Genomic DNA, 57,671 nt, shown 5'->3' on the forward strand with positions numbered 1-57,671 from the left:
AGATGATGCCGGGGAGTGTGGAGGCATGGGTCAAATCTCGATGAAAATTTCCGCCCTACCCGGGTCAGTTCTCAGTGAAAATCAACACGCTGGGTCACGATCCTGAACGACGGGCGCTCCTATATCATCACCATTACGGCCAGCACCAATGACGCACAGACCAGCGCGCGGGTGGCGAATGCGTATGCCGACGTGTATCTCGACTTCAAGCGCCACATGAAGATCTCGGCCACATGGCAGGCCAACGCCATGCTGGATGAACAGATCGTGCCGCTGCGTGAACGGCTGCGCAAGGCGGAACAGGCCGTGCAGGCATTCCGTGAAAAGAACGGCCTGATCGCCGCCGAACTGGAGCGCGCGCCGGGGGCCAACGCCAATAATAATGACAATGGCGGCACCACCGTCACCGACCAGCAACTGACCCAGATGAACCACCAGCTCATCACCGCCCGCGCCGAGCTTGAATCACGCCGCGCCCGCTATGCCGAGGTCCGCACGGCCATAAGCAACGGCAGCGTTGACAGTATTCCCGATGCCGTTTCATCGCCGCTGATCCAGCAGCTACAGGCGCAGGAAGCCCAGATCAGCAGCCGCGCGGCAAGCCTGAGCCAGACGGTGATGGACGGCAACCCCGACCTCCAGGCCGAACGCGCCGCCGCCGCCCAGGTGCGCCGCCGCATCGCGGCCGAGGTCCACCGCATCGCCAGCAGCGCGGCCAAGGAACTGTCCAGCTCCGAGGCACAGGTCGCGGCCCTGTCCGCCGCGGTCAACCGGCTGCAGGGGCAGGTCACGGCCGAGAACGAGGCCGACGTGACCCTGCGCCAGTTGCAGAGCGAGGCCACGGCGGCGCGCACGGTCTATCAGGATTATCTGGGCCGCTTTGCCCAGACCTCCACGCAGGCGGAACTGCAGGTGGCCGAAGCCGACCTGATCTCCCGCGCGGATACGCCGCTCAGCCCCTTTGGCCCGCCACGCAAGCAGTATATGGCCATCGCCCTCATTTTCGCGCTGCTGGTCGGCGCGGGCTCCGCACTTGTGATCGACCGCATGCACAAGGGGGTCAGGAGCACGGCGGAGCTGGATGCCATCCCGGGGCTTTTCGCGCTGGGGCTCGTGCCCGCCTTTGCCGGGCCGCTGCGCCGTCAGTACACCAGCCGGGAGCGGTCGGCCTATCTGGAAACGGTGGAATCCATCCGCAGTGTCCTGTCATTCGGCCACAGCCGCTTCCGCGCCAAGGTGGTGCTGGTCACATCGGCGGAGCAGGACGAGGGCAAGACCACCTTCGCCCTGTCACTGGCGGCCAATACCGCACGCTGCGGGCAACGTGCGCTGGTTATTGACTGTGACATGCGCAACCCCTCGGCCATGCGGGTGATCGGGGGTGTGAGCGTGCTGCACAACAGCCAGATGCCTGTCGATACCCTTCTGGCCGGGCTGGAACGCGACGTGCTGCCCGGCGTGGATATCCTTACCCCTGAGGGCATGCTGCACCGGGGCGGGGGCGCGATGCTCCTGCCCGAGGAACTGGGACAGATCCTGTCCCATGTCCGCTCACAGTATGACATGATCATCCTTGACACCCCCCCGGCCCTCGCCTTTCCCGATGCCGCCGTTCTGTCGCGGCAGACGGATGGCGTGGTCATGGTGGTCAAGTGGGGGCAGACATCCCCCTCCACACTGGTGCAGGCCATGCGCGCGCTACGTACCTACGATGCACGCACGCTGGGGGCGGTGCTGACACAGGCCCCGCCGAACAGCCTGGGCGAGGCGGAAAAGCATCCCTTCCGCATCTACAGCCATTACGGGCTGCTTCCCCCCGGCTGAAACGCAGTACAGCATGTGGAGTGCCCAGGTGAACGACCCGCGTATCTACGTAAACGGACGCTTCTTGACCCAGCCGCTGAGCGGGGTGCAGCGGTTCGCGCTTGAAATCAGCCACGCATTGGCCCGCGTGACCCGCGCGGGGTCGGAGCCGCTGCCTGTCATGCTCACCCCCGCCGCCGCCATGAGCGGCGATGACGCGCCGGACCTGCCCCGGCGCATGGTGGGCCGATGCCACGGGCAGGTGTGGGAGCAGCTTGAACTGCCATGGGCCGCGCGCGACGGCGTGCTGCTCAACCTGGGCAATACCGCCCCGCTATGGGGCGGACGGCGGATCGTGATCATTCATGACGCGGGGGTTTTCAGCCAGCCGGGTTCCTATTCATGGAAATTCCGGCTGTGGTACCGGCTGCTGCATACCCTGCTGCGCCACACCCGCGCACAACTGGTTACGGTGTCCGAATTCTCGCGCGGCGAACTGTCGCGCTACCTGCGTATTCCGCCAGAACGCATCGCGGTCATGAGCGAGGGCGCGGAACATATCACGCGCATTCCCCCTGATCCCACCATCCTGACCCGGCACGGGCTGGTGCCCCAGCGCTTCGTGCTGGCGGTGGGCAACCTTGCCCCGCACAAGAACCTGGCCCGGCTCGATGCACTGGCACGCGTGCTGGCGCTGCGCGGCATCCCGCTTGTGATTAGCGGCAGTGTGAACACGGCCGTATTCAACGCCAGCGGCATGCAGGCCCTGCCCCGGCCCGCCACCTATATCGGGCGGGTCAGCGATCAGGAACTGCGCGCGCTGTACGGGGCGGCGGCGTGTTTCGTGTTCCCGTCACTTTACGAAGGCTTCGGCCTGCCACCGGTCGAGGCCATGGCCTGTGGCTGCCCGGTGGTCGCGGCGGATATTCCCGTGCTGCACGAGATATGTGGCGCGGCTGCGCTCTACGCCAGCCCGCTGGAGCCGGAAGCCATTGCGCAGGCCGTGGCCTACCTGCTCGACACCCCGCAGAAGGCCGGAGAAATGCGCGCGGCCGGCCTGAAACGGGCCGCCACCCACACATGGGACCGCGCGGCGGAAACCCTGCTGCAGATCGCAAGGAGCATAACCCCATGACCCACCCCCGCCACGGCAGGTGGTCACGGCACATGGCGCGGGCCTGTATTGGCGGGGTCCTGCTTGTGGGGCCTGCCCTGCCCCGTGCCCATGCCGATCCGGCCATGCAGTCCGTATGGTGCAGCATTACCGAGGCCAACAGCCGCAGGCTGTTCATAAGCGATCCCGCCCACCTGCCCGCAACATCGCGCATGACGGTATTTGCCTATAGCGGCCGCTTCGCCCGTACCGTGAACATGCGCTACGGCCTGCATTACGTGGTGGTCGGGCATTACTGCCAGGCCTTTCCAACACCCCGCCGCGCCGCCATAGCGCATGCCGACATGATCGCCCACCTGGCGGACCAGAACTTCCAGATTGTCAGCGTCGGTATTTTCTGACCGCGTGAGGAGACATGTTCATGACCGTGCAGACCGCCGCCCTGCGCATTTCCGGACAGGCCGCGATACCCGGCATAACCAGATATTATACCGCAACGCCCGGCCACATGGCCGGGCAGGCAGGGCATGAGGAAGAAAGGTTTACGGGCCGGCTGTTAGGGCACGTATTTGGCCCTGATCTGATACATGCTTGGCAAAGGCGGGCGGATATCCTGTCCGCCGGGGTTGTCTGGACTCATACCGAAGCGCAGGCGCTGGCCGTCCTGCAGCTTTACCGCCTTACGCCGCGCACCCTTCACCCTCCCCTTATCATCCAGTGTGACTGGCTTGTGGGGCGCTGGGCCAGTGCGTCGCCATGGCGCAGGCTGGTCCTGCGCGCATTGCTGTCACGGGCGGATATGCTGACATTCGGGGCAGCTGAAGACATGAAATACGCCCGTGCCCTTTTTCCCGGCCAGCGCATGGAATGGGTTGGCCCTGCCCTGCCCCGCCCGGCAGCGCCACCGCCCGCCCCGCGCGGGCCGGACCATCCCCTGCATGTGCTGTCGCTGGGCCATGACCCGCAACGGGACTGGGCCACGGTGCTGGATGCCATGGAATTCCTGCCACGCGACAGGCCCTGCCATGTTCGCGCGGCGACCATCTGGCGCATGGCGGTTCCACCCCATGCCAGACCCGTTTCCCCCTTATCCGGCAATACTCCGCCCGGGCCATTTGATGGGGTGGATATTGTTGTCATATCCCTGACCAGAAAGCTGCATGCCACGGATATTGCGATGATCGAGGAAGCAAACCGGCATGGCCTACCCGTTATTGTGACCGATACCGGCGGGTTGCGGCATTATCTGGATGAGAACTGCGTGCTTTACGTGCCCGCGCGCGACCCACGCGCGCTGGCGCAGGCAATCACCACGCTGGCAAATGACGCGGGGCGCTGTGCCGCCATGGTCCGGCAGGCCCGCGCGCGCATCCGTTCCTTTCCGGCGGGCTTTACGCATACGTTGCGGCATGTCGCCCTCTCGCGCGAACTTCTGGGCAGGGAAAAGGCGGGACAGTCCACATGCGCCGCGCCAACCCCGTCCTGTGCAAACAAACTGAAAATAACGGTCGGGATCGCCACCAGCGGGCGCCCCGCCATACTGGCCGAGACCATTGCGGAACTGCGCCGCCAGAGCCTTGCGCCGCAGCAGATCATTGTCTGCGCACCCACGCCAGCCGATGTGGCGGGACTTGTTCCCGCGCCAGACCTGCGCATCATGCAGGGACCGCGCGGGCTGGCGCACCAGCGTAACGTCATTCTGGACCATGTTGGCGAGGCGGACATCATCATGTTCTTTGATGATGATTTCCTGCCTGACCGCGACTATCTGGCAACCTGCGCCGACACGTTCGCCTGTGCCCCCGATATTGTGGGCATGACCGGCTACGTGCTGGCGGATGGGGCGAAGGGGCCGGGCCTGACGGTTGCAGCAGCCCGGCGCATGCTGGCCGACCCGCGCATAAACAGCACCGCAACCCTGCCCGCCCTGCAGCCCGCATGGAACGGTTACGGATGCAACATGGCCTATCGCCTGGCCACCGTGCGTGAAACGGGGCTGCGCTTTGATGAACGCCTGCCGCTTTACGCATGGTACGAGGATATTGATTTTTCGCGCCAGATGGGCCGGTCGGGGCGCATCGTGCGCGCCAACGGAGCCAGGGGCATCCATCTGGGCAGCAAGCTCGGGCGCACGCCGGGGCGGCGGCTGGGTTATTCGCAGGTGGCCAACCCGTTATACCTGTCCCGAAAGGGCACGTTCCCGCTCGATCACGCGCTGCGCAGCATCGGGCGCAACATTGCCATGAACGCCCTGCGCAGCCTGTGGCCCGAACCCTATATCGACCGGCGCGGGCGCATCACTGGCAACTGGCTGGCGCTGCGCGATGCCCTGCGGGGCCACATCTCGCCTGAAAAGATACTGACACTGTAACTGATGGAGGCCGGTTCACATGTTTTTTTCACTGGTTGTGCCGACATTGGGGCGGGTTGATGAATTGCATGCCCTGCTTGTGTCCCTGACCCGTCAGTCACTGACAACATTCGAGGTCATTATTGTTGACCAGAATGGTGATGACCGGCTGGCACCCGTTCTGGCCCGGTTTAAGGACCGGCTGGACATCACGCACCTGCGCAGCTCCGTCCGCCAGTGCAACCATGCCCGTAACCTCGGGGCCAGCCGGGCAGTGGGGGATATCGTCACCTTCCCCGATGATGACTGCATCTATACGGACAACGTGCTGCAGCACGTCAATGACCTGTTCAGTTGCGCCCACAGCCCCGATTTCATTACCGGCTCCGTCCTCACGCCCGATGGCGCGCCCGCGAAATCCGGGCGCTGGCACCCGGTCGGGACCACCATAAACAGCCATAATGTGTGGACCTGCCTGATCGAGTTCAATTTCTTCATCCGCCGCACGGCGTTCGCCGCCGCTGGCGGGTTTGACGAAGGTGTGGGACCGGGCACGCCTTTCGGCTCGGCCGAAGGGCAGGATCTGGCGCTGCGCCTGCTCAAAAAGGGGTTCCTGGGGCTGTATGTTCCCGCGCTGCGCATCATGCACCCCGACAAGCCCGTTACCCTTACCATTGCACGCGCCTACAGCTACGGGGCCGGGATGGGGCGTGTCATGCGCCGCAACCATGTGGGCGTCATGACCGTGGGCACGTTCCTGCTGCGCTCCGTGGGCGGCGGGCTTGTCTATCTGCTCAGGGGGAACATGCCCCTCGCCCGTTATTATTTCCTGACCTTTCTTGGCCGGATCAGGGGCTATCTTTCATTACGCGCGGATGCGGCTACAGTGGCCCCCGCCATCGGGTAGGAGGCACGGCCCGTGGGAGTGGTCGCATCCGCGCCGCCACGCCTGCGTGAAAGGCGGGCGCGCACCGGCTCGTCAATTCCCTTGAGCACCGCGAGGGAGACCACCAGCACGACCATGCCGACCAGCGGCATCTCCACCATGGGGATGCGCTGGTGCGTCACTGCCTGAAACAGGCCGTTGACCCAGCAGAACACCGGGTAATGCAGCGCATACAGGGGGTAGGAAATCTCCCCACCCCACAGGGAAATCCGTGCAGAAACAGGTGACAGGCGCACCCGCGCCCCCGACATGACCAGCAGCGGGGACAGCACGGTTATCCATATCATGGCCACGCCGCGCGGAACATCGACAGGCCACATGAACAGTACCGCCATGATGCACATGCACGCGGCAAATACTGACGGACGCAGAAGAAATGCGGGCAGCACCGGCGCAAGACGGTATGACGCCACCCCGAGGAAAAACGATGCCCCCACCCGTGGCAGGCCACTCCAGAAAGTGGCCGGGACATCCCCCCCCAGCCCGGTAAAGTAAAGCAGCGGGACACATAGCACGACCATGGCGGCGGCAAGGTAACGCTGGTCCACCCGCCGCAGGAACCACCAGAACAGGTTGATGAACAGTTCCAGAAAAAGGGAGTACTGCGGCCCATTGAGCGGAAAGACCTGTGGCCCCCCAATGGCGTGTGGCGCCCAGGGGTAGGGAAGGTTCAGCAACGCCAGCACCACGGCGGTGAGTATGACCATGGGGGATATGTCAGCGCCATTCATCCGGCCACGGGAAATGACGTAAGCCCCGCCCAACAGTGTCGCCACGATAATGACCGGCATGAGCCGGACAAGCCGACGCCGGAAGAACTGCCCCATGGACAGTGATCCCGCCCCCGCCATCCGCCCGCCGTAGGACAGCGACAGCACATACCCGCTCAGGCAGAAGAACAGGTCCACCGCAAGGCCGCTATTGACCGCAAGGCCGGGCACATCCAGCCAGTGCCCGAGGTGATAGACCATGACCGACAGGGCCGCGAAACCACGCACCCCGTCCAGAGCCGCGTAATGGTGCCGTGGACCCGCCATATTCCGCTCCCGTTACGGATCATGTCGCCCATGATCCCCACTACGGAACAGGCTGGTCCGCATAAAGATTTTCCATGCAGGCAAAATATTTTCGTGACGGTGCCCGAATATCCCGGCCCGTTGGGGGAAATACTTCCCTTATGTCCGTTACGGCAAAATTGCCCGAAAACCCGTTACGGGTAATGCCAATGGGCCACATGCGCCCGTTACATTGCGCGCATGTAACAAGATGACGGAATTCGGTCCTGCCATGCAACTCCGGCACGCCCCGTATCGTTCGCGACTTGCAGCCCGATAAAACAGGGGTGCGCCAGTTCCGACCACACCCCAACAGACAGGAAGAATACGGTGCATTACCTGGTAACTGGGGGCGCCGGCTTTGTCGGCAGCCATGTAGTACTTGCCCTGCGCGATGGCGGTCATTCCGTTGTCGTGTTCGACAACCTCAGCACCGGGCACCGGGCCGCACTGCCCCCGGATGTGCCGCTGGTCGTGGGCGACCTGTCCGACCATGCGCTCCTGAACGCTGTTCTGGAAAGTGAACGCTTTGACGCGGTGCTGCATTTCGCAGCCCTCTCCCTTGTGGGTGACAGCATGCGGGTTCCGTTCAGGTACCTGCGGGACAATTACCTGAACAGCCTGCAACTGGTTGAGCTGTGTATCCAGCATTCGGTACGGCGGTTTGTATTTTCCTCCACCGCGGCACTGTTCGGCACCCCGGAACAGCAGCCGATCATGGAAAATGCCACGGTCAATCCGGGCTCCCCCTATGGGGAGAGCAAATTCATGATCGAGCGGGTCCTCCACTGGGCCGAGAAGATACACGGCATGCACAGCGCCTGCCTGCGCTATTTCAATGCAGCCGGGTCCGACCCCGCCGGCCGCGCGGGGGAAGATCACCGCCCGGAAACCCACCTGATCCCGCTGGCGATCGACACGGCACTAGGCCGCAGGCCGCGCCTGTCCATTTTCGGTTCCGACTATCCCACAACGGACGGGACATGCGTGCGCGACTACATTCATGTCACCGATCTTGCCAATGCCCATCTGGCGGCGCTGGAACAGATCGAAACACGCAGCGTGACCTATAACGTGGGCAACACAACCGGCTTTTCAAACCTTGATGTCATCCGCGCGGTGGAGCGGGTGACGGGCCAGCAGATAGACTGGCATCCTGCGGACCGTCGCGCGGGAGACCCGGCCATCCTCATTGCCGGATCGCAGCAACTGCGCGCGGAAACCGGGTGGACCCCGCGCATTGCCGCCCTGGATGATATTGTGGAGACCGCCTATCGCTGGCGCCTCGCCCATCCGCAGGGGTACGACAGCGCCCCATCCGCGCGGGATGGACACGAGGAAGCACTCTATCTCCCGCCCTTTCCCATTCCCGCCGCGACACAGGCGGCCTGCCGCCCTGCCCCGCCGTGAAGTTTCAGGGACCAGACATATTCATACCACGATAGCGGCATGTGCGCCTTCCATCCTGAAGGCCGTCCCCGAACGGGCAGGATCTCATTTTCATGACCATTACGGACCCGACACGCCTGACCCGCATGCAGACGGTACTGTTCAATGCGGGGTGGAACATGCTGGGCCGCATCGGGCCGGTTGCCGTCGCCCTGCTGGTAACACCGCCGCTGATTACCCAGCTCGGGCTTGCGCGCTGGGGGGTGCTGACCATAGCGCTCAGCCTGGTGGGCACGTTCGGGATATTTGATTTCGGGCTGGGCCGCGCCCTGACACGCGCCATTGCCGAACGCATTGGCCAGGGGCGCGATGCGGAATGCGCCACGCTGGTGATGACAGGTATCGTCGCACTCGGGCTGCTGGGGCTGGCGGGCGGTGGCATGGCGGCGGCAGGCGTGCAGATGTGGGTCTATCATGGCCTGAAAATTCCCGCAGCCCTGCAGCACCAGACCCTGGTGGCCATGTGGGTCCTGTGCGCGACCGCGCCGCTGGTCATGATCAATGCCGCCATGTGGGGCGTCATGTCGGCCTATCAGGCATTCCGCGCCGCCAACCTCATCAACATTCCCATTTCGGTCATGTACTATCTCGGGCCGCTGCTCATCCTCCAGCTATGGGACAGTCTGGTGGGGGTTATGCTGGTGCTGGCGCTGTGCCGCGTGGCGATGACGGTGGGGTATGGCTGGATATGCCTGCGTATCATGCCCACGCTCCTTGCAGCACGGCCCGCCTTCGGGCTGTTGCGCCCGCTGTTCAGGATTGGTGGCTGGATGACGCTGTCCAACCTCATGTTCCCCATCCTGTCCTACATGGACCGTTTCATGATTGCGACGGTGCTGTCGGCCGCCGTGACCAGCTATTATACCACAGCGTTTGATGTCGTGGCCCGGCTGTCCATGATTACCATGGCCGTGACCAGCACCGCCTATCCGGCGATGGCGGCCTCGTGGCGTATCGACACGGTGGCCACGACCGCGCTGTACCGCAACAGCATCCTGACCGTGCTGGGCCTGCTGTTCCCGTTCTGCCTGCTGGGCGCGCTGTTCAGCCACGATATACTGGCACTGTGGGTGGGGGCGGACTTTGCACGGCACAGCACCCTGATCATGAAGTGCCTGAGTATCGGCGTATTCTTCTTTGGCATGGATGCGGTTGCCGCCGGTTTTCTGGACGGGATCGGCCGGGCGGAAATGAACGCCATCCTGTCGGTGGTCGAGGTGGTGGTCTATATCCCCCTGCTGCTGGTGTTCCTGCACTGGTTCGGGGTCAATGGCGCGGCTTTTGCATGGGCCATACGCAGCCTGACGGACTGCGTGGTGCGTATCGGCCTTGGCATCCGCCTTTATCCCGCACTGGCACAGGTCGTGCGGCACCTTGTGCCCGTAGCCCTGATTGGCCTGACCGCCATGGCCATGTCCCTTCCCCCCGCCACCTATCTGGCCCGTGGGCTGATCGCCATGGGCGGGATGGCCATGTTTTACGGCGTGCTGTGGGCCCATGGCCTGGCGGGGGAAGAAAAAGCATCCCTGCGCAATACGGTCATGCGGGCCGGGGCGGCAGGGTGGCAGAACCTGCGGTGGTGGCGGTCAGCAGGATAAGGCCCCATCCGTCACGACTGTCATGAAGGTGAAGAACAGATGAAGTATTCCATTCCTCTTGCCATTCTGGGGGTTATCACCTCGGTCGCCACGGCGCGGGCGGATGACAGTGCGACGCTGCAGAACATGCTCGATGGCTGTTACGCAGGCACCAGAAGCTGCCTTATCGACCTGCAGGGCACCACGCGAAACCTGACAAGGACGTTGAAGATCAACCCGGAAATGGTGACGATCCGCAACGCGACATTTGAATGCCGCATGACATCGGGCACCTGCCTCTACATCTCACAGGACGGGTTCGCGCATCATGACTGGGTCAAAACCAACCGTCTGGAAGGCATTACATTACACGGCAACCGGTCCATTGATGGCATAACGATGAATTATACCGGAAACAGCAACTACAACGTCAATGCCGCCATGGCGCTGTTCAGTGTCTCGATCCAGGGGTTCAATCACGGCATCTCCTTTGGGAACAATGTCTGGGGGGTGGATATGTTCAATGTCATGATCGGCAATGGCAATATTGGCATCTATACCCAGCCCGGCACCCATAATGCGGGGGAACGGTCCACTTTTTCCGGTGGCACGATCTATAACAACGCCATTGCCGGCATTGATGAGGAATCATGCTGGGAATTTGATTTTGAGGGCACGAGCTTCGACTTCAACGGCCAGCAGATGATCCTGCGCGGGGGCACGTCCTTTACCGGCCATATTGAAAACGCCGATACCGGCAGGCCCGAAATCGTGCTCGGCGCGCTGGAGGGCGTACCAGCCGGATCGCTTTACATGAGTGCGGGATCAAGCATCACGGTTGATGGCTGGAACCCCAAACACCCTAAGCAGCCGTGTTTTGTGCAGACAAGCCTGCCGTATAACAACCTCAAGATTCCCGCCCTGCTCTACGGGTTTGGCGGCACGCAGGGAGCCGTGTGCGGGCCGGGAAAGGTCGTGACATGGGACGGACAGCCCTTTTCCAACAAATGATTGCGTCCGTGCCATCATCTCCCGCGCTTTGGTGGTCTGATATATACCGTTTTCCATAGTGATATATGCTACACCCGGATTTCACAGCACCAGAGCGGGAACGGAGCGTGCATATTCAACCATTAATATCATGTTATAATTTTATATAACATTTTTTGATGTGCATAACGCCGAGAATGTGTTTATATAACCACGAAACTTGAAGTGGTTTTGAGCGCATGAGCCTGTATCCTGAACTGACCACGCCCCGCCCTGCACACAAGCCGACGCAGGGCCTGCCTGCACCGCACGCGGCCCCATGTCCGGCCACGGCAGGATACGCACGGCTGCCCGGTGGCAGAAACCGTGCCCTGACCGGCAACACGCCCGGCACCCCCGTTGGTTTCTTGCGTAAGGAAAGCAGGTGATGGCTCTTTCACCCGGCTGGAAAGCCCCTGATTTTACCACCGACACAACAGCAGGCCCGATCCGTTTCCACAACTGGGGTTACGGATGCTGGCGCATTGTCCTGACGCATCCGGGCGATTACAGCATGCGCAGCCTGCGTGCAGGCATCCGGTGGGCGCGAACCGGTTCACCCCCCATCCATCTGCTGTGCCTTTCGCCCGTGCATGGCATCATGGCTGGCACGTCCGCCAATCCCTGTGGCTTTCCCCCGCCGGGCCTGCCCGTCATTCATGATGAAACAGGGCAGATTGGAGCGCTGTGGCGCGGGGTAACGGCGGATATCGGGCCAGTCGGCATCCCGCACAATGAACATGCGGTCTTTATCGTGGACCCCACGAACACGATACGCGGCACCCTGACCGGACCTGCCGCCGGGGGCCACGACTTTGCCGAGGTCATTGGCATGGCGCGCGGCCTTGGTGTGGAACAGCCACCCCTCAACCGTGCCCGCCGTGCGGCCTGACTGCCATACTCCCTGCCGTCATCCGGTCATGACGGCAGGGAAGCCAGCCTTCAAACCTGTTTTCTGCCCCCGCCCCGCTTCCTGTCAGTGACATTTGCCACGCCTGACCTTAAGATATGCCAACCAGGCGGCAGAATGACAGGACACTGTAATGATAGACCATATCCGGCGGTTTAATGATGGCCGGACACTTCCGATGAATGCCGGAGCCTGCTTCTGCATCATTGTCATGATGGGCATTGCCAACCTGATCTGCCGCTTCGTGCTCAAGGCCGATATTTCCTATCTGGTGCCGTGGCTTGTCAGTGGCACGGTGGTCTATTTCTTCGCCCCGGCGTTCATCCTGTGGTTCGCGACCGGCAGCCCGTCCGGTCAGCCCGGCGCGCAGAACACCAAACCACGCTGAACCAGCGGGCAACAGGCGCGCATCCGGTCTTACGCGCGGCCCACGCCAGTATTCCATAGCCAACCCACCCGCATTGGGCAGGGATTGTCAGTTACGCATGCAGGGGCGAAACTGACGATCCTGCCCGTGACGGAACATTGCATGACGACAATCAACCCCACGTCTCCACTGGCTACGTATCTCTCGCTTCAGGGGACCGGTGGCGCGCAGGAAATGCCCACCCCATCCGGGGCCACGGGCGCATCCCCTGCCAGCACCACCACGGATGATGTCGTCTCCCTCTCCGCCGAGGCCATATCCGAACTGGCGCAGGCAGCAGACAGTACCACGGACCCGCTGGCCGCCGATTTTGCCCGCTTCTTCCCTACCCTTGCGGGCATGGATGCGACGGCGCTGGGGCTGGGAGCACTTGATCCGGCGGCCATGTCCCTCTCGGCTGGGCTGTCACCACAGGAAATCGCCATGGCGGCACGGGCCAGCATGGATGAGGCCCATGCCAGCCTGACCGGGGGCAACAGGCCAGCCGCCCCCGATGACCTGTACGCCATCATCCGCAATACCCTCATGGCCAGACTGGACAGGACCGCGCTGGTTGCGGTCAGCACGAACGAACGCGGCCTGTTTACAAGAACCGAGCAGAATGACGCCCTGAACCTCCTGACCCGGCAGGAAGAACTGGCGACGGGCCTGCTCCCCGATGGGGCGGACACCCGGCCCGAACGTGCCGGGACACGAGACATCCCCGATACGCTGGAGCGGATAACCGCCAACATCCTCTTTCTGGACAAGGCTGGCAGTTACGAGGCTGGCACCGTGGCATGGGCCTTCAGCCGCGCCGCCGCCCAGGTCGTGTATGAAGGCGAGATGGCGGCCCGGGGCGAAATTCCCGATAACACGCTCATCAGCCAGTTCAGCGTTACCCTCATGCTGGCAAGTGCCATGACGATTGCCCAGAAATTCGTGCGCTACAACAGCCGGGCGAAAGGATCGGCGCTGGACGCCATGGATGAAGCATCTCTGCGCGACCAGCTTGATGACGTGCTGGCCAGAACCCGCAGGGAACTGGGCTTCCACGCCGACCGGGCACGGCATATCTGCACACAGGCGCGGCGCCTTGCCACGCGAAACACCCCACAGGGCGCGCCCGTGGCCGACCTGATCCGGGCGTTTCATGCCATAGCCCGGCAGCAGGCCCACAGGGCCGGGCTGTAGGGCTTCCCGCCACCCACGCGGGGTATGTGGGGGAATTCATTTGCCACCCATGCAAAAAAAAGCCATCCAGTGCGGGTTCGCATCCAACGGAACAGTGACGGGCGCCAACAGCCATTGCTGAACCGGCTTGATAAAAGAAGATCAGTATTCGGGGCAGCGCCGCATTGAACTACAGACACAGCTACCACGCCGGCAACTTTGCCGATGTCATGAAACACGTCCTGCTGACGGCCCTGATCGACACTTTTTACCGCAAACCGGCCCCTTTTTCGGTTCTGGACACGCATGCCGGGACGGGCCTGTACGACCTGTCTGGCCCGCAGGCGGAAGCCACGGGGGAATGGCGCGACGGTATCGGGCGGCTGCTTGATGCACCCACCAGCCCCGATGACAGCCCGGCGCTGGAACGCTGGCTCGAAATTGTCCGGGCCGTAATCCGGGAGCATGATGGACGCCTGTTCTATCCCGGCTCGCCCGATCTGGTCGCACGCCTGCTGCGCCCCGGTGATACCCTGACCTGCTGCGAACTCCACCCCGAGGACCAGCAGGAACTGAAACAACTGTTCCGCCGCAACCCGAATGTGTCCGTGCATGGGCGCGATGGGTACGAGGCCATGACCGCCCTGCTGCCGCCCAGAACGGCAAAGCGCGGGCTGGTGCTGATGGACCCGCCATTTGAGCGCAGGGATGAATTCCAGCGCGTGACCGAAGCCATCATGACCGCGCGGCACCGTTTTCCCACCGGTATCGTGGCGGTATGGTATCCGATCAAGCACCGCGCGCCCACGCGGGCCTTCTTCAACATGCTGAAGGATGCCGGGCAACGCAACCTGCTGGCGCTGGAACTGACGCTCCGCCCCCCGCTGGACCCCGCGCGACTGAACGGGAGCGGGCTACTCATCGCCAACCCGCCCTACCAGTTCGATGCGCAGGCCCGGAGCATACTCACATCGCTATGCCACCATCTGGGCGATGGCGAAGCACAGGCCACCGTGGAATGGGTCGTGCCGGAATAGGCGCTACCGCCCCCGGTTCATCCCGTAATCCCGCCGCCGCTGAAAGGATGAAGGGATGCCCAGCATGCGCCGGTACTTGACGATCGTGCGCCGGGAAACGGAAAAGCCGCACTGACCCAGTGCGGCGACAATACCGGCATCGGACAGAACACTCCCGGCTGTCTCGTTCTGCACCAGTCGGCTGACATGCGCCCGCGCGGCGGCGGCGGCCCGCGTCGTGCCATCTTCCGCACCGAGTGCGGCCGTAAAAAAGAACTTCAGCGGGTACAGACCGCACGGCGTTACGATATGCTTGTTCGCCACAAGGCGGCTGACGGTGCTTTCATGCAGGCGCACGTCCTGTGCGATGCGCTTCATGCTCAGCGGCCGCAGGCCCTGTGGCCCCTGCTCCAGAAACGCTTCCTGACGGAACATGATATGCTGGCCAACCAGCAGCAGGCTGCGCTTGCGCCGCTGCAATGTATGGGTCAGCCACCGGGCGTTACTGATCCATTCCGCCATCCGGGCCTGTGCATCCTCTCCCTCCCGCGCGGGCTGCACGCGGCACCGGTCCAGCAGGGTCGTGTTCAGGCTGGCGGCTGTCCGTCCCTCATCCCCCGCCATGACATGCCAGCCGCCCCCCGTCAGGCGCATGACCACCAGATCCGGCAGGCGGGCCGATAGCGGTGGCGCGCTGTCATCTTCCCCCGGGCGGGGGTTGAGCCGTCGCAGTTCATCAATCATGTCCGCCAGATCATCGGCGTCCACCCCGCATGCGGCGCGCAGGCGCGCCATGTCGCGTCTGGCCAGCAGCGGCAGGTTGGCCAGCAGGGCTTCCATGGCCGGATCATAACGCCCGCGTTCACGCAGTTGTACTTCCAGACACTCCGCCAGAGACCTTGCCCCCACCCCAACGGGGTCAAGCCGCATCATGCGCTGGCGCACGGCCTCGACCCGCGCGGGGGCAACCCCCGCCCGCCGGGCCAGAACCGATACATCCACGCCCAGCCGCCCGGAATCATCCAGCCCGTCCACCAGCATCGCCCCCACACGGCGGTCGGTCGCATCCTCCAGCGACAGGGCAAGGTCACGCAGCAGCCGCTCACGCACCGTGGGCGCATGGGCGGGGATACGCGCCATCCGGTCCGCATCCCCACTGGCCATGGCGCGCCATTCAGCCACATGCGGGGTATCGGGCCATTCCAGAAAGGGGTTGTCATCAACCTGCGCTGCAACAAACGCTTCAAGGTCGGTATGCGAAAGCCGCAGGATACGCAGGGTCTCGCGCATCCGGGCCGTAATGGCCAGCCGCTGCCGCTGGCCAACTTTCTGGACAAGTGCAACCGGCACGGCTGCCTCCGTTACAGGCGCGGCGTAAGGCGGGAGGCTGCCGGACGGGATGTGACCGGGCGCGCGGTCCGGTTGATGAAGGCCGCACCGGCCCACAGCAGCACGAACATCGACACGATCACCACGCCCAGTGCCGGAAAATGCGCGCCCAGCACCGCCAGCGCGCGTGAAACCGGGCCATCCCAGCCGCCCAGTTCACCCACCTTCTGCGCAAGCTCGATCCCGCCCACCGCGCCAGCGGTGACGATGGAGATAAGGGTAATGGCCAGATTATAGGCCAGGCGGCGACGCCCCGAGCCCGCACTCCAGCCATAGGCCCGGTACATCAGCACGGCATCAAGCGTATCCACCAGCGCCATACCGGCGGTGAAAAGCAGCGGGAAGCTCATCACACCCGGCAGGCCCAGCCCGTGCGCGGCCTGTGCCGCTGCCATGCCCAGCAGGCCGATCTCGGTTGCGGTATCAAACCCCAGACCGAACAGGAACCCCAGCGGATACATCTGCCAGCTCCGGCCAATCAGCCGGAAAACCGGGCGGAACAGCCATGCCAGCGGGCCCCCCGCCATTTCGGGCACGGGCGGCGCGGTTGCGGCATCACCCCTGCACAATGCACGCCACTGGCCCGTGGCCGTACCGATATTCGCTGCCACCATGGCGAACAGGAACATGGCGGAAACGACCGTACCCAGCGTCCCGCCAATCAGGTGCCAGCGTTCCAGCCACCCATGCATGGGCAGGAGCACCAGCATGGCGGTGGCAAGGATGACCACGCTGGAATGGCCAAGCGAGAAAAACACCCCCACCCACACCGGCGAACGCCCCGCCAGCATGAGCTTGCGCGTGACCGTATCAATGGCCGCGATATGATCGGCGTCCATGCCGTGGCGCAGGCCGAACGTCCACGCCAGACCCGCAGCCCCCAGCAGCACGGGGGAAGTGCCCAGCATCCACAGCGTCCATGCCCAGGCGGCCATGTTCACGGCCACCAGCGCCGCAAGCAGGCCGGCCACCGGCCTGCGGCCCGCGCCGCACACTGCATCCGCCACTGGCTGGACTACCGCCATGTCAGCAGATCCTCGGCAACTGTTCGCCCATGGGCATGGTCACGACCCGCTGGCCACCCAGGCGGTTGACCAGCCGGACATCACCCCTGCGCCCGCTGGCCGGTATTTCAGCCAGTGTGCCAATCACCGCCGCGTTCCGCCCCAGCGGGTGCGCGTGCATTGCCGCAAGGGCACGCTCCGCTGCCTCGGCAGGTACTACGGCCACCAGCTTGCCCTCATTGGCCAGATAGAGCGGGTCCAGCCCCAGCAGTTCGCAAAGCCCCGCCACGTCGGGGCGGATGGGCAGGCGGTCTTCCTCGATCCGCACGGTCACGCCGCTTGCTTCCGCCAGTTCCGTCAGCACGCCCGCCACGCCGCCGCGTGTCGCGTCACGCATGGCCCGCACATCGGGCACCGCGTCAAGAAGCGCCTGTGTCAGACCATTCAGCGCGGCACAGTCACTCTCGATTGCCGTATCGAGCGCCAGATCCCCACGCGCGCACAAAATGGCCGCGCCATGATCGCCCAGCGTGCCGTTTACAATCACGACATCGCCCACCCGACCGCCCGCGATGCTGATGTCACACCCTGCGGGCAGCGTGCCGATGCCGGTTGTGGTAATGAACAAGCCATCACACGCCCCACGGGGCACCACCTTGGTATCCCCCGTGACAATCCGCACCCCGGCGGCACGGGCGCAGGCCGCCATGGACGCAACGACCCGCCGCAGCGTGGCCAGTTCCAGCCCTTCCGCCAGGATAAAGGCGGCGGACAGGGCCACCGGCCGCGCGCCCCCTACGGCAAGGTCATTGACCGTGCCGCATACGGCCAGCGTGCCGATATCACCACCGGGAAACTCCAGCGGTTCCACAACAAAGGCATCGGTCGTGAACGCCAGCCGGTCCCCTTCCGCCGTGAACCGGGACAGGGGAAAGCGGGCCTGATCCTCCTGCGCCACGGCGGGGTCATTGCCAAAGGCCTGAAGGAACACATCATCAATCAGCGCGCGCATGGCGGTGCCGCCGCCGCCATGGGCCAGTGTGATATGGCCCCCCTGCCCGATGCCGGTAATCCTGCCTGCCGTGTTCATGCCGCCCTCCCCACGCCTTCATATTCATAACAGGCCGCGCATGCCCCTTCTGACGAGACCATGAGCGCGCCAAGCGGCTGGTCCGGTGTGCAGGTGGTGCCAAACGCGGCGCAGTCGCGCGGGCGGATGCGGCCGGTCAGCACATCGCCACAGCGGCTGGCGGCGGGGTCCGCCACATGCCGGGGCACAAGGCCAAAGCGGCGTTCGGCATCGAAATCCCGCCACTGCGCGCGCAGCTGCAGCCCGGACCCGGCTATGGCGCCCAGCCCCCGCCATTCACATTCGGGCCGGGTTTCGTACACCCTGTCCATGGCCGCCATGGCGGCGGCGTTGCCATCGGGCGGCACCACGCGGCCGTACTGGTTTTCAACCCGTGCTTCCCCCGCCTCGATCTGGCGCAGGACCATATGGAGCGACTGGAGGATGTCCAGCGGCTCAAACCCTGCGACCACCACGGGCCTATGGAAGGTTTCGGCAATAAAATCGTACGGGTGCGTGCCGATCACCATGGAGACATGGCCCGGCCCGATAAATCCGTCCACATTGAAACCGGGCTGTGACAGCAGGGCGCGCAGTGTCGGGACAATGGTAATGTGCTGGCATAGCATGGAGAAATTACTGATCCCTTCCGCCGCCGCACGCAGGACCGTCAGCGCGGTGGATGGCGCCGTGGTCTCGAACCCCAGCGCAAAGAACACCACCTGCCGCTGCGGGTTGGCGCGCGCAAGGGCCAGCGCATCAAGCGGGGAATAGACCATGCGCACATCCGCCCCGGCGGCACGGGCCTGGATTAGCGTGCCCTGTGCGCCGGGCACGCGCATGGCGTCACCAAACGTGGTGAAGATCACGCCGGGCTGGCGGGCGATGGAGATCGCATCATCAATCCGCCCCATGGGCAGAACGCATACGGGGCAGCCCGGGCCGTGCGCGAACTCGATATTGTCCGGCATGCGGGTTTCAAGCGCGTAGCGGAAGATCGTATGGGTATGCCCGCCGCATACCTCCATCACGGTTACGGGTGTGGCGCGCGTACGGGCAATGCGGGCGGCGGCGTGGTCAATGGCCTCGAACAGGCTGCGGGCCAGTTCGGGGTCACGGAATTCATCGACAAATCTCATGCCATGCGCCTCAGGCGGCCTCGATGCCGCGCATGGCGGCCAGTTCACCATCCAGTTCGCCAATCTGCCCCAGCAGGCGCAGCGTCTCATGGGCCTCGGCTTCGTCTATCCGGCTCATGGCGAAACCGACATGCACCAGCACCCACCGCCCGACCAGATCGGAAAGCGGTTCGTCCGCATGCGCCACGCAGACAACATCCACCACACGGCGCACACCGGAAATATCGACTTCCGCCGTCATGCCCGCCTCGTCGAGAATGGCCGTTATCCGGCCCGGAATTCCCAAGCACATATCCGGCTTGCTCCTACTGTATCGTCTGTTTTTCGGCATCCGGCACAATGCCGTACCGATCCAGCTTCGCGCGCAGCCCCACGCGCGACAACCCGAGTTCACGCGCCGTGCGGCTCTTGTTCCAGCCGCAGCGCACGATCGTTTCCATGAGTATCCTGGCCTCCAGCATGTCCATGCGCTGCTGGAGCGGGCCGCTGGCGGGGATGTCATCCGCATCATCCATGGCGGTGCGCGGGCAGGCCGTCCCCTCGCCCGCCGGGTTCCTGACGGCGGGGGACAGCAGTTCCGGCCCGAGGATTTCATGCTCCGCCAGCACGAGCATGCGCAGCACCTCGTTCTGCAGTTCACGCACGTTTCCCGGCCAGCCGTACTGCACCAGCGCCGCCGTCGTCTCGGCCGCGAAACCGCGCACATGCCGCCCATGGCGCAGGCAGGCGTCATCCAGCAGGTGGTTGGCCAGCACGCGCACATCACCGGGCCGTTCGCGCAGTGGCGGGATGGTCAGCACCATGGCGGCCAGCCGGAAATACAGGTCCTCGCGGAAGCGCCCGGCGCGGACCTCCGCCTTCAGGTCGCGATGGGTGGCCGCGAGCACGCGCACATCCGCCCGCCGGGTCTCGTTGGCACCCAGCGCGCGGAATTCCCCTTCCTGCAGGAAGCGCAGCAGCTTGACCTGAAAGGCGGGCGAAATATCACCGATTTCATCAAGCAGCAGGGTGCCGCCATCCGCTTCCTCAACCAGCCCGCGGCGGTTGGCGTAGGCCCCGGTAAACGCGCCCTTCTTGTGGCCGAACAGTTCGGATTCCAGCAGTTCATCGGGGATTGCGCCACAGTTCACCGCCACGAACGGGCCATCCGCCCGTGGCCCGGCGTAATGCATGGCACGCGCCATGAGTTCCTTGCCGGTGCCGGTCTCCCCCTGGATCAGGACGGGAATGTTAAAGACCGCAACCTTTGCGGCCTGTCGGCAGGTTTCGTTCAGGGCGCTTTCGGGCGTGCGGATGATCGAACTGAAGTGATAGCTGCCCTGCACCCGCTCACGCTGGCGCAGCAGCCTGCCCTCGGCCACCGGGGGGGCCAGCTTCAGTTCCAGCGAGAGGCGTTCATAATCCCGCTGCATGGCGAAAAGCTGCGTCGCGTTGCGCGCGGCCAGCAGCAACTGGTCGGGGTGCCATGGCTTGGTGATGTACTGGTAGATCCCGGCGGCGTTGATCGCCTCGATCATGTCCTCCGGGTCGGTATATCCGGTAACGATGATCCGCACGATATCGGGCCAGCGGTTACGTACTGCGGTCAGGAACTCCACCCCGGTCGTGCCCGGCATGCGCTGGTCACAGAAAACCGCCTGTATCCAGTGGTTCTCCAGCACCTCCGTCGCCTCCGCCGGGCTGGCCGCCACGTGCACGTCAAATTCCTCACGCAGCACGCGGGCCATGACCTCGACCGAGCGGGGTTCGTCATCAACAACAAGAACAGACGGCAGGGTCACGCTCACCGCCTACTCCGCCGCGCGCAGGGTGGCAGCATGCGCTTCCGCCTCAGCCGCAAGATCCGCCAGCAGGGCGCTGCGCTGACCGCGCAGCCAGTCGGTCCATTCATCCATCCCCGCGCCGGACCGGGTCGAGACATGCAGTATCCGCGCCTTGGGGGCGACACGCGCCACGTTGGCCTCCAGCATGGCGGTATCAACATCCAGATGGGGCAGCAGGTCGGTCTTGGTCAGGACGACCAGATCGGCATCCTGGAAGATATCAGGGTATTTGAGCGGTTTGTCTTCCCCTTCCGTCACGGACAGCAGGGTCACGCGCCGGTGTTCACCCAGATCGAAAGCGGCGGGACAGACCAGATTGCCCACATTTTCAATGAACAGAATCCCCCCTGCCACAAGCGGCAGGTGCGCCATGGCATGGCCGACCATGTGGGCGTCCAGATGGCAGCCCTTTCCGGTATTGACCTGTATGGCGGGCGCACCCGTGGCGCGGATACGCTCGGCATCATTGCTGGTCTGCTGGTCGCCCTCGATCACGGCGGCGGGAAACTTCTGGCCGAGACGGCGCAATGTTTCCACCAGCAGCGTGGTCTTGCCCGCGCCGGGACCGGCCAGCATGTTGAGCGCCAGCACGCCCGCCTGTTTCAGCCGCGCCCGGTTCGTGGCCGCGAACCCATCGTTTTTTGACAGGATGCCGCGTTCGATCTCGACCATGCGGGCCTGTGACAGGCCGGGCGCATGCGCGCGGGCGGGGCCGGTGCCATAATCCAGCACATCGCCGTCATGGGCGTGGCCTTCATGGGCATGGCCTTCACCCGGTGTGTGGTCATGGCCGTGCTCATGCGCATGGCCATGGGCGTGTCCGGCCTCGATCCGTGCTTCATCACCATTGCAGCCGCATACCGTGCACATCAGATTACCTCCAGATCCATGATCCTGATTTCCGTCCCACCTGTTGGCTGGAGCCGCGTGCCGCCACAATGCGGGCACGGGTCCAGCCGCTGCAACAGTTCCACATCCGTCCCGCAGTCGAAGCACCATGCGCGGCCCGGTGCCTCGTGCAGTTCCAGCGCCGCCCCTTCCACCACGGTGCCGCGCGCCACGACATCGAACCCGAAGCGCAGGGCCTCGACCTCGACCCCGGCGAAACGACCGATTTCAACACGGACACGCCGCACGCGGGAAAAATTTTCCCGCTGCCCGGACTCCTCGATCACGTCGATCAGGCTTTCACACAGCGACATCTCATGCATGGCCTAACCCTCCTCGACCGTGACGGGCACGCACGGATTGACGCAGCTTAGCATAAGGCGCGCAAGCCATGGGCGGCGAGGCCCGTCAACCGGCAGGCCCGCCGCAATGCGTGGCAGCAGCCCGCCCGGTGCGACATGCCAGAATGTGGGGGAAAGGATGGCGTATTGCGTCACCCGGCCCTGCCGCACCACCGCCCGGTGCGTCACGATGCCCCGTGCGGCGCGGGCCACCCCGATGCCGGGCAGGTGCGGAGACAGCGCGGCCGCACGTGAAAACAGGGCCTGCGACGTGGGATGAAGATACGCCAGCAGGTCCACAACCCGCGCCATGAGCCGCACAAAAAGCGAGCCCCCTTCCGCCCCGATCAGGGCGCGGATGACGGGGGTGTCCATATGGTCAGGCAGTATTCCCGCATCACGGGGTGTCGGGGGCGCGTCGTGCCCCGCGCCAAACGCGGCCTCGATATCCCCGGCCTGCAGCGGCGGGAGCGACACGCGCCCCCAGTCGGCGCATAGCCTTTCACGCAGCCATGCCAGAACCGTAACAAGAACCGGGGCATGTGGCTCCCGCGCGCTTTCCAGCCATTGCCCAAGGCCCGGCAGGTCGAAGCCCGCAATATCGGCAGATGTTCCGGTCAGTTCCCGCCGCAGCCCGGCACAGGCTGCGGGGTCGTGGGCTTTCAGGTGCATGAGCCGCGCCAGTAGGTCACGCGCAGGCGGCAGGCCCAGCCAGCGCGGCCATTCCAGCAGCAGGGCAAGGGCATGGTCACGCATGATTTCAAGCCGCACCCCATCATGGCATGCAGCATCCATTTCCGTCAGGCCCAGCGCACGGGTGGCCGCGATGGCATGCGCCGTGCCGCACAGGCTGAACAGGCTGGAGACGCGCGCCACGGCTTCGTGCGGGGTCAGCCCCACGCAAAGCTGGCCCGCATCCACCACCGCCCCGCAGGCAAGCCGCCACGGCCTGCCGTTTTCACCGCCGGAAAGGGTCAGGCTACCGATCATGCCCCGATACGGCTCCCGCTTCTTGCCGCCCCGAACAGAAGCCCCCGGCGGCTTGGCATGGTGGGCCTGGCCGCAACCGGCTCGGGTGCCGGGGGGGCGGCCTCGGGCTTATGGTCAGGGTTCACGCTCGGGTCGAGCAGGGCCTTCAGCGCTGCCTGCGCGGTCTCAATCGCCTGGAGCATGGTGGTGAATTCAAACACCGGGGAAAAGAGCGAGCAGGCCTTGTAAGGCGGCAATTCCGCCACCTCCGCCTTTGATGCACGGTTGACGAGCGTGAACTCGTAGCGGCCCGAAGGGAATTCGATCAGTTCCTTGCCGCCCGACACCAGATCCGACCAGTCCTCCGCCACACCGGGGGCAAGGATCAGGTTCATGAACCATGGCGTAATCAGGATTCCCAGAAAATGCCCCTCATACGGGCGGAAACCCACCGCACGTACCCCCAGCGCCTCGTTCAGCAGGGGGATGCCGCGCATCTGCCCACGATGGATTTCCCGAAATGCATCCTCCATTTGCCGGGCCAGCAGGGCCGCCTCATGGTTTTCGGGGAGAACCTCCACATCCTCCGCCGGGGAGACTGGCGGCGGGTCTGCGGGCAGCGTGGGCGCTTCGGCAGCCGTGGCACCGGGCACAACCATGAACTGTTCGCGCGCGCCGTCGCATGTGGGGCAGCGCCAGTGCTCCGGCAGGGCCGAGAACGGGGTGCCGGGCGGGACCTGCCATGTCTCGCACCCCTGCGCCGGGTCATAGACCGACCAGCAGATCTTGCACTCCATGACGGAATCCGGCCGCAGACGATCCGCATTGCCCATATAGGAGCCTTCAAACCCGTGGAAGACATCAGTCATGCCGCAGGTTCCACCGCGCTCAGGGCCGCGCAGATTTCAGCCAGGCGGGTTGCGGAATCGGCAATATCCTCCCGTGCGGCGCAGGCCACCTCCGGCACGTCGGTAACCTCGATGGTGTCGAGGATGAGCGTGTCCATCGAGTTGTAATAGCGCACGCGCCAGACATGGGGCGTGCCGGTGGCCTCGATACGGCAGTTGCCATACCCGCGCGAGAGAATGGTGGCATGGCCCCGCCCCAGCACCCGGGCAATCAGGTCCAGATCTTCGGGCGTGTGGGGCAGCAGGCTCAGGTTGACCACATGCGCCCGCGCACCGGGCCGCCACCGCGCCGCGTGGTCAAGCAGTTCCGTCAGCACCGCCGGGGCATTGACCACGCCGGGCGTGATGTGGTCGGCCATGTCGATCTCCGGCCCGTGCGCGGGAAAGGCGCGGGAGAGGATGACACGGGGAAAGGCCGCGATTTCCACCTGTTCACGCACCTCTCCGTCATCGCCCACAGCGCGCGTGCGGGCGCGCATGGACCATACCCCGGCAAAGACACTTTCCTGCACCGCGATCCGGCCGGCGGCGTCTTCCAGCACTATGGAGACCTCTCCCTCCCCCAGCGCATCGTCAAACACGGCCTGGCTGGCCGCATCCAGCCCGGTGCGCTTGATGATGGTGGAATGGCCGGGCGTCCATGCCCGCGCCACATCCCGCACCTGTTCCAGCAGCCCGATGGCAGGCTGCACGCGGGCCGGGTCATCAATCTCGGGCGTATGGGCGGCGTACACATGCACGCCGGAGGGCATGGCGAGGTACTGAAGCCCCTCCTCATTTTCCGGGGGCATGGAGCCGGGGCCAAAACCCACGGGTGGATAGGCGAAGGAAGCGGTCATGCCGAAACATCTTTCTGGCCAGCATTGGAATAAGGGGACAGGAGGCCACGGAACAGGCGGCCATATTCATCCCAGTCGCGCATGCGCGGGATCATGCCCACCGGCACGCCATCATGCAGCAGGACAAGGGCGGGCAGGTTCAGCCCGTCGATGCGCGCGCACAGTTCCGCCTCCATCGCCGCATCCGCCACCGCGCCACGCAGCGGCGTGCCGGATGGCAGCAATGTCTGTGCGGCCCGCAGCAGGTCAGGCAGGACCGCCGCGATATCGGGGGTTTCCAGATGCGGGCGGGCGTGGCCGGGCACAAAGACCACCACCAGCCCCAGGGCTGCGGCGGCGGGCGTATCGAGCACCGGCATGCCATGCCGTTCCGACAGGGCGCGGACAAGGGGAGTGTCCTGAACGGATGCCATCATCACGCCTCCTCCAGCCCGGCCGCCCGCGCGGCTTCCAGATGTGGGGGAAGCCGGGGCGGCCCGGCGCACAGATCGGCAAAGCCGCGCGCCACCACGTCCGATACCGCCTGCGCGCCATCGGGGCGGGACAGCGCGGCCAGTGCGCCAAGGGCTGCGGCAATCCGCGCGGCCTCGCCTGCTTCCAGCCGCGTGCGCGCCAGCCCCATGAACACCAGCACCTGATCGCCGGGGCCAGCCTCGGGCAGCAGGGCCATGTCCACCCGTTCCTCCCGTGGCGGTGCGCCGGGAAGGGTTGCGATGCACAGGCCATACCCATCGCACACGCTCTGGACTGTCATTGGAATTCCCACGCACATGGTTCCTAGCCCTCCATCCGGGCGAGCACGCGCTCATCACCGTAGCGACATGCCACGGCCGCATCCGGGCGGCCGGTTTCATACGGGGTCCGTGCCACCGCCGGGGTCACCAGCGTCTCCCCGCCCGGCGCGGGGCGGGCACGGGCAACCACGCCATAGTCACGTGCCAGCAGGTCCAGCACGGCCCGGGCGACCGGCTCCACCCGGGCTGCGACCTCCGGCGTCAGGCCGCCGCCATAATCCTTCATCGTGACGGGCTGCACGCCCACCAGCGAGACCCGGCGTGGCGCGTGGCCGCGCAGGTCCAGCAGCGCCAGCACTTCCTGAAATCCGGTCTGGTGCAGGCTCATCTTGCGCGCGCCGATCGTGGCGGGCACGTCCGCGCCATGCACCTCGTGCACGGTGGCGGGGGGCAGGCCGAAATCAAGCGCATCGACAATGACCAGACCGGCCAGATCCTCCAGATGGGGCAGCAGGTACAGGCCCTGCGTGCCGCCATCCATCAACTCGACGGGTGCGGGAAATTCATACCGCGCGGCCAGATATTCCACCGTGCGCACACCGAACCCCTCATCCGCCCACAGGATGTTCCCGATACCGAGAACCAGCACCCTGCCGACTGTCCCGCCTTCCTGCTGATCAATCGTCATCCAGCCTGTCGCCTCCGTTCCACAACCCTGGCCTGCGCGTTGCGCGCCCTGTTGACTCCTTATTGAAGCAAGAACCGTACCATCTGCTCGGGGTGATCAGGCGCTAACCGCCCGGAAACAAAAAACCTGCCGCCACGGTATCCATGGCGACAGGTTTTATGGAAGGCAGCTTTTCGGTTTTACGGATAGTGGAAGTTTCGTGTTCAGTCCGGCCGGTCATCGCGGAAATTACGGTAACCATTCGTCATGGCCGAAATCAGCGTCTGCCGGGACATGATATCCTCACGCGAGACCGTATAGACATGGATCATCACGAACAGCACGATCACCCACATGCCCCAGTGGTGCAGGAAATGGGTGGACAGGTCACCACCCTGCCACGGCATGATCCAGCCGAATACACGGCCTTCCCAGCTATCAATGCCGGTTCCATCCGAATAGAGCGCGAAACCGGTCACGATCATGAACAGCCCCGTCAGCGTAAAGCAGAAGAACAGGGCCGTACGCGCCAGCGCGTTATGGCCGACCACGGTTTTCGCCTGTTTCTTGATAAAGGCGTAAACCAGCATCTCATCCAGCAGGTCTTTCCAGTACTCCTTTTTCCATAGCGGCAGGAAAAAGATCTCCCGGGAATAGATATTGCCCATGAAGGCCCAGATCACCCGCCCGACAAAGCCGACCGAGAATATCCACGCCGCCGCGAAATGCAGGTAGCGTATCCAGCCCATCTGGTAATGGCTGCTGGCCTCACCGGACAGGCTGGGCGGTGGTGAGCCGATCAGGTACCCCGTTACGGCCAGCACCACGATGGATGCGGCGGTAACCCAGTGCCACAGCCGCACGGGTGCTTCGTAAACATAGACTGTCAGCAGCCTGCGCGCACGCAACGGACGGGCGTGCAGCCCCTCCAGATTGGTGCCCTTCAGTTCCGCGTCCGTCAGCAGACGGTCGGATGCGCTCATTTCTTCCTCCCCTCAGGCGGGGCCGGATACCTGTTCCGGCCCCTGCCCCCTTATTGTGCGGGCATGCCCTTCCCACCGGGTCCATTCACCCGGTGGGAAAGCGCGTTAGCGGACCGTGACGCGGGCAAGTTCCTCGCCATCAGGCGCCATCACGTGGGTTGCGCAGGCCATGCAGGGATCGAAGGAATGCAATGTGCGCAGGATTTCCACCGGCTGCTCCGGGTTGACCATCGGCGTACCCAGCAGCGATGCCTCGAACGCACCGATATTGCCCTTGGCATCGCGCGGGCCACCGTTCCATGTGCTGGGCACGACGCACTGGTAATTCTCGATCCGGCCATCGCGGATACGTATCCAGTGCCCCAGCCCGCCACGGGGGGCGGCAACCAGCCCCACACCCTTGGCTTCCTTCGGCCAGGTGGACGGGTCCCATTTGGAGACATTCGCCGTGGCGAGGTCGCCATTGCGGATGTTGGTGATCAGCGCGTCATAGTCATCCAGAAGCTGCTGGGCGCAGTAATGGGCTTCCAGCGCGCGGGCGAGCGTGCGCCCGATGGTGCTGGGCAGCGCCTGCCGTGGGGTCAGGCTGGTGCCCGCCAGCGAGTTGAAGCGGCCAAGCGCGTCATCAACCTGCGCACGCACATAGGGAACACCCTTGGAATACGCCAGGATGTAGCGCGCCAGTGGCCCCACCTCGCACGCATTGCCACGCCAGCGCGGGGCCTTGACCCACGAATAGCGGGCACTTTCATCAATTTCGACAATGTTGGTGCGGCTGCCCTTAGCGCCCGCGCCCAGTTCGAAATGCGGGTCGGTCACCCCATCCCACGGATGCAGCCCGATATCCTCGCGCCCCTTGCCGTAATCGTACCAGCTATGGGTGACGAATTCCTGCACCTGCTGCGGGTCGCGCGCATCAACGGGATGGATCTCGTCCCAGTTGCCGCCGATGATCGCCCCGCCGGGAAAGCGGTCGGTTGACTTGTCGCCCTGCACGGTGGGGAAATCACCGTAATCCATCACGTTGGTGGCAGCCAGGCCACCGCCATAGGTCCAGTCCTTGTAGTAACTGGCCACGGCCAGCACGTCAGGTACATAGACATTCTGCGAGAACGTGAACGCATCCTGTATCTTCTGCTGGATGAAGTTCAGCCGCTCCATGTTCAGCGGGGCGCCCGCCGCCATGTCCCCGTCAATGTTGATGGCGCAGGGCACGCCACCGACCATGTAGTTGGGATGCGGGTTCTTGCCGCCCAGAATGGTATGGACCTTCACGATCTCCTTCTGGAAATCGAGGGCTTCCAGATAATGCGTGACCGCCATCAGGTCGGCTTCGGGCGGCAGCAGGTAGGCCTTGCTGTCCCAGTAGCCGTTCTTGAAAATGCCGAGCTGCCCGCTTTCCACAAACTTCTTCAGCCGGTTCTGCACATCGCGGAAATAACCGGGCGAGGATTTGGGGTGGTTGGGGGAGACCGCCTGCTGCAGGGCCGATGTCGCGCGCGGGTCCGCCTTCAGCGCGTTGACCGGGTTGACCCAGTCCAGCGCGTGCAGGTGGTAGAAATGGACGACATGGTCATGCCAGGCCAGTATCTTCGCCATGATCTGGCGGATCAGGAACGCGTTGGTCGGGACACGGATGTCCAGCGCGTCTTCCACCGCACGCACGGACGCCAGCGCGTGGCAGCCGGTGCAGACCCCGCAGATACGCTCCACGAACGCCCAGGCGTCACGCGGGTCGCGCCCCTTCAGGATCACCTCCAGCCCGCGCCACATCGTGCCGGTGGAGACGGCGTTGCGGATGATGTTGTCGGCATCGACATTCACCTCGCAACGCATGTGCCCTTCGATCCGGGTCAGCGGATCAACGATGATGCGCCGCCCCGTATTGTCGAGAGAAAAACCGTTTGCTGTCTGGATGGTCATCAGACGTCATCCCCCTTGTAACGCGCGCGGGTCAGCGCGCTGACAGCGGCATGCGCCGCAAGCCCTGCACCCACGACACCCGCCGCGGCCATTCCCACCTTGTCTGCGCTCGCCTCGATCCCGAAGCCGCTGACATCCTGAAGCCGGGCGTACCATGATCCCTTGTCCCAGAACCCGTCCTCGGAGCAGCCGATGCAGCCATGGCCGGACTGGATGGGAAAGGAGACACCATCATTCCACCGCACGGTGGAGCAGGCGTTGTAGGTCGTGGGGCCCTTGCAGCCGACCTTGTAGAGGCAGTAGCCCTTGCGCGCGCCTTCATCATCAAAGGCCTCGACATACTGACCGGCATCAAAATGCGGGCGGCGGTAGCATTTGTCGTGAATCCGCTGGGAATAGAACATCTTGGGTCGTCCCTGCCGGTCAAGCTCGGGCAGGCGGTCGAAGGTCTGCATGTAGGTGATGACACCCGTCATCACCTCTGCAATGGGAGGACAGCCCGGCACCTTGATGATCGGCTTGTCCAGGATGACCTTGTGCACCGGGGTCGCCTGCGTGGGGTTGGGGCGCGCGGCCTGCACACAGCCATAGGATGCGCATGACCCCCACGAGATGACGGCCTTCGCCCCCGACGCCACACGCCTGAGCTGATCGACGAAGGGCTTGCCACCGATGATGCAGTACATCCCGTCCTCGTTCAGGGGGGGATTGCCCTCCACCGCCAGGATGTAGTTGCCGTGATACTTTTCCATCACTTCATCAAGGATGGCCTCGGCCTGATGCCCGGCGGACGCCATGAGCGTATCGTCATAATCCAGCGAGATCATGGACAGGATCACGTCCTTGACCAGCGGATGCGCGGCACGGATGAAACTTTCCGAACAGCAGGTGCATTCCAGCCCATGCAGCCACAGCACCGGGGTACGGGGCTTGGTTTCCATGGCCTCGGCAATCTGGGGCACGAATTCCGGCCCCAGACCCAGTGCCGCGGCGGTAAGCGAGCAGTATTTGACAAAGGAGCGGCGCGATATGCCCTGTCGCCGCATCACATCGTAAAAAGTTTCAAGCACAGCCATGTGTGGCGTCTTCCTTCCTCGGCTGCGGATCGGCAGGGGACCCGCGTCAACCTTGAGGAAGCATGAACCGTACCATGTGAACCCGGCCGTATCGCGCCGCTAAAAAAGTCTGGCCTGGCGGGAACTTTGTGGAAAAAGCCTGACCACCCGGCCGATCAGGTGCTTTCCATATACCGCACGGCGGCAATGGCCGCCTGCCCCAGCGCAATCCCGCCATCACCCGCCGGGGCAAGGCGTGGCAGCAACACATGCAGGCCCACCATGCGCAACCGCATTTCCAGCGCCTCCACCAGCATGGCGTTGTGCATGACGCCACCGGACAGGGCGATGGTCTCTACCCCGTGCCGCCGCGCGACCTGCCGGGCCACATCGGCGCAGGCAGTGGCCAGCCCCCGATGGAACGCCGCCGCGATATGGGCCGCTGGCGTGACCGCCGCCCTGAGCCGCAGGACCGCGCGCCACATGGGCGCGGGATCAATCCGCACCATGCCCCCTTCATCACGCAGGCCGAATGGCAATGCGTCATCACCCGCAGGAGCCTGCCGGGCCAGTGCCTCCAGCCGCATGGCCGCCTCCCCTTCATAGGACAGGCGTGCGGGGGCGACATCCAGCAGTGCGGCCATGGCATCGAACAGTCGTCCGGCGGAACTGCCGCGCGGTGCGTTCATGCCGGTGCGGACCATGGCGCGCATGACGGCAACGGGGCGCTGGTCCAGCGCGGCAATGGGGACATGGTGATGGGCAGCGTCCGTGCCCTCCACCCCCAGTGCTGCATCCAGATGCGCCAGCAGCATACGCCACGGCTCCCGGCTGGCGGCATCTCCGCCCGGCATCGCGACGGGTGCGAGGCCACCCACGCGCTGGCACTCACGGTAATCACACAGCAGGATTTCACCCCCCCATGCCGTCCCGTCCTGCCCCAGCCCCACGCCGTCCAGCGCAATCCCCACGACCGGGCCGGATGTCACCCCGACCCCATGTTCCACCATGCAGGCCGCGACATGGGCGTGATGGTGCCATACCGGCAGCAGGGGCAGGCCAGCCTCCTGCGCCAGTTGCCGGCCCAATGCGTGGCTGTGATAATCAGGATGGGCATCCACCGCGATTACGGCTGGATGATGCGCGAACAGGTTGCGGTAATCGGCCAGTGCCGCGCGGAATTCGTCCTGCACGCCCGGATCATCAAGGTTGCCGATATGGGCGGAAAGCAGCGCCTGCCCGTTCCCTGCCAGACAGAACGCGGCCTTCAGGTCCGCCCCCAGCGCCAGGACGGCGGGCGCATGCGCCATGTCTGGCGGCAGGGGCAGCGATGCCGGTGCCAGCCCGCGCCCGCGCCGGATGACCCGGCCCGCACCCGCGCAGACAGCCATCACACTATCATCCAGCCTGCGGGCAATGAGGCGGTCATGCACCAGCCAGCCATCGGCAATACCGGCCAGGTCCGTGTAGGCGCTGGCCTCATCAATCACCTGCGGGCAGCCCGAACGGTTACCGCTGGTCATGACCAGCGGCAGGCCGACACGCTCCAGCAGCAGGTCATGCAGGGGCGTATAGGCCAGCATGACCCCCACCCGGTCCAGACCCGGCGCAAGCCCGGCGGAAAGGGCGGGCCTGCCCGCTTCCCGCGCACGCACGGCAAGCGGCACCACCGGGGCGGCAGGATCACGCAGCAACGCCAGTTCCACCACTGTTGGCACACAGAAATCCATGACCATGGCGGCGCTGCCCATCATGACCGCCAGCGGCTTTGCCGGTCGTGCCTTGCGGGTGCGCAGTGTCCGCACGGCATCATCAGACGTGGCCAGACAGGCGAGGTGATAGCCACCAATTCCCTTAAGGGCGATAATCCCGCCTCGGGACAGGACCGCAACCGCCGCATCCAGACTGTCTGCGGCCTTCCCCTCCCCCGGCATGACAAAGTGCAGGCGTGGCCCGCAGGCAGGACAGGCCACGGGCTGAGCATGGAAACGGCGGTCGGCCGGGTTGTCATATTCCGCGCGACAGGCCGCGCACATGCTGAACCCGGCCATGGTCGTATGCTGGCGGTCATAGGGCAGGCCCGTCACGATGGAAAAACGCGGCCCACAATCCGTGCAGTTGGTAAAGGCATAGCCCGCGCGCCGTGCGCCAGGGGTGCGGATTTCCGCACGGCAGGCCGGGCAGGTCGCCAGATCGGGTGCGATGCCCGTGCTGATGTTTCCATGCGCGCTATCGGCAATGACGAACCCGGCCCCTTCCGGCAATGCGGCGGGCACGCGCACCAGATCCCGCACGACCGCCTGCGGTGGTCCCTGCCGGATTTCCCGCACAAGGGCAGCGCGCGCGGCGGATGGCCCGGCCACCACGATTTCCACCTCATCACCCCGGTTACGCACGCTGCCGCGCAGCCCCAGCCGATGGGCCACACGCCATACGAAGGGGCGAAAGCCCACCCCCTGCACCACGCCGCTTACGCGGATCAGTTCGGCTTCCTCCTCCACCGGCGCAGGCAACCCGGTCAATGGACCGTGCAGGCCATGCAGGGATCGAAAGAACGCACGATATGCTGCACGGATAGCGGCGTACGTTCTCCCTCACGCACGACCGCACCCTCCAGCGCATGTTCCAGCGGCCCCGGTATTCCCGCGCCGTCACGCGGGGAGAAATTCCATGTGGTGGGCGCTACGATCTGGTAGCGGGCAATACGCCCGTTTTCCACCTGCACCCAATGCCCCAGCGCGCCACGGGCGGCCTCGGTCATGCCAATGGCGCGACCATCGGGCACCCCGTCCGCCACGTTGCACCATGGCTGGCCGGGAACCAGCATCCTGACCCAGCCCTCCATTGTCATGACCAGTCGCGCGCTTTCCACCAGCCGCGCAACCACGCGGCTCATGACGTTTCCCCCACCCTGCGCCACCATAGCGCGCGCGAGCGGGTGCCCCGCCATCAGCTGGCGGGCCAGCGCGCCGGTCTCACACGGCTGGCCGGAAAGGCGCGGGGCCTTGCACCAGCTATATCCCTGCCGGTTATTCAGGTCAGGCACTGTCGAGCCATCAAAGGGAGCATTGGGCCGCGCGCGATCGGTCATGTAGCTCGTGGCATGATCCTCGGCCACGGTGGCAATATCCAGCGCCCCTACCCTGCCCTGCGCAAACACCCCGGCGGGCCACAAACGCTGGCCATCATCTGCTGACAGCCCACCCGGATAGGCGCCGTAACTGAGAAAACGGTCATAAGAGCGGCCTGATTGCGCCAGTTCAAGATCATGCGCGATACGCAGGAACAGCCGCAGGTCACCCTCCGGCCCCGTGCTACGCCAGCGTTCAAGGTCTTCCACGTCCGTCAGGGCCGCGACTTCTTCCAGCGGTGCGCCAAACAGCCCCTCTTCCAGCGCCGCGCGCACGCCGGACAGGACCGTGAGCATGCGCATACATTCCTGCGCCTCCACCCCGCGCGACACACCACCGGGCTGGATGGCCAGCGTATGCGGCCAGCGCCCGGCCAGAATACCCATTATGTGCAGCAGCAGCGCGCGGGTTTGCAATATCGATCGCGCCGCCGTGCCGCGCAGGGCGGCGAAACGCCGGACCACGTGATCATGCCATGGATAGGCCGCATAATCAGGGCGGGCAAAATCCGGCATGAAGAACAGGTGAAAATGGGTCAGGTGATCGGCCAGGTTCTCGGTGGCCAGAATCAGGTTGGTGGCCACGCGCCCATTGGCCGCCGGTTCAACCCCCATAAGGCCCGCCAGCGCCAGCGCCGCCGCGTGGGATTGCGAGACCGAACATATCCCGCAGATACGCGGCGCGATGACCAGCGCATCCATCGGGGTGCGTCCTTCAAGTATCCGCTCGATGCCGCGAAACAGCGTTGCGTTGACAAAGGCTGCACGCACGCGCGCCTCCACCACATCCAGCCGTACCTCCAGATCCCCCTCGACCCGGTTGAACGGGCCGACAACCAGCCGGGTGCTTTCTTCCGCCTGTTTCATGACCGCAAGCCCGCCCTAGCGCCGTTTGGAAGGATGGCACGAAGGCGGGACGACCTGATGGTCACTGACGGCGTTCTTTGCCAGCCGCATGGGCGTTGCCGCCTTTGCCAGGGATGACAGCGCCACGAACCATGCCTTGGGCATGTCCGTGGGCAGGCCGACGGGAATGCCCGCGATCTTGGGTGTCTGGCAGAAGGGATGGCCGGGCTCCTCGAATTCAGGGTCGGTGCAGTTGATGCAGGCATAACCCGCGCGGGTGCACGACCCGCTGCCGTTCCACAATCTGGTATTGCAGTCACCATGCGCCTGCGTGCCGATACAGCCCATATGTTCCATCATGCAGCCCAGTTCGGACGGATGCCGGGCGCTGGCCTTGTATTCATAGAACTCGTTGCGGGTGCAGCCATGATGCACAAGCTGGTCGGCATAGAAACGTGGCCGCCGGAAATCATCCAGCGCTGCCGTATCCAGCATGTTCCGGGCCAGCAGCATCAGCGTTTCCGTCACCCAGTCAGGATGCGTGGGACACCCCGCCACGTTGATGACCGGCAGGCCGCCCCGCGCCACGAACCCCGCACCCAGCGCGCCGCCGGGGTACTGCCCGTCATACTGCAGGCCACAGGCATCAAGAATGTTGGGGGCCGCCGCCGTGACCCCGCCATAGGCCGCGCATGACCCCACGGCCACGACATGCCGCGCCACACCGCACAGGCGGCGCACCCATTCAATCATCGCGACATCGGTGCCTGCCAGTGTATGGAAGCGCCCTGTTCCCTCCGGCCCGCGCAGTACCGCGCCCTCCATACACAGCGCGTCCAGCACCACGCGCCCGGCCAGAACATCCTCGAACAGTTCAAGGGCTTCGGCCCCCGTACGTTCCGACAGGCTGGGGTGCCACAGCAGTTCAATTCCGGCACCGCGCAATGTTGTCAGCAGATCAGGGGATTCCGCGCAGAGCAGCGACATGGTGCATCCCCCACACCCGCCAGACTGCAACCAGATGACATTGAACATTACAGGCCGTCCCTCCCCTCGGGGCGGGATGGCGCGGGCGGGCAGTCGGGCAGGTCCAGCGTCATTATCGTGCCTCCATCGGGGTGCGCCGCAGCGGTTATGGTGCCCCCGTGCTCGCTTACCATGCGGTAGCTGATCGCAAGCCCCAGCCCTGTCCCCTTGCCGACCGGCTTGGTCGTGAAAAACGGGTCGAAAATGCGCCCGGCTATTTCCGGGTCAATGCCCGGACCATTATCCCGCACCATCAGGAGGACACGCCCGTCCTGCCGCCGCCCGCTGATGTGCAGGACCGGCGTCTCGATCCCCTCCATCGCATCAACGGCGTTCTGCACCAGGTTCATCATGACCTGCTGCATCTGCCCTGCATGACCATCAATTTCCAGCGGTCCCTCAATATCTATCGTCACCGCGACGGGCCTGCCGCCTGCGGCCAGAACCCAGTCCTGCGCCGTATGGGCGACCGACGCCAGATCGAATATCCCGCCCCGGGCATGCGCGCCAGACGAAAAACGCCGCAGGTCCGCCACAATATCGCGCACCCGCTCCGCGCCCTCCACAATGCCGCCCAGCGCGCCATTGAGTTCGGACATGACCATATCAATGCGCAGGTCATGACGCTGGCGCGAAAACTCGGCAGCACAGGCGGAAGCGTGGATGACGCCAAGATAGGATTCAAGCCGGCTGGCAAAACGCCGCAGCGTATGGGCATTGCCATAGACAAAGGAGATGGGATTGTTGAGTTCATGCGCTACCCCCGCCACAAGGCGGCCCAGCGAGGCCATTTTTTCCGCCTGCACAAGCTGCGTCTGCGCCTCCTTCAGGCGCTGGTGCGCGCGGTCCAGTTCGCTATAGGCCCGGCGCAGTTCCCCCAATGGGCGCGCGACCAGCACCATGCCCGATGGACGCCGCCGGTCATACAGCGCCGCGCCATTGACCGCGAAGGGAAGCGGCCCGTTGACGGTTGACAGGACGAACTCCCTATCCTCCAGCCGCTGCCGCCGCGCCATGGCCGCCGCCACATCCTCGGCCGCGGTGGGGGATGAAGGATGGATCAGGTCCTTCAGCCACCCCATGCGCGCTCCCGCCGCTGCGGCGGGAAGCAGGAGGCGCTCCGCCGCCTGGTTGGTACGCACCACGCGCAGGGTGGTGTCGCACGCCACCAGAATGTCGGACATTGCATCAAACACCCCGGCCATGAAGGTGTGTGCATCTTCCAGTTCGGCATTCTTGCGTTCCAGCGCGACCTGCTGCGCCATCAGTTCGGCCCATGTCTCGTCCATCTTGTGGAGGACATTCAGCCAGACCTGTTCATTGTCCGTGACGGGCACCGTTTCATCTGCTTTTTCAACAGGCGGGATGAAACCGTCCATTGTCATCACATCCTCCCCCATCCCTGCCGTGGAGGAATCGACACCACCCGGACCATATTTTCAAGGTTTTTCGCACAACATGCCTCCTCACCCCGGCAGGACAGGCGCGCTATCCGCCACCGGGCTGCTCACTCCCCTTTTGAGGAAATCATTCAGCCGCGCCCTGAATATGACATCCAGCCGGTTCAGGAACCATGCAAGCGTGAGCAAGGACGCCAGAATGGCAAGGCAGAGAACATAAGGCACATTGCCAAGCGGGATATGCATGACCTTGCTTATGAACATAGCAAGCAGCCGCAATATGGGCATGTGGACGGTATATAATGCATAGGACGCCGCCCCTATGGATTCAAAAAACAGCAGGCTGGCACCGCTGGGCCGGGTTATCGCGCCAAGCCAGACAATGAGGGGAAACACCACCATCACGTTCACCAGATCAGTCACGGCATGAGAAATACCGGCATTGTCCACCATGAGGGCAACGACCAGCATACACGCCGGAACCCATGCGCTAAGATGCGAGGGAACCGGCTTCATGCGCCACAGTAGAATGCCCAGAAAGAACGAAAACCCGACACGCGCCGTAGCCACGCCTGACCCGGCCCATGAAAAACCGGCATTCAGCGAGCCCCACAGAAATGCCGAGACAACCAGCCCGGCACCTGACAGGCCAATCAGGCTAACCAGCATCCGGTTATCAAGTCTGGGCCAGATGATGACCATGAGGATATTGACCACAAGTTCGTAGAGCAGTGACCATGCCGGAAAGTTAAGTGGATAGAGTTCACCCAGCGGGCCATTCCACGGAATATAGAAAAGTGCGGGAATGAACGAGATCAGGCTGGCGGGGGAATCATAGCCAAAGATTATGCGCAGCACGGCCATGAAGGCGCCAATTGTCAGGCCCAGGGCGTAAAGCGGCCATAACCGTAATATACGTTTTTTTATGAAAACGGACAAAGAAAAACCGGCATCAAGCCGGTCCGAATAGGCCTCTGCCAATACAAATCCACTCAGGCAGAAGAACAGGTCAACAGCCAGGTACCCACCCGGTGGGTACCAGACCGACGGAAAGAGTATGCGCATGTGCAGCGTTGCCACAGCCATCGCAGCAATGCCACGCAATCCATCTATTGTATGGAATATCTGTTTCGGCATGAATCTGACTTTCTTTTTGAATTGGAAACGAAATGTACGGAGGCGTGCTTTATCGAAAAGCAGGGGCGGCCCATGCTGCAGAAATTTCAGATATGGTATATATTTTTGAATACTTGAAATTATAGCATAGAATACAGTAAAAACACGAACTGTACCCAGCCGGGTCATTGCCACGGCATGAGGTATCGGTTCCTGTAACGATATGCTACGGTGAGAGTTTCCACGCCATCGGTTGTCATTGGCTGGTTCATGGTCCAGTCAGTCCGAGGAATAGCTGATGGCATTATTTTTGTAGGATTTACTTGAGAAATATGCTACCAAGCATGCGCATAGCACAGAATTGCGACATGAGCGCATACGATCATGTTTGTCGTTATCTGTTGCTATTTATGACAAGAATAGTATTTATATAAATAATTACCTTCATTAATCGGTATAAATTCTGAAAAATGTGGAATATTTACAGAAAATCCGCTATCCGGCGTTACAGAGCCTAATTCATGATTCGTTCGTAAATCGCAACATACTCCAAAAATTGCCAGAATTCACGCAACAACCACGCCCACTCATGTGAGCGTGGTTGTGCCTGACCTCACGGAAATCCATATTCCATGGTGCTGGACAGACAGCAGGCAGGGCCTTGCATGCTGTCCAGCCCTTGAACGTGATCAAATATCTAACAGAACCCGGCATACCGAAAAACAGGCAATATCCTGTCCTCAGCCATCACCGGGCCTGCTGCTTCACAGGCGCGAACGCCGTGGAATGCCCTGCCCCCGCCCCATCTCGCGGGGCAGAGAACAGGAGCATCCCGCAAAATTCCTGTCCTACGAGCAACCGGTCGATCCAGACATAAAGCCTCCCGATCCAGTCGGCATCGAGAAAAGTCAGGACCATGACGGCAACTATATGTGCTTCCCCATTATGGGGCACTCCATACGCAACCCGGCGCCTGAACCTGCCTGAATACCGTTTTCCCCGTAGCTATATTTAATACTGCAACAGAACCGTCCGGCACGATGGGATGGAGCCATATATGTTCAGGGCTATCCGGAGCGTGCCTGATTTTCTATCCTTGGTCCTGCTACAAAATGGGAGATTACCCTCCCCACGCGCCCATAAGCATCATAATGCTTCAGGCAGCGTGCTGGTTCACGCATCCCTCGGCAATGCGCGTCAGCTTCTGGTCGGCATTTTTCTCCTCCTCAAGCGTCTGCTTCAGGAGAGAGGCGCAATCAGCACGACCAAGCTGCGTGGCATAGGCCACAAGGCTGCCATACCGGGTGATCTCATAATGCTCGACAGCCTGCGCGGCCGAGAGCATGGCGGCGTCACAGACTTCCGGATCATCGCAATCGCTGATGACATCCTTCGCTTCGGAAAGTATTCCATCCATTGCCTGGCATGTTACGCCTTTGACAGGCTGGCCATGCATCTGGAATACCTGTTCCAGCCTGCGCACCTGCCCCTCCGTTTCCGTCAGGTGGCTCTGGAACGCGGCCTTTAGCGCCGGTTCGGAAGCTTTTTCCGCCATGGTTGGCAGGTTCTTGACGATCTGGTTTTCGGCATAATACATGTCCTGAAGCGTATGCACGAACAGGTCATCAAGGGTCTTTATCGGTTGAGAAAACAAGCCCATTGATTTTCTCCATTATCGAAAGGACGCCCATTACCTGATTGGCATGGGACAGTCGGTAAACCGATCGTGGCCTTCAGTTTCCGGGAATGTCAGCAATATGGCCGATACCCCAGATATGAATTCAGGTGTTCTTGTGGCTCTGTTCACCCGCCCGGACATGCTGTTCATGCGTGCCGCCACGGGTGCCGGTGCTGTGCTCGCCCTCACTTTTGCCGCCTTGCGATGCGCCGCCGGTGTTCTTGTGGCTCTGCTCGCCAGCCTTGACGTGCTGTTCATGCGTGCCGCCACGGGTGCCGGTGCTATGCTCGCCCTCACTTTTGCCGCTTTGCGATGTGCCGGTGTTCTTGTGGCTCTGCTCACCGGCCTTGACGTGCTGTTCATGGCTTCCGCCCTGATTTGCCATTTTTCAATTCCTCAGTTCTGGTCTGTGACGATCGTCAATCCGACCGCCCATGACAAACCGCCTGATCTGAACGGGGTTCCAAGGATGCGGGGAAATTTATGTTTTTTTGAGAAAAGGAAAACGCATAGAGACCAAATCAAGGCATATTCTTCACATTTTACATGTTAATACTTTTTTATGAACAGTAATTACGTTTCCGTTCATGGTGCGGGCACACATGCAGCCAGATATACGCAACACGTGCCGTTAGGCAAAAATCTGCCTGTAATTCACTGGTTTATCGACGAATTTTGACGATATCCCCATGGATAGACCGAAGATGAGCAACCCTTTGGGGCTTATGGAGACTGTCTCCTTTTCCCGCCCTGCGCCCCCATGTCATAACAAGTCCCACGTCGAAATACCTAACAGTCTTCTCCCCGATCATGTCCTGCTCCCTCCTGTCAGGCGTCGGATGGACAAGACGCGATTGGCCCCAAAGGCCCCCAAACCGTGCAGATATGCCTGAAACCATCAATATCCAGAATACGCTGGCGCAGTTCGATAGCCACAACACAGATTTTGCGCTGGTGGTTTTGTCCTGCGGCGCATGGTGCCCAAGCAATTACAGCCAGTTTTGACCTTGAAGTGGTCGATGTTGAAGGTTTCCCGATCAATCCATAATTGGCGGGCGACTGGACAGATAAGCCGTTTGGTACATATGTCCTTTTATAAAAGACATTCTGGTCATGATGTGAACTGGAAGTAATATTTCCAACTATCCCCACGCATACACGTTCCCCTTGAAACAGAACCCAAATTCCATAAATATGAATATTATATGAAGATCATTCGCAACACCTTACGTCCATTTTTAAAAATATTTACAAAGTGAATAATATTAACTTTATGTGTGCAGTTATATGCTCCACTTTGCGCCCTATTCCACGTTTTCGATCATCGCGCTTGTCGTGTGTTTCGCGCTCGTATGCGTGTTTGAATTCGTCAACGGATTCCACGATACGGCAAATGCGGTTGCCACCGTTATCTATACCAGGTCACTTAAACCCCGTACGGCCGTGATCTGGTCGGGGTGCATGAATTTCGTCGGGGTCATCCTCGGCGGGATCAGTGTTGCATACGGTCTGGTTGAACTGCTGCCGGCCGATGTGCTGTCCCCACCCAATGGTGACCCGGCGGTGCCAATGCTGATCTCCCTGTTCGGCACGGCACTCGCATGGAACCTGTTTACATGGTGGTTCGGCATCCCGAACTCCAGTTCACATTGCGTGATCGGCGCACTGATTGGCATAGCGATCGGGGATGCGCTGCTTCATACCCGCGATCTGGGGAACAGTGTTGACTGGTCCCAGATATGGAAGATCCTGCGCGCCCTTGCCATCTCGCCCCTGCTGGGCCTGATTGGCGCGGGTGGGCTGTATTTTGTCATCCGGCATCTTGTGCATGATCCGGAGCTGTACCAGCCCCCGCAGGGAGATAAGCCCACACGCGGCTGGGTGCGCGGACTGCTGATCCTGACATGCACAGGTGTCAGCTTTTCCCACGGGAGCAATGACGGGCAGAAAAGCATTGGCCTGATCATGCTGACCATTATTGGTATTCTGCCCGCGACCTTCGCGCTGGCTCCCAACAGTGCGCCGCACATTGTCCATATTGCAGAATATGCGACAAATGCCACTCCGCTCATTATGCAATATGACCATGATGGCCTGCGTGATGAAGCCGTGGCGTCCGTTACGCGCCTGTCCCAGACGGCACCGGATACGGTCGTACCTTCCGAACTGCGTGCCGACCTGTATGAGGTCGTGGCCGGGCTGAAAGCCGTGGCCGCAAACCCGCAGGCATCCGCGCAGGAGCGTGCGATGGCCAAAACACTGGGCAACCAGATGCGCCCGGTGGTGGAATACGCGCCGTGGTGGGTGCGTCTGCTCAGTGCGCTGTGCCTTGGTATCGGCACCATGATCGGTTACAAGCGGATCGTGCATACGCTGGGTGAAAAAATTGGCAATACGCACCTGACCCCGGCACAGGGCGCATCGGCTGAACTGGTGGGCGCGGGGCTGATCGCCACGGCCGGTTATACCGGCCTGCCCGTAAGCACGACGCATATCATTACGGCAGGCATCGCGGGCACCATGCTTGGCTCCGGGTCAGGAATCAACCGGGGCATGCTGGTCAAGATAGCGCTGGCATGGGTGTGCACGTTGCCTGTCACCATCACCCTGGCCGCCAGCCTGTTCTATCTGTTCAACCGGTAGGACACGCTAGGGCCGTTCTATTGGCGGCCTTATGATTGGCTGTATGGCGCCGTGACGTCGGGAACAGACGCCACGGCGCTGATATGTTCATAGAGACAACCAATTTCAGCAGTCCGGAGCAGGCTGCGCCCTTTGATGATATGGCCCTGCTCCGGGTATTACCTACATTCATTCCAATAACTGGCGGGGACTCACGTCCTGCAAAGCAGGCACTGGTATGCCACCAATATTATTGCACCGTACGTGCTCGGCATGAGGCTTTGCTTGTTAAAGACATGCCGTATCAAACAGAAAAACGGTTGATGCGTTTACTTTCCTGGTATGGATGTACGGTCACAACCATCTGCTGCAATTTCATGGATGACTGATCCGGCGATGGGGATAAACCCTCTACGCAGACCTTATTCCCCTACCGCATCAGGCACACAATAATCTGCGATTGTGACGCTTTGAGAAGGAGGATAATGGCATTATGCCCGGTTCAATAAATTATACTGCAGGATTGTACTGTCCTGACATCCGGTCCGGCAGATAAATGTCTATCCGCAGTGCATACTGCAAACCATACGGAAATTTCTGGATATCAAAAAAAATGCCGCTTTTTCAAAAAGCGGCATTCATGAAATTGATCTGGCGATTATAAAATAAACCCAGATTTTCGTTTCAGTATTTTTCAGGCACGATCATGCTGTCAGGCACGGGCTGGCGTATATAATCGGGACTGAATACCCGTTCGGGCAACCTGACTTCAGGCTTCTCGACTTCCTGATAAGGCACCTGTGACAGAAGGTGGCTTATGCAGTTGAGCCGGGCTTTCTTCTTGTTATCGGCAGGGACAATCCACCAGGGGGCCTCTTCAATGTTTGACCGCTCCAGCATGATTTCCTTGGCGAGTGTATAGGATTCCCACCGCCGCCTGCTTTCCAGGTCCATGGGGCTGAGTTTCCACTGCTTCAGCGGATCTTCCATACGGGCGCGGAAACGCAGTTCCTGTTCATCATCGGAAATGGAAAACCAGTATTTTATGATCTGGATGCCGCTGCGCACCAGCATGCGTTCAAATTCGGGTACGGAGCGGAAAAACTCCTCATATTCTTCGTCCGTACAGAAATTCATGACACGTTCAACACCGGCACGATTATACCAGCTACGGTCAAAAAGCACGATTTCACCCGCAGCCGGCAGATGGCTGACATAACGCTGGAAATACCACTGTGTCCGCTCCCGGTCATTGGGGGCAGGCAGGGCGGCAACCCGGCAGATGCGGGGGTTCAGGCGCTGGGTGATGCGCTTGATCACACCCCCCTTTCCCGCCGCATCCCGGCCTTCACAGATCACGACCAGACGGTGGCCGGTCTCCTTTATCCAGTCCTGCAGTTTGACCAGTTCACCCTGCAGGGACAACAGGTCGCGGAAATAGGTTTTTCTGAAGTCGGTTGTATCATAATCCTTTTCAGAGCCTAGGCGCGCATCATCGAGTTCCAGTTCGATTTCTTCGTCAATATCGTCAAGAACCTCCTCCCGCAGGCGATTTCTTTCCCATAGTGATCTCGTGATGTCAGGGTTGACGGTCATGACGTAACCTATCCTTGTTACTGTTCGGACTTAGACGGGCAGAAGCGATGGAAACCATCCGACAGAAGGGCTTCCTGCCCCGGCATATGGTGGGTCAGTGGGCATGACGGGCGGGCTGTCATGCCCTCATTACCCCCGGCTCATTCCCCGCCCTGGATGACCAGGCACCGGCCTTGATATCCGCCATCCACTGCGGATCGGGCGGATGGCTCTCCGTGGCATGGGTAATCAGCGCGCCTTCGTACGCTACCAGATCGGGATCAGGGAGCAGGAACTGTCCGACCAGAGCATTGAGTTTATGACTTTCCCCCACGATGCTTCTGGATGTGGCGCTGAACTGTTCGGCTGCGGCGGCATTCTGCTGGGTTGCCCCGTCCAGGGAGGCGATGGCGGTATTGATCTCATCCAGACTTATGGACTGCTCATGCGATGCGAGGGCGATCGCATCAAGGTTCTCGCCCATATCGGAAATGAATTTCACAATGACACGCAACGCATCGCTACTGTCACGCACCCGGCTTGCCCCTTCCTGAATGTCGGATGCAGTGCCAAGAACCAGCGTGCGGATATCCCGGGCGGCCTGCGTGCTTTTTTCGGCAAGGGAGCGTACTTCACCCGCCACCACCGCAAAACCTCGCCCGACTTCGCCCGCGCGGGCAGCTTCCACGCTGGCGTTCAGGGCCAGTATTGTAGTGTGAAAGGCGATACTATCAATCATTTCAAGGATCGAGACGATACGCCCCGCCCCTTCCTCGATCCGCTGCATGGCGTTGGCGGTCTCATCGGTAATCCGGGCGGAATCCGATGCGGTTTTGCGTGCCGTAATACCAATCTGGCGCGCCGCATCCGAACGCTGCGCCGATAGCGCGACACTTTTGGCAATGCCCGCCACAGCCGCCGCCGTCTGTTCCAGCGAAGCTGATTCCTGTGCCGTGCGCCGGGCAAGGTGTTCGGCACCTGTCGCCATTTCCTGAATACCCTCATCCACTGTATGGACAGAGGCGGACATGGCGGAAAATGTACCGGCCAGTTGCATAAGCGCCTCATTAAAATCACGGCGCAGCGGCTCGAATTCCGGGGAAAACGGGGTTTCAATCTGGAATGAAAGATCACCCCCAACCATACGCCTGAGCGCATCGGCCATGCCGCCCGTCGCCTGTTTCAGGTGGGCACGGGCATCCGCCTTTGCCCTGTCCTGAATGGCGCGCTGGCTGATTTCGGCCTGTTCACGCTGGTGGTCGGCTTCCTTCTGCAGGGTTTCGGCGCGGATCGTGGCCGTGCGGAATACTTCCAGCGAGCGCGAAATATCACCAATCTCGTCCCCCCTGCTGCCATAGGGAAAGGCAAGCGTGGTATCACCGCCCGCAAGCTGCTTTATGGCGGCATTAATTCTTTTGAGTGGACGCAGAATATTACAGTACACGACCAGTACGGACGCCACCAGAACCACGAACAGCACCAGATAGGCCCCGTAAACGCGCTGGAGTGTAATGCCGTAGGTTTTCTCCGCCGCCCGGGCGTAAGACCCGGCGCGCACCGTGTTGATGGTGGTCAGGGATGACAGCGTGGCGGACATGGCCTGCTGCTGCTCCAGAAGTCGCGCACTGGCGGCTGTTCCCACCGTGCTACTGGTGGGCTGGGCCGGGTTTGCAAATATTTCGGCATGGCTGGCGCGGTATTTCTGCCATTCCGAACGCAGATTATGGAAAAGCGCTTCTTCCTGATGGGAACCGACCAGCGGCGCATAGCTTTCGATAGCACTGGTCTCGCTCTGCGCGATCGGTTCGATCATTGCTTCCAGCGCGGTGACGGCTTCGGGCGTTGTGGCAGCAAACTGATCACTTTCGGTGGAGCGGAATGCCCGAAGCTGCTCCCCTATCGTGCTAATGGCCTGGATGCTGGCCAGCGATTTATGGCTGATCTGGTCTATGTGGTTATTAACGCTGGCAAGACCCCGGATTGAACAGACCCCAGCCGTAATGCAGGCGGCCACAATACAGATCTGCACAAGCCCCATGGAAAATTTAATACTAAATGATCTCAAACATCACCTTTTATACTATGTAGTATTATATTTCCAAAAGACACAGTCATGTAATTCTGATTCATGGGCAGAATTTACCGAGCATAATACGTAGTATTGTGCAGTTTGGCCTAGCGGAAAGATGTTAAAGTTTTATGTCACCTGCCATGTCGGGGACGCACCGTCTATCCGCCTATCAGGCCAATACAGATCACGCCTGTTCCGCCCCATCACAGGACGCCCGATGGGAGCAAGGCAACACACGGTTATTCATGGGAACACCCGTGCGATGAGATCGTTAAGTCAGGATCAGGCTGCCGTGGGCAATGCCTGCCCTGCGCAGCCTCTTGCAGCAGACGGAGAACAGTCATGGCAGACCATGAACGCAGCACGGTCCGTAATGATGGGCGACAGAATGCACCCTCCACACCCGGCGCCCGCCCCATGGGGGATAAAGACATCCTTGCGGGACGCACCATCGCCATACTCGCCACTGATGGCGTTGAGGAAGTGGAGCTGACCGAACCCGTCGCCGCCCTGCAAAAGGCGGGGGCACGTACGGTCCTCGTCTCGCCACATAACGGCGAGATCCAGGCCATGCAGGCAGATGTAAACCCGACCCGCTGCTATCATGTCGATACACCTGTCGGGCAGGCGGATGCCGCGAAGTTTGATGGTCTTGTCCTGCCCGGTGGCACCACCAGTCCCGACCATCTGCGCATGGATGCCGAGGCCGTGCGCTTCGTGCGGGAATTCGTTCAGGCCCACAAGCCGATTGCCGCTATCTGCCACGGCCCGTGGACCCTGATAGATGCCGATGGCGTACGCGGGCACACCATGACATCGTGGCCATCGCTCCGTGCCGACCTGACCAATGCGGGCGCACATTGGGTGGATCAGGATGTGGTAACTGATGGCACCCTGGTCACATCCCGCAATCCGCATGATCTCAAGGCGTTCTGTCCCGCGATTGTTGCCCTGTTTGCCGCAGCACCCCATCACGCAGGGCAATGACACGGGACTGTGGACATGACGAAGAACCCGAATTTCCTTCGCTATTATAGCTCAATCATGCTGTGCACCGCAGTGGTAACATTGGGGGCCGGTTTCGTAGCCTGGTGGCGCGGGCGCAGGCTGGAACAGGGTGACAGCCCGACGACCAGTTCAGAACCTGCGGCACATGCAATACAGCCGGAACCATCCGGTTACGAACCGGATGAAAGCGACACGACCCGACGCGTCGCACGCAGGATGATCCAGTATTTTGTCATACCGCTGTGGCTGGCATCGGGCCTAACCGACTGGTGGTGCCACCGACGCACGGATATCGAACACACCACGGGCATGAAGGAAACCGGTATTCACCTGCTCATGCTGGGCGAAGCGGCTTTTCCTGTTATGGCGGGACTGTTTCTGGAAATTGACGCGCCGGTGCTCTCCCTGATGATCGCATCGTTTTTCGTGCATGAAGCAACGGCCATGTGGGATGTAAGCTACGCAGTTACCCGCCGGGAGGTCCAGCCGGTGGAGCAGCATGTCCATAGCTTTTTAGAGATGGTCCCCCTGCTGGCGGTATCGCTGATTTCCGTATTGCACTGGCCGCAGTTGCAGGCCCTGCTGGGGCGTAAGGTAATCCCGTCCCGCCCGATCAGGTTTAAGCGCGTACCGCTGGGCCTGCCTTACGCATTCGGCGCGCTGGGCACCATGGCCGTGTTCGAGGTTCTGCCCTATTTCGAGGAAGCCCTACGCGACTGGAAAGTCAATCCCGGCCGACTGGTCCCGCCAACCCCGCAAGAAACCTGAGCTGGTCCACTGCTGGAATGACAGACTGATACTGTGGCCGGGTTATTCTGTCCGGTCACAGCTTTGCAACAGCAAGGCATAAAAGCGGATATTCTGATTAATCCCACACACACCCTTACACGACACATCGGATTTTCATTCAGTGTGGTGTTTCAGTTAATCATACCTGCGCAAATGATGAGTGGTTCAGTATATTTCAGAAATATGCCGTTATTTTTTCTTATTATTTTCTATTGCCAATACATTACTACCATTTGTATCGGACCATCAAGACAGTTCATCCACGATTTCCTGACTTAATTTCACCCGTAGATCTTCAAATGTTATCGCCTGTTTCCTTTTACCTTCGGTCGAAGTCTCTCCAGTCGAAGGCATGCCGGAAGTTACCAATCCCGTCCGATGGTCGCGCGGCATGCACACCCGCCTCACCGTCCGGCAATCATCAACAGACACATTTTGATATGTATTGCAAGTGATTCTCAGTTGCGTTAATGGTCCCCGTCCATTCGGCGGAAAACACCATTAACGAGGTCAGGTATGCAGCGCAGCAGGGGTTTTTATGTCTTTCCACTTTCACTTCTGGTAACGCAAAGTGCCCTTGCGGCGGATCTGGTCGAGAAATCAGGCCATCCCCCTCCCGCCCGGACATCGCACACGGATCAGGCAACGACCCAGCCCGACGCAAACGCCGTGCATGCTGAAAAGCTGGAAGTCCATGCCCGCAGGCCGGGCACCGTTGCATCCTCGGCAACGAAATCCGATACACCGCTGATCGAAACTGCCCAGTCGGTTACGGTTGTCACCCGGAATGAAATGGATGTTCGCGGGGTTCTCAGCCTTAATCAGGCCGTGCGCTATACAGCAGGCATTACCCCTGACCTGCGTGGCGGGGAAGGCACGCGTTATGACCAGTTCGACCTGCGCGGCTTCAAGGTCCCGACCTTTCTTGATGGCCTGAAACTGCAGGACAGCCCGACGGGCTACGCCACGGCACAGACTGACACATTCCGGCTGGAACGGGTCGAGATCCTGAAAGGTCCGGCATCCGCGCTGTATGGCCAGTCCAGCCCCGGTGGCCTTGTTGCCCTGTCCAGCAAGTTACCGACTGACCAGAAATTCTATGGTGGCGTCAACACGACTGGCGGCATGTTCGACCTTTACCGCGTGGATGCCGATGTGGGCGGCTACGCGACGAAAGACGGCATGGTCCGCTATCGTCTGTATGGCACGGTCAACGGCCAGCATACCCAGTTGAGCCGGACGGGCAGCCGACGCTTTTCCATCAGTCCCTCCTTTACCTTTGGCGGGAATGGGCCAACCACGCTGACACTTCTGGGCAATTATCAGTATGACCCCGAAAACGGCACTTATGGTGGCGAGCCGCTGGTGGGGTCACTCAAGCGCGCATCTTACGGCTACCTGCCCCGGAATTTTTATGACGGCGACGTACCATTTGAAAAGTTCAACCGCCGTCAGGGCGGGATTACCTATATCTTCAACCACCGCTTCAATGATAACTGGAGTTTCACCAGTCGCGGTCGGTATGATGACATCAGGACCATCTATCGCAGCGTGTATAACAACGGTTATTACACAAGTGATGACATGCTCAGCCGGTCCGCTTTCGGCACGAACGAGCACACGCACAACCTGACTTTTGACAGCCAGTTCAGGGGCCATGTCCACACCGGCGCCCTGCAGCATACAATGATGTTCGGCTTTGACTACATGCAGCAGAGCGCATCGGAGCAGGGATTTTACGGTCAGGCACCTGATCTGGATGTGCTGCATCCAAACTATCACATGACCATCCCGGCCATGAGCCCCTATGTAAATTACCGGACCAATTCGCACCAGATCGGCATGTACGCGCAGGACGAAATGCGCTGGAAAGGTCTGGTCGTGACCGGCAGCCTGCGTAATGACTGGTACCGTTCACAGCAGAACGAATATATCTACAATACATCCACGCATGAAAATCCACGCCAGATTACGTGGCGCGCATCGGCCCTGTATCATTTCAACTTTGGCCTTGCGCCCTATATCAGCTATTCGACCTCCTTCCAGCCGCAGTCGGGTGTTGTATCCAGCGATGGTGGCAAAACACAGCGCCAGGCTGATCCGTCGCTTGGCAAGCAGCTTGAAGGTGGCCTGAAATACCAGCTTCCGGGCACGTCGCTGCTGTTTACGGCTGCGGGCTTCCATATCGAACAGACCAACGTGCTCGTGGCCGTTGGCAATCTGGGCTACAGCACAGAAAGCGGGAAGGTCCATTCGGACGGCTTTGAATTTGAAGCCCATGCCGAGCCATACAAGAACCTCATGATCACCGCCGCAGTAAGCGTGCAGAAAGTGCGTGATGATTCGACAGGCAAGCCCCTGATGCAGTCAGGCAAGGGAAATGCTTCGCTGTTTGCGTTCTATACCCTGCCATCGGGGGCAGCAAAGGGGCTGGGCTTTGGCGGTGGCATGCGCTACTCCGCCAAGTCCTATGGCGGCGAGGCCAGTTATGGCAGCGTCTGGGTGCCGCAATATGCCGTATTTGATGCGTCGCTGCGCTATGACCTGTCCCATCTTTCGCCCGACCTGCGGGGATGGACGATTGCTGCGAGCGCGCGCAACCTGTTTGACAAGAAATATGTCGCCAACTGCCTGAGCTACGCGTCCTACAATCAGGAATGGTGCTATTATGGCGAGCGGCGGAATGCGCAGGCGAGCATTGGCTTTACCTGGTAACATCCCTCCCGCCGGACAGGCCCGGCTGAATGTCGCTCTGCGCATGCTGGTGGCCCTGCCCGGGGGGTATGCCCTTGCTGCCCTTGGCGGGGTCGGCATCAGCCTGTGGCTTCCCCTGTCACGGGCGGACAGTGCCATGGCCGGAACACTTTCCGGCCTGCTGCTGTGGCCCATCGTGTTCATTGCGGCCTTTGGTGTCTCCAGTCTCCGGCGGCTTGTGCTGGGTGTTGCCGCCTGCATGGCGGCCTTTGCCCTTATGGCGTTTGCTGCCGGGTGGCGGCCGTGAAGGGGTCGTTTCGCGCTTCCATGGCGTGGCTGCATACCATGCTGGGACTCATCACCAGCTGGGTGCTGTTCGCTATTGCGCTGTCGGGTTCGCTGAGTGTTTTCCGTCAGGAAATTACCCGGTGGATGCACCCCGAACTGGCCGATCAGCCGGTTGATCCCCTGCAGGCCTGCAGCCGGGGCATTGACTGGCTGGGCCAGCATGCCGGTACGGCAGCGGCATGGTACGTGGCCTGTCCTACGCCACAGGCGCCATTTGCGACCGCCATATGGCCTGACGCACAGGGAAAATACATTCAACGCGTCCTTGATCCGCAAAGCGGTAGTCCGGACGGGATGCGCGAAACATTCGGGGGTGAGTTCTTTTACCGTTTTCACTTCGAGCTTCAGCTTCCCTATCCATGGGGCAGGCTGATTGCAGCCATCGCGGCTCTGGCGCTTGTGGTCGCCCTTGTGACGGGCATCATCATCCATCGGCGCATTTTTGCGGATTTTTTCACGTTCCGGCCAAATAAGGGCCAGAGAAGCTGGCTTGATGCCCATAACCTGCTTGGGGTTGCGGCCTTTCCTTTCCATCTCATGATTTCGTTGACGGGTGCGGTCACGCTGGCATCCCTGCTGCTGCCGTGGAGCACGCAGGCCGTCTATCAGCATGACAGGATGGCATCCTATACGGAACTGAACCCGGCCCTGTACTCCCGTCCCGCCAGCGGGCAGCCGGGACATCTTGTGCCCATTTCCCCCCTGTTTCAGGTGGCGAACGCGCATTTCAGGGGGGCAGGCATTGCACAGATCTATGTATTCAATCCATCTGATCGCGCTGCCCTTGTCACGTTCATTTCCGGCAACAACCAGACGGTCAGCACATCTGCGCACATCATGACCTTCGATGGGGTAACGGGACAGGTACTGAACGAGCATACCGAAACGCGACCTGTCATCGGGCTTTATACATTCCTTTATGGCCTGCATGTCGCGCGCTTTGCGCCAGCGATCACACGCGCTCTCTATTTCCTGTCTGGTATGGCCCTCGCTGCCGTTATCGGTAGCGGAATGCATCTGTGGGCCATCAAGCGCCTGCGCCAGCGGCCTCACCTCGGGCACCTGATCGTCTGCCGCCTGAATGTTGGTATCGTGGCCGGAACTCCCCTGGCCTTTTCCGCCTATTTCCTTGGCAACCGGGCCTTTCCCCTCACACTGGCGGGCAGGGCCGGATATGAAGTGCAATCCGTTTTCATGGTATGGGCGCTGACGCTTGCCTTCGCCCTTTTCCGGCGCCCTGCGCGTGCATGGCCGGAACTTCTGGCTGCAAATGCACTGGCCTGTTTCACCATTGCCCTGCTCAGCATGCCGTGGGCAAATGCTGTAACATTCGGTACGGGTGCTGTTGCCTTGGGGCTGGCCGGGGCTTTCGGGTATGCAACATTGCGGTTGGAACGGCAGGCATGATGGGTGCGGCTATTGTATGTGGCCAATGTGCCATGCTGATATTGGCGATGGGAACTGTTCGGGGCAGTGGCATCTTTTTGAGCAAGACAGCCGCACCCCGCGTATGTCTCTGCCTTCGGATGGCAGGAATCGTACTGCTTGGCCTGAGCTTTTTTCTTCAGATGCAGGCAGTGAAAACACCGGTTATCGCGACCATCAACTGGATTGGGGTGGTCAGTGCCGAAATTGTCCTGACAGCCTTAACCTGCACAGCAATAGATAATATTAGGAAAATAAAATAATTACTGAATTAATTAAATCACCCTCAATGTTAAATTAATATTTTATAAAAAATAAAAGTTTTGGGACGCTACCTTTTTTTTAAAAAGGCAGCGTCTCTTGAAGCTTTTTGTAAAAAGCTTCACCAAAAACTTTCTTATTATTATAGTATGTTCCGTGAATTGGATTTTCAAACAGTCTCTAAGATATTCCATGATTGCATTTAGGCTGAGAACCTATGCAGGGCGACACGAACAGATGGCCTTTCCACGCACCAGCGCATGTTCTGGCCGCCACGATCATCCACATGAGCGCGAGTGCTGCAGTCAAAATCGTGCCGACATAACCGAAGAAAGCAAGATGGAACGTCGTGCCAAGGCGATAGGTCGCTGCCGTGTAAACGCCCAGGGGAAAAGTATACCCCCACCAGCCAAGATTGAACGGAATCCCGCCCCGCCAGTAGCGGATTGTGATAAGCAGCGCGCATATCAACCACCATAGCCCCAGCCCCCACAGGGCAAGTCCGGCAATGGCCCCGATCCCTTGTGCAACCGCGCCGATCTGCGCAAGACCATTTGCGGCGAAGATAGCCGGTGCATCGCCCCCCATAACCAGCATACCCAGCGCGCCCGTCCCGATCGGCCCCAGTGCCAGCCAGCATGAAGCCGCCATGCTGCCATGTGGAAGTTTGTAAAGCGCCATCCGTAAAATGAGGATCGCCAGAATACTGAGCGCAACCGGCACAGAATAGGCCCACAGCACATAGGACGTTACCAACACCACGAACTGAACGTGTGCATCGGCCAGATATGGGGCAAGCAGTCCGCCTGATGCACCAGCCACCTCTGCCGCGACCACTGGCAGCAGCCATACCGCCGTCATGCTGTCGAGGCTGATCTGGTGGCGGGTAAACAGCAGATACGGGATGCCGACACCGCAGGCCAACGACATGACAACGTCGATCCACCAGAGGGTTTCAGCCAGCGGAATGATGGCAGGCCCAAAAATGCCGGTTCCAAATACAAGGCAACCATTGATGATCGTGGCGAGGCCCATCGGAATCGTACCGATGAACATGGAAACGACATCATGCCCGAAGATACGTCTGGCCTCATGGCTGAACATGACCCACCGCGCAGTGTAAAGCGCGGTGAAAAGCAGGAACAGCGCAATGGTGACGAACCACAGCCCCTCCCCTACAGGCCTGAACTCCGGGCCGATGCCTGACATCTGGGGCAGGGTCAGCGCCAGAATACCAGTACCCATGGTCGCGGCGAACCAGTTCGGGGTGAACTGACGGATCACCTCGCGCGGATGCTCAAGCCCGGCGAACGGCCTGAAGCGGTTCACGGGTCTTTGTGTAATATTGGAGATCATTATTTCCGTGTCTCCCTGAGCAGGTCGGCCATCGCATCCGCGGCACGGGTGCGATAGCGCTCCTTGTGCCGAAGGGCGTGGAAAGGTCGGGCTGGCATTGGAAACTCAAGCCTGTGGAGTTCCCCTGTAGCCAGGGCGCGGCGGACAACGAATTCGGAAAGAACCGCAACGCCCGCCCCGGCTTCGACCGCGCTGCGCACTGCCTCGTTGGAGGGCATGACCATGGCAATCCGTAACTCACGCGGGTCGAAGCCACGCGCACGCAGTATCTCCTCAAAGGTCGAGCGCGTACCGGACCCCTGCTCACGCACGATCCACCGCGCCGAACGCAGCCAGTCATCATCAACCTTCCCGACAGGCGATGAGGTAACAAGAAGCATCCTGTCCTCACCCACTGTCCACGATGCCAGGGCAGGTTCATCAATTGCCCCCTCCACCACGCCCAGTTCGGCCGTTCCGTCCAGAACCCGCCGGGCAGCGCCTTCGCTGTTATCAATGCTGAGTTCGATCGAGATTCCCGGATGACGCGCACGAAACGCCGCCAACCTGCCAGGCAGCCAGTAGCTCGCGACCGTCTGGCTGGCGACCACACGAAGTGTACCACGTTTCAGTTCGCCATATTCCGCCAGCGCAAGCTCCGCAGCCGATGCCCGATCCAGCACGGCACGCGCCTCGCCAAGAAACATCGTCCCGGCTTCGGTCAGTTCAATGCGCCGGCCGATACGATGAAAAAGCTGTGTGCCGTGCTGCTTCTCCAATGCGGCGATGGCATTGCTGGCGGCGGACTGGGTAATATTGAGGGCTTCAGCCGCACGCGTGACATGCTGGCGCTGGGCCACGGCGACAAAGATGCGAAGCTGTTCGAGTGTCATCGGTAATCCCTTCACCCGTTTGATACGGAACTGGGATCAATCTTTCCAACGGCATTTATATATGGTTTCAATCTTAAAATCAGATCATTCCGGGTAACCGAGAACAGGAACAGCCTTCAATCGCAAAAATCGGGATGGAGCAATCTATCCATAGCCAGACACGCGGCCAGGAACCACAATAGACCAGCGACCTTGTTTCTGAACCCGATCTGGAGTTTTGCCATGTCACGACCACCCTTCCCGCCCTTTGATCTCGAAAGCGCGACACGCAAGGTCCGCCTTGCCGAAGATGCCTGGAACAGCCAGGAACCTGAACAGGTGGCGCTGGCCTACACAACGGATAGCCAGTGGCGCAATCGTGTGGAATTTATCCGGGGCCGAGACGAAATCGTGGCGTTCCTGACGCGCAAATGGGCTGCGGAGCAGGATTATCGCCTGATCAAGGAACTGTGGGGGTTCCGCAACAACCGCATGGCTGTCCGTTTTGCCTATGAATGGCATGACGACGCGGAGCAATGGTTCCGGTCCTACGGCAATGAAGTATGGGAATTCGATGAGGCCGGACTCATGCGCTACCGGTTCGCGGCCATCAATGATCTGCCCATTACCCCCAGCGACCGGCTATTTCACTGGCCACGCGGGCGCCGCCCGGACGACCATCCCGGGCTTTCCGACCTTGGGCTGTAGATAGCACACACAAAGGCTGGTGTCCTGATATGGAGACCGGCCTTTGGACTTTAGCTGTCATGGGGCGAAATCATGGATGCTGGCCGCGTTTATTCTTTTCAATATAATTCACTTGCATGCGATAACATCATAGCATCAGCATGCTACAAACCTAGTGCATGCGGACATAATGGCTACAAAGCCCCCTACTCGCGGCCCAACACCGGATTTTGGCGGGGAAGCTGGTTCAGATAGGCGCAGGCCAGTTCAGCCAGTCGTGCCTGCGGTGCGTTGACATCAAGCGCCATGACCACTTCCTCCTTCATGTCGGGCTCTTCGAGTGTGGCGAACTGGCTGTCGAGCATGGCGGACGGCATGAAGTGCCCCGTGCGCTGGCGCAGGCGGGGGGCAATATCCTCCCTGCTCCCCTTGAGATAGACAAAGCATACATCCGCACTATTGCCGCCAATCCGTTCACGGTAGCTGCGCTTGAGTGATGAACAGGTTACGATCCCGCTCAGCCCAGCAGCACGCCACGCCTGAATCTGGCCTGCAATACGCTCCAGCCAGGGGGCACGATCCGTATCGGTCAAAGGGATGCCGTTACTCATACGGGCAATATTGGCGGGCGGATGCAGGTCATCCCCCTCGACAAGAGGCCAGCCCATACATTCGGACATCAGTTGGGCAAGTGTGCTCTTGCCACATCCTGATACCCCCATGACCACCAGCACGCATGGTCGTCCTGCCGCGCCAAGCCTATGTGAAGGCAAAATTGCAACCGTATTCTGTTCAGTATCACACATTGCGTATCCTACCGGATGTTATAGTAAAAAGTAATGTGACTTTCTCTAAATCCAGTCAGGTATATGAATGAACGCAATAAGATTCGGGGTCGATCGACATTCAGATTATCCCGATCATGGCAGTAGCGGGACAAATAAATCCAGTAAAATGGATGGGACCAGAGACGGTTTTCAGCACGCGCATTCCCTGCCCCATCTTATATAATAAACCGTGAACAACGAAGGGTATGTGCGAATTGAACGTCAACATTACTTTTAAATGCGCATAGCAAGATGATGCTACTCACATCATCGACTCATAAGTCACCTGCCATCCCTATGCTGCATTCGATATTTTTATAAATATCAAAGCAACATATATTTAATATTAAATTTTCACATACAAAGAACAATGTTTGTTGTACACCCAAGCCAATCACAAAATCTGTATCTGCGACTTGAAACCTATGAACTCCACATTTTTCAGGTTTCTTTGCGCATTGGGGTGAAAATAGATCTGGAAATCCGGCGCAAATACCACACCGCGCATGACATGAACCTGATAGTTCGTTTCAAATATGGTTGCATGTTCCTGCACGCCCGTTGCGTGGTTTGGCAACGTCTTTTGCGGTATCATGCTGAGGTCAAGTATATCCGTGCTTGAAACACCGGGAGCAATCTTTACATAAGTCATGGCAGCGCCAAAAGAATCATAGGGCCTGCTCCTGATAAATCCACGATCGACAAACGCCGCATATGTCTCATAATTACGTAACGATGTATGCGGATCGTTATAGATCACCCCGCCCATTAGCGTCAGGCCGCCTTCGGCATTGGAATAGGAATGGTGAAGTATTTTCTGGTCCACTTCAAACCACGTGCTCCATGTCTGCTGCCGGTTGCGGGCTGTTTTGCCTGAAAGGGCATAGGGATTACCATCCTCATCATAGTAATTGTCCGGGTTGGGGGCGGAAATCAGTTGCCCGCCAATCTTGTAGTGTCCCGGCAATTTGTGCTGGCGACCCAGAACGGGTTCCCAGCCCAGTTCGACCGGGACAAGCTGCCCTACAATATTGGATGAATTGAAATGAAATCCTGTCCGATGCTGGTTGTTTGCATAGATCCCGCGCTCGGCAAAATATACGCCCGCCTGTATATAAATATAGCGCAGCGGACGCCCGCGGATACGGAATCCCCACTCCCCGGCCGGGTATGATGTAATATACTGGTTATCAATAGCCGCCTTGGGACGTCCGCAGAAACTGTTGTTCTGGAAGTTGCAGAAAAGGGCGCTGGCGCTGAATTCACTCATTTCGGTCAATCGCCCCCCGGCAATACTTATCCGGCCACCCAGCAGGGTTTCTTCCCCATATGCCGTAACCAGATGAACAACGACATTGCCCCCTCCGCCATATATTTCTGATGAATGTGCCAGCCAGTCCCC

At 61.2% G+C, this 57,671-nt stretch carries 51 protein-coding genes (1 of these 51 running past the window's edge); 20 read left to right on the forward strand and 31 right to left on the reverse strand.

The genetic code is table 11. The annotated features are described in order from the left end of the window. Positions 1-171: 171 nt before the first annotated feature. From DY926_RS01030 to DY926_RS01050, 5 genes are read left to right on the forward strand one after another with little or no spacing between them, the layout of a single operon-like run. Positions 172-1,824: a GumC family protein gene (locus tag DY926_RS01030; protein ID WP_241502986.1), complete on the forward strand. Its 1,653-nt coding sequence runs from the start codon at positions 172-174 to the stop codon at positions 1,822-1,824. Positions 1,825-1,852: 28 nt separating this feature from the next. Further along, on the forward strand, positions 1,853-2,938 hold the full coding sequence (locus DY926_RS01035; RefSeq protein WP_241502987.1) for a glycosyltransferase family 4 protein: 1,086 nt from the start codon (positions 1,853-1,855) through the stop codon (positions 2,936-2,938). Continuing rightward, on the forward strand, positions 2,935-3,318 hold the full coding sequence (locus tag DY926_RS01040) for a hypothetical protein (RefSeq protein ID WP_148707729.1): 384 nt from the start codon (positions 2,935-2,937) through the stop codon (positions 3,316-3,318). The genes DY926_RS01035 and DY926_RS01040 overlap by 4 nt, the downstream gene beginning before the upstream one ends. Before the next feature lie 20 nt (positions 3,319-3,338). Next, positions 3,339-5,288 carry a glycosyltransferase gene (locus DY926_RS01045; protein ID WP_241502988.1) on the forward strand — a complete coding sequence of 650 codons (1,950 nt, stop codon included), beginning with the start codon at positions 3,339-3,341 and terminating at the stop codon, positions 5,286-5,288. 19 nt (positions 5,289-5,307) lie between these two features. Further along, on the forward strand, positions 5,308-6,174 hold the full coding sequence (locus tag DY926_RS01050; RefSeq protein ID WP_116701680.1) for a glycosyltransferase family 2 protein: 867 nt from the start codon (positions 5,308-5,310) through the stop codon (positions 6,172-6,174). On the opposite strand, the gene DY926_RS01055 is transcribed toward DY926_RS01050, so the two are convergent. Further along, positions 6,123-7,250, reverse strand: coding sequence for an acyltransferase family protein (locus tag DY926_RS01055; RefSeq protein ID WP_116701681.1), 1,128 nt, complete (start codon positions 7,248-7,250; stop codon positions 6,123-6,125). The genes DY926_RS01050 and DY926_RS01055 overlap by 52 nt on opposite strands. 348 nt (positions 7,251-7,598) lie before the next feature. Between DY926_RS01055 and galE the strand changes: the two genes are divergently transcribed. From galE to DY926_RS01090, 7 genes are all read left to right on the forward strand, one after another. Beyond that, positions 7,599-8,678 (forward strand): UDP-glucose 4-epimerase GalE, encoded by a 1,080-nt coding sequence (galE, locus tag DY926_RS01060; RefSeq protein WP_116701682.1) that lies wholly within the window; start codon positions 7,599-7,601, stop codon positions 8,676-8,678. 92 nt (positions 8,679-8,770) lie between these two features. Next, on the forward strand, positions 8,771-10,315 hold the full coding sequence (locus tag DY926_RS01065; protein WP_116701683.1) for a flippase: 1,545 nt from the start codon (positions 8,771-8,773) through the stop codon (positions 10,313-10,315). Between the two features lie 39 nt (positions 10,316-10,354). Continuing rightward, on the forward strand, positions 10,355-11,305 hold the full coding sequence (locus DY926_RS01070; RefSeq protein WP_116701684.1) for a hypothetical protein: 951 nt from the start codon (positions 10,355-10,357) through the stop codon (positions 11,303-11,305). Positions 11,306-11,711: 406 nt separating this feature from the next. Further along, positions 11,712-12,215 (forward strand): thioredoxin domain-containing protein, encoded by a 504-nt coding sequence (locus DY926_RS01075; protein WP_116701685.1) that lies wholly within the window; start codon positions 11,712-11,714, stop codon positions 12,213-12,215. A 151-nt stretch (positions 12,216-12,366) separates the two neighbouring features. Then, positions 12,367-12,621, forward strand: a complete 255-nt coding sequence (locus tag DY926_RS01080; RefSeq protein WP_116701686.1) for a hypothetical protein — start codon at positions 12,367-12,369, stop codon at positions 12,619-12,621. A gap of 141 nt (positions 12,622-12,762) precedes the next feature. Further along, positions 12,763-13,833, forward strand: coding sequence for a hypothetical protein (locus tag DY926_RS01085; RefSeq protein WP_148707730.1), 1,071 nt, complete (start codon positions 12,763-12,765; stop codon positions 13,831-13,833). Positions 13,834-13,997: 164 nt separating this feature from the next. After that, a complete protein-coding gene (locus DY926_RS01090; protein ID WP_241502989.1) occupies positions 13,998-14,849 on the forward strand; it encodes a 23S rRNA (adenine(2030)-N(6))-methyltransferase RlmJ in 852 nt (283 codons plus the stop codon). A 3-nt stretch (positions 14,850-14,852) separates the two neighbouring features. Here the strand turns inward: DY926_RS01090 and rpoN are convergent, their stop codons facing one another. The 24 genes from rpoN to DY926_RS01210 all read right to left on the reverse strand — a co-directional run bounded on the left by rpoN (position 14,853) and on the right by DY926_RS01210 (position 40,140). Then, entirely contained in the window at positions 14,853-16,178 is a 1,326-nt protein-coding gene (gene rpoN / locus DY926_RS01095) for an RNA polymerase factor sigma-54 (RefSeq protein ID WP_116701688.1), read from the reverse strand. Between the two features lie 11 nt (positions 16,179-16,189). Continuing rightward, positions 16,190-17,242: a HoxN/HupN/NixA family nickel/cobalt transporter gene (locus DY926_RS01100; protein WP_116701689.1), complete on the reverse strand. Its 1,053-nt coding sequence runs from the start codon at positions 17,240-17,242 to the stop codon at positions 16,190-16,192. A 1-nt stretch (position 17,243) separates the two neighbouring features. After that, the gene (hypE, locus tag DY926_RS01105) at positions 17,244-18,311 is read right to left on the reverse strand and encodes a hydrogenase expression/formation protein HypE (RefSeq protein WP_116701690.1); all 1,068 of its coding nucleotides are present in this window, start codon (positions 18,309-18,311) and stop codon (positions 17,244-17,246) included. Further along, complete coding sequence (gene hypD, locus DY926_RS01110; protein WP_116701691.1) at positions 18,308-19,429, reverse strand: hydrogenase formation protein HypD; 1,122 nt, start codon at positions 19,427-19,429, stop codon at positions 18,308-18,310. The genes hypE and hypD overlap by 4 nt, the downstream gene beginning before the upstream one ends. 10 nt (positions 19,430-19,439) lie before the next feature. After that, complete coding sequence (locus tag DY926_RS01115) at positions 19,440-19,715, reverse strand: HypC/HybG/HupF family hydrogenase formation chaperone (protein ID WP_456305930.1); 276 nt, start codon at positions 19,713-19,715, stop codon at positions 19,440-19,442. 19 nt (positions 19,716-19,734) lie between these two features. Continuing rightward, a complete protein-coding gene (locus DY926_RS01120) occupies positions 19,735-21,216 on the reverse strand; it encodes a sigma-54-dependent transcriptional regulator (RefSeq protein ID WP_116701693.1) in 1,482 nt (493 codons plus the stop codon). A gap of 3 nt (positions 21,217-21,219) precedes the next feature. After that, on the reverse strand, positions 21,220-22,122 hold the full coding sequence (gene hypB, locus DY926_RS01125) for a hydrogenase nickel incorporation protein HypB (protein ID WP_116701694.1): 903 nt from the start codon (positions 22,120-22,122) through the stop codon (positions 21,220-21,222). Next, positions 22,122-22,463, reverse strand: coding sequence for a hydrogenase maturation nickel metallochaperone HypA (gene hypA, locus DY926_RS01130; RefSeq protein ID WP_116701695.1), 342 nt, complete (start codon positions 22,461-22,463; stop codon positions 22,122-22,124). The genes hypB and hypA overlap by 1 nt, the downstream gene beginning before the upstream one ends. Before the next feature lie 3 nt (positions 22,464-22,466). Further along, a complete protein-coding gene (locus DY926_RS01135; protein ID WP_116701696.1) occupies positions 22,467-23,471 on the reverse strand; it encodes a hypothetical protein in 1,005 nt (334 codons plus the stop codon). Then, positions 23,468-24,319 carry a [NiFe]-hydrogenase assembly chaperone HybE gene (gene hybE / locus DY926_RS01140; RefSeq protein ID WP_116701697.1) on the reverse strand — a complete coding sequence of 284 codons (852 nt, stop codon included), beginning with the start codon at positions 24,317-24,319 and terminating at the stop codon, positions 23,468-23,470. Before hybE ends, DY926_RS01135 begins: the two co-directional genes overlap by 4 nt. Further along, the gene (locus DY926_RS01145) at positions 24,316-25,197 is read right to left on the reverse strand and encodes a hydrogenase expression/formation protein (RefSeq protein WP_116701698.1); all 882 of its coding nucleotides are present in this window, start codon (positions 25,195-25,197) and stop codon (positions 24,316-24,318) included. Before DY926_RS01145 ends, hybE begins: the two co-directional genes overlap by 4 nt. Next, positions 25,194-25,613, reverse strand: coding sequence for a thioredoxin domain-containing protein (locus DY926_RS01150; RefSeq protein ID WP_116701699.1), 420 nt, complete (start codon positions 25,611-25,613; stop codon positions 25,194-25,196). The genes DY926_RS01145 and DY926_RS01150 overlap by 4 nt, the downstream gene beginning before the upstream one ends. Beyond that, the gene (locus DY926_RS01155; RefSeq protein ID WP_116701700.1) at positions 25,613-25,969 is read right to left on the reverse strand and encodes a HypC/HybG/HupF family hydrogenase formation chaperone; all 357 of its coding nucleotides are present in this window, start codon (positions 25,967-25,969) and stop codon (positions 25,613-25,615) included. Before DY926_RS01155 ends, DY926_RS01150 begins: the two co-directional genes overlap by 1 nt. Positions 25,970-25,974: 5 nt before the next feature. After that, positions 25,975-26,619, reverse strand: a complete 645-nt coding sequence (locus tag DY926_RS01160) for a HyaD/HybD family hydrogenase maturation endopeptidase (RefSeq protein WP_116701701.1) — start codon at positions 26,617-26,619, stop codon at positions 25,975-25,977. A gap of 203 nt (positions 26,620-26,822) precedes the next feature. After that, positions 26,823-27,581 (reverse strand): Ni/Fe-hydrogenase, b-type cytochrome subunit, encoded by a 759-nt coding sequence (cybH, locus tag DY926_RS01165; protein WP_116701702.1) that lies wholly within the window; start codon positions 27,579-27,581, stop codon positions 26,823-26,825. 105 nt (positions 27,582-27,686) lie between these two features. Beyond that, positions 27,687-29,504, reverse strand: coding sequence for a nickel-dependent hydrogenase large subunit (locus DY926_RS01170; RefSeq protein WP_116701703.1), 1,818 nt, complete (start codon positions 29,502-29,504; stop codon positions 27,687-27,689). Then, positions 29,504-30,580 carry a hydrogenase small subunit gene (locus DY926_RS01175; protein WP_116701704.1) on the reverse strand — a complete coding sequence of 359 codons (1,077 nt, stop codon included), beginning with the start codon at positions 30,578-30,580 and terminating at the stop codon, positions 29,504-29,506. The genes DY926_RS01170 and DY926_RS01175 overlap by 1 nt, the downstream gene beginning before the upstream one ends. 155 nt (positions 30,581-30,735) lie before the next feature. Further along, complete coding sequence (hypF, locus tag DY926_RS01180) at positions 30,736-33,081, reverse strand: carbamoyltransferase HypF (RefSeq protein WP_241502991.1); 2,346 nt, start codon at positions 33,079-33,081, stop codon at positions 30,736-30,738. Then, positions 33,078-34,556, reverse strand: a complete 1,479-nt coding sequence (locus DY926_RS01185; protein WP_116701705.1) for a nickel-dependent hydrogenase large subunit — start codon at positions 34,554-34,556, stop codon at positions 33,078-33,080. Before DY926_RS01185 ends, hypF begins: the two co-directional genes overlap by 4 nt. 15 nt (positions 34,557-34,571) lie before the next feature. After that, the gene (locus DY926_RS01190) at positions 34,572-35,570 is read right to left on the reverse strand and encodes an NADH-quinone oxidoreductase subunit B family protein (protein WP_116701706.1); all 999 of its coding nucleotides are present in this window, start codon (positions 35,568-35,570) and stop codon (positions 34,572-34,574) included. Further along, positions 35,570-36,940 (reverse strand): sensor histidine kinase, encoded by a 1,371-nt coding sequence (locus tag DY926_RS01195; RefSeq protein ID WP_116701734.1) that lies wholly within the window; start codon positions 36,938-36,940, stop codon positions 35,570-35,572. The genes DY926_RS01190 and DY926_RS01195 overlap by 1 nt, the downstream gene beginning before the upstream one ends. Positions 36,941-37,027: 87 nt before the next feature. Further along, positions 37,028-38,266: an acyltransferase family protein gene (locus tag DY926_RS01200; protein WP_116701707.1), complete on the reverse strand. Its 1,239-nt coding sequence runs from the start codon at positions 38,264-38,266 to the stop codon at positions 37,028-37,030. A gap of 967 nt (positions 38,267-39,233) precedes the next feature. Further along, positions 39,234-39,737 carry a YciE/YciF ferroxidase family protein gene (locus DY926_RS01205; RefSeq protein ID WP_116701708.1) on the reverse strand — a complete coding sequence of 168 codons (504 nt, stop codon included), beginning with the start codon at positions 39,735-39,737 and terminating at the stop codon, positions 39,234-39,236. Between the two features lie 121 nt (positions 39,738-39,858). Then, positions 39,859-40,140 (reverse strand): hypothetical protein, encoded by a 282-nt coding sequence (locus DY926_RS01210; RefSeq protein ID WP_116701709.1) that lies wholly within the window; start codon positions 40,138-40,140, stop codon positions 39,859-39,861. Positions 40,141-41,042: 902 nt separating this feature from the next. On the opposite strand from DY926_RS01210, the gene DY926_RS01215 reads away from it, so the two are divergent. Further along, positions 41,043-42,398: an inorganic phosphate transporter gene (locus tag DY926_RS01215; RefSeq protein ID WP_116701710.1), complete on the forward strand. Its 1,356-nt coding sequence runs from the start codon at positions 41,043-41,045 to the stop codon at positions 42,396-42,398. A 663-nt stretch (positions 42,399-43,061) separates the two neighbouring features. Here DY926_RS01215 and ppk2 read toward each other — a convergent pair. Both ppk2 and DY926_RS01225 read right to left on the reverse strand, forming a co-directional pair. Further along, on the reverse strand, positions 43,062-43,973 hold the full coding sequence (gene ppk2, locus DY926_RS01220) for a polyphosphate kinase 2 (RefSeq protein ID WP_116701711.1): 912 nt from the start codon (positions 43,971-43,973) through the stop codon (positions 43,062-43,064). Between the two features lie 118 nt (positions 43,974-44,091). Beyond that, positions 44,092-45,990, reverse strand: a complete 1,899-nt coding sequence (locus DY926_RS01225) for a HAMP domain-containing methyl-accepting chemotaxis protein (RefSeq protein ID WP_241502993.1) — start codon at positions 45,988-45,990, stop codon at positions 44,092-44,094. Positions 45,991-46,440: 450 nt separating this feature from the next. Between DY926_RS01225 and DY926_RS01230 the strand changes: the two genes are divergently transcribed. The 6 genes from DY926_RS01230 to DY926_RS01255 all read left to right on the forward strand — a co-directional run bounded on the left by DY926_RS01230 (position 46,441) and on the right by DY926_RS01255 (position 52,550). Beyond that, entirely contained in the window at positions 46,441-47,010 is a 570-nt protein-coding gene (locus DY926_RS01230) for a type 1 glutamine amidotransferase domain-containing protein (protein WP_116701735.1), read from the forward strand. A gap of 15 nt (positions 47,011-47,025) precedes the next feature. Next, positions 47,026-47,799: a hypothetical protein gene (locus DY926_RS01235; RefSeq protein WP_116701713.1), complete on the forward strand. Its 774-nt coding sequence runs from the start codon at positions 47,026-47,028 to the stop codon at positions 47,797-47,799. 537 nt (positions 47,800-48,336) lie between these two features. Further along, positions 48,337-50,535, forward strand: coding sequence for a TonB-dependent siderophore receptor (locus DY926_RS01240; RefSeq protein ID WP_116701714.1), 2,199 nt, complete (start codon positions 48,337-48,339; stop codon positions 50,533-50,535). After that, positions 50,519-50,821, forward strand: a complete 303-nt coding sequence (locus tag DY926_RS01245; RefSeq protein ID WP_148707731.1) for a hypothetical protein — start codon at positions 50,519-50,521, stop codon at positions 50,819-50,821. The genes DY926_RS01240 and DY926_RS01245 overlap by 17 nt, the downstream gene beginning before the upstream one ends. Before the next feature lie 20 nt (positions 50,822-50,841). Further along, on the forward strand, positions 50,842-52,269 hold the full coding sequence (locus tag DY926_RS01250; protein WP_241502994.1) for a PepSY-associated TM helix domain-containing protein: 1,428 nt from the start codon (positions 50,842-50,844) through the stop codon (positions 52,267-52,269). Next, the gene (locus DY926_RS01255) at positions 52,266-52,550 is read left to right on the forward strand and encodes a hypothetical protein (RefSeq protein ID WP_148707732.1); all 285 of its coding nucleotides are present in this window, start codon (positions 52,266-52,268) and stop codon (positions 52,548-52,550) included. The genes DY926_RS01250 and DY926_RS01255 overlap by 4 nt, the downstream gene beginning before the upstream one ends. 178 nt (positions 52,551-52,728) lie before the next feature. Here DY926_RS01255 and DY926_RS01260 read toward each other — a convergent pair whose 3' ends face one another. Together DY926_RS01260 and DY926_RS01265 are read right to left on the reverse strand one after the other, a co-directional pair. Further along, complete coding sequence (locus DY926_RS01260) at positions 52,729-53,904, reverse strand: TDT family transporter (RefSeq protein ID WP_116701717.1); 1,176 nt, start codon at positions 53,902-53,904, stop codon at positions 52,729-52,731. Next, positions 53,904-54,776: a LysR family transcriptional regulator gene (locus tag DY926_RS01265; protein ID WP_116701718.1), complete on the reverse strand. Its 873-nt coding sequence runs from the start codon at positions 54,774-54,776 to the stop codon at positions 53,904-53,906. The genes DY926_RS01260 and DY926_RS01265 overlap by 1 nt, the downstream gene beginning before the upstream one ends. A gap of 222 nt (positions 54,777-54,998) precedes the next feature. On the opposite strand from DY926_RS01265, the gene DY926_RS01270 reads away from it, so the two are divergent. Further along, positions 54,999-55,463: a nuclear transport factor 2 family protein gene (locus DY926_RS01270; protein ID WP_116701737.1), complete on the forward strand. Its 465-nt coding sequence runs from the start codon at positions 54,999-55,001 to the stop codon at positions 55,461-55,463. 185 nt (positions 55,464-55,648) lie between these two features. On the opposite strand, the gene DY926_RS01275 is transcribed toward DY926_RS01270, so the two are convergent. Both DY926_RS01275 and DY926_RS01280 read right to left on the reverse strand, forming a co-directional pair. After that, a complete protein-coding gene (locus DY926_RS01275; protein WP_116701719.1) occupies positions 55,649-56,248 on the reverse strand; it encodes a gluconokinase in 600 nt (199 codons plus the stop codon). A gap of 415 nt (positions 56,249-56,663) precedes the next feature. Continuing rightward, positions 56,664-57,671 carry the 3' portion of a carbohydrate porin gene (locus DY926_RS01280; RefSeq protein WP_116701720.1) on the reverse strand. It continues 483 nt past the right edge of the window, so 1,008 of the gene's 1,491 nt are visible here — the last part of the coding sequence; its start codon lies off the right edge, out of view; the stop codon is at positions 56,664-56,666.

The sequence above is a fragment of the Komagataeibacter melaceti genome, assembly GCF_003403295.1.
Taxonomy (GTDB): domain Bacteria; phylum Pseudomonadota; class Alphaproteobacteria; order Acetobacterales; family Acetobacteraceae; genus Komagataeibacter; species Komagataeibacter melaceti.

Coding starts and splice junctions, on each gene's coding strand:
- DY926_RS01160 (WP_116701701.1), bottom strand. CDS start 26,619: ATGACGATTGATCAGCAGGAAGGCGGGACAGTCGGCAGGGTGCTGGTT.
- DY926_RS01240 (WP_116701714.1), top strand. CDS start 48,337: ATGCAGCGCAGCAGGGGTTTTTATGTCTTTCCACTTTCACTTCTGGTA.
- DY926_RS01050 (WP_116701680.1), top strand. CDS start 5,308: ATGTTTTTTTCACTGGTTGTGCCGACATTGGGGCGGGTTGATGAATTG.
- DY926_RS01235 (WP_116701713.1), top strand. CDS start 47,026: ATGACGAAGAACCCGAATTTCCTTCGCTATTATAGCTCAATCATGCTG.
- DY926_RS01045 (WP_241502988.1), top strand. CDS start 3,339: ATGACCGTGCAGACCGCCGCCCTGCGCATTTCCGGACAGGCCGCGATA.
- DY926_RS01225 (WP_241502993.1), bottom strand. CDS start 45,990: ATGGGGCTTGTGCAGATCTGTATTGTGGCCGCCTGCATTACGGCTGGG.
- DY926_RS01075 (WP_116701685.1), top strand. CDS start 11,712: ATGGCTCTTTCACCCGGCTGGAAAGCCCCTGATTTTACCACCGACACA.
- cybH (WP_116701702.1), bottom strand. CDS start 27,581: ATGAGCGCATCCGACCGTCTGCTGACGGACGCGGAACTGAAGGGCACC.
- ppk2 (WP_116701711.1), bottom strand. CDS start 43,973: ATGACCGTCAACCCTGACATCACGAGATCACTATGGGAAAGAAATCGC.
- DY926_RS01250 (WP_241502994.1), top strand. CDS start 50,842: ATGGCGTGGCTGCATACCATGCTGGGACTCATCACCAGCTGGGTGCTG.
- DY926_RS01055 (WP_116701681.1), bottom strand. CDS start 7,250: ATGGCGGGTCCACGGCACCATTACGCGGCTCTGGACGGGGTGCGTGGT.
- DY926_RS01070 (WP_116701684.1), top strand. CDS start 10,355: ATGAAGTATTCCATTCCTCTTGCCATTCTGGGGGTTATCACCTCGGTC.
- DY926_RS01080 (WP_116701686.1), top strand. CDS start 12,367: ATGATAGACCATATCCGGCGGTTTAATGATGGCCGGACACTTCCGATG.
- DY926_RS01260 (WP_116701717.1), bottom strand. CDS start 53,904: ATGATCTCCAATATTACACAAAGACCCGTGAACCGCTTCAGGCCGTTC.
- hybE (WP_116701697.1), bottom strand. CDS start 24,319: ATGACTGATGTCTTCCACGGGTTTGAAGGCTCCTATATGGGCAATGCG.
- DY926_RS01145 (WP_116701698.1), bottom strand. CDS start 25,197: ATGACCGCTTCCTTCGCCTATCCACCCGTGGGTTTTGGCCCCGGCTCC.
- DY926_RS01230 (WP_116701735.1), top strand. CDS start 46,441: ATGGGGGATAAAGACATCCTTGCGGGACGCACCATCGCCATACTCGCC.
- DY926_RS01155 (WP_116701700.1), bottom strand. CDS start 25,969: ATGTGCGTGGGAATTCCAATGACAGTCCAGAGCGTGTGCGATGGGTAT.
- DY926_RS01150 (WP_116701699.1), bottom strand. CDS start 25,613: ATGATGGCATCCGTTCAGGACACTCCCCTTGTCCGCGCCCTGTCGGAA.
- DY926_RS01175 (WP_116701704.1), bottom strand. CDS start 30,580: ATGGCTGTGCTTGAAACTTTTTACGATGTGATGCGGCGACAGGGCATA.
- DY926_RS01185 (WP_116701705.1), bottom strand. CDS start 34,556: ATGAAACAGGCGGAAGAAAGCACCCGGCTGGTTGTCGGCCCGTTCAAC.
- DY926_RS01065 (WP_116701683.1), top strand. CDS start 8,771: ATGACCATTACGGACCCGACACGCCTGACCCGCATGCAGACGGTACTG.
- DY926_RS01200 (WP_116701707.1), bottom strand. CDS start 38,266: ATGACCCGGCTGGGTACAGTTCGTGTTTTTACTGTATTCTATGCTATA.
- DY926_RS01210 (WP_116701709.1), bottom strand. CDS start 40,140: ATGGCAAATCAGGGCGGAAGCCATGAACAGCACGTCAAGGCCGGTGAG.
- DY926_RS01170 (WP_116701703.1), bottom strand. CDS start 29,504: ATGACCATCCAGACAGCAAACGGTTTTTCTCTCGACAATACGGGGCGG.
- DY926_RS01275 (WP_116701719.1), bottom strand. CDS start 56,248: ATGTGTGATACTGAACAGAATACGGTTGCAATTTTGCCTTCACATAGG.
- DY926_RS01195 (WP_116701734.1), bottom strand. CDS start 36,940: ATGGACGGTTTCATCCCGCCTGTTGAAAAAGCAGATGAAACGGTGCCC.
- DY926_RS01085 (WP_148707730.1), top strand. CDS start 12,763: ATGACGACAATCAACCCCACGTCTCCACTGGCTACGTATCTCTCGCTT.
- DY926_RS01135 (WP_116701696.1), bottom strand. CDS start 23,471: ATGATCGGTAGCCTGACCCTTTCCGGCGGTGAAAACGGCAGGCCGTGG.
- hypD (WP_116701691.1), bottom strand. CDS start 19,429: ATGAGATTTGTCGATGAATTCCGTGACCCCGAACTGGCCCGCAGCCTG.
- DY926_RS01265 (WP_116701718.1), bottom strand. CDS start 54,776: ATGACACTCGAACAGCTTCGCATCTTTGTCGCCGTGGCCCAGCGCCAG.
- DY926_RS01040 (WP_148707729.1), top strand. CDS start 2,935: ATGACCCACCCCCGCCACGGCAGGTGGTCACGGCACATGGCGCGGGCC.
- DY926_RS01270 (WP_116701737.1), top strand. CDS start 54,999: ATGTCACGACCACCCTTCCCGCCCTTTGATCTCGAAAGCGCGACACGC.
- DY926_RS01255 (WP_148707732.1), top strand. CDS start 52,266: ATGATGGGTGCGGCTATTGTATGTGGCCAATGTGCCATGCTGATATTG.
- DY926_RS01215 (WP_116701710.1), top strand. CDS start 41,043: ATGCTCCACTTTGCGCCCTATTCCACGTTTTCGATCATCGCGCTTGTC.
- DY926_RS01190 (WP_116701706.1), bottom strand. CDS start 35,570: ATGTTCAATGTCATCTGGTTGCAGTCTGGCGGGTGTGGGGGATGCACC.
- hypA (WP_116701695.1), bottom strand. CDS start 22,463: ATGCATGAGATGTCGCTGTGTGAAAGCCTGATCGACGTGATCGAGGAG.
- hypE (WP_116701690.1), bottom strand. CDS start 18,311: ATGAACACGGCAGGCAGGATTACCGGCATCGGGCAGGGGGGCCATATC.
- DY926_RS01100 (WP_116701689.1), bottom strand. CDS start 17,242: ATGGCGGTAGTCCAGCCAGTGGCGGATGCAGTGTGCGGCGCGGGCCGC.
- hypB (WP_116701694.1), bottom strand. CDS start 22,122: ATGTGCACGGTATGCGGCTGCAATGGTGATGAAGCACGGATCGAGGCC.
- DY926_RS01205 (WP_116701708.1), bottom strand. CDS start 39,737: ATGGGCTTGTTTTCTCAACCGATAAAGACCCTTGATGACCTGTTCGTG.